At 38.1% G+C, this 57,671-nt stretch carries 57 protein-coding genes and 2 pseudogenes (1 of these 59 running past the window's edge); 43 read left to right on the plus strand and 16 right to left on the minus strand.

Annotated features, from left to right (window positions below):
- Nucleotides 1-145 precede the first annotated feature (145 nt).
- From H4J54_RS10735 to H4J54_RS10865, 28 genes and pseudogenes are all read left to right on the plus strand, one after another.
- The gene (locus H4J54_RS10735; protein WP_182190878.1) at nucleotides 146-514 is read left to right on the plus strand and encodes a hypothetical protein; all 369 of its coding nucleotides are present in this window, start codon (nucleotides 146-148) and stop codon (nucleotides 512-514) included.
- A gap of 124 nt (nucleotides 515-638) precedes the next feature.
- A complete protein-coding gene (locus H4J54_RS10740) occupies nucleotides 639-953 on the plus strand; it encodes a hypothetical protein (protein WP_182190879.1) in 315 nt (104 codons plus the stop codon).
- 114 nt (nucleotides 954-1,067) lie between these two features.
- Nucleotides 1,068-1,292, plus strand: a complete 225-nt coding sequence (locus H4J54_RS10745; protein WP_108455948.1) for a hypothetical protein — start codon at nucleotides 1,068-1,070, stop codon at nucleotides 1,290-1,292.
- A gap of 123 nt (nucleotides 1,293-1,415) precedes the next feature.
- The gene (locus H4J54_RS10750; RefSeq protein ID WP_182190880.1) at nucleotides 1,416-1,751 is read left to right on the plus strand and encodes a hypothetical protein; all 336 of its coding nucleotides are present in this window, start codon (nucleotides 1,416-1,418) and stop codon (nucleotides 1,749-1,751) included.
- Between the two features lie 123 nt (nucleotides 1,752-1,874).
- A complete protein-coding gene (locus tag H4J54_RS10755) occupies nucleotides 1,875-2,078 on the plus strand; it encodes a hypothetical protein (protein ID WP_182190881.1) in 204 nt (67 codons plus the stop codon).
- A 124-nt stretch (nucleotides 2,079-2,202) separates the two neighbouring features.
- Complete coding sequence (locus H4J54_RS10760; protein WP_182190882.1) at nucleotides 2,203-2,433, plus strand: hypothetical protein; 231 nt, start codon at nucleotides 2,203-2,205, stop codon at nucleotides 2,431-2,433.
- A 133-nt stretch (nucleotides 2,434-2,566) separates the two neighbouring features.
- The gene (locus H4J54_RS10765) at nucleotides 2,567-2,938 is read left to right on the plus strand and encodes a hypothetical protein (protein WP_182190883.1); all 372 of its coding nucleotides are present in this window, start codon (nucleotides 2,567-2,569) and stop codon (nucleotides 2,936-2,938) included.
- A gap of 120 nt (nucleotides 2,939-3,058) precedes the next feature.
- Nucleotides 3,059-3,748, plus strand: a complete 690-nt coding sequence (locus H4J54_RS10770) for a hypothetical protein (protein ID WP_182190884.1) — start codon at nucleotides 3,059-3,061, stop codon at nucleotides 3,746-3,748.
- A 157-nt stretch (nucleotides 3,749-3,905) separates the two neighbouring features.
- On the plus strand, nucleotides 3,906-4,940 hold the full coding sequence (locus H4J54_RS10775) for a S41 family peptidase (protein WP_182190885.1): 1,035 nt from the start codon (nucleotides 3,906-3,908) through the stop codon (nucleotides 4,938-4,940).
- Nucleotides 4,941-5,111: 171 nt separating this feature from the next.
- Nucleotides 5,112-5,462: a DUF3703 domain-containing protein gene (locus H4J54_RS10780; RefSeq protein ID WP_259367098.1), complete on the plus strand. Its 351-nt coding sequence runs from the start codon at nucleotides 5,112-5,114 to the stop codon at nucleotides 5,460-5,462.
- 121 nt (nucleotides 5,463-5,583) lie between these two features.
- Complete coding sequence (locus H4J54_RS10785) at nucleotides 5,584-5,817, plus strand: hypothetical protein (RefSeq protein ID WP_182190886.1); 234 nt, start codon at nucleotides 5,584-5,586, stop codon at nucleotides 5,815-5,817.
- Complete coding sequence (locus H4J54_RS10790) at nucleotides 5,777-6,304, plus strand: hypothetical protein (RefSeq protein WP_182190887.1); 528 nt, start codon at nucleotides 5,777-5,779, stop codon at nucleotides 6,302-6,304. The genes H4J54_RS10785 and H4J54_RS10790 overlap by 41 nt, the downstream gene beginning before the upstream one ends.
- Before the next feature lie 114 nt (nucleotides 6,305-6,418).
- A complete protein-coding gene (locus H4J54_RS10795; RefSeq protein ID WP_182190888.1) occupies nucleotides 6,419-7,366 on the plus strand; it encodes an ornithine cyclodeaminase family protein in 948 nt (315 codons plus the stop codon).
- Between the two features lie 103 nt (nucleotides 7,367-7,469).
- A complete protein-coding gene (locus H4J54_RS10800) occupies nucleotides 7,470-7,973 on the plus strand; it encodes a cytochrome c (RefSeq protein ID WP_182190889.1) in 504 nt (167 codons plus the stop codon).
- Nucleotides 7,974-8,078: 105 nt separating this feature from the next.
- Entirely contained in the window at nucleotides 8,079-8,591 is a 513-nt protein-coding gene (locus H4J54_RS10805; protein WP_182190890.1) for a DUF4440 domain-containing protein, read from the plus strand.
- Nucleotides 8,592-8,755: 164 nt separating this feature from the next.
- The gene (locus H4J54_RS10810; protein ID WP_182190891.1) at nucleotides 8,756-9,913 is read left to right on the plus strand and encodes an acyltransferase; all 1,158 of its coding nucleotides are present in this window, start codon (nucleotides 8,756-8,758) and stop codon (nucleotides 9,911-9,913) included.
- 88 nt (nucleotides 9,914-10,001) lie between these two features.
- On the plus strand, nucleotides 10,002-10,493 hold the full coding sequence (locus H4J54_RS10815; RefSeq protein WP_182190892.1) for a DUF6622 family protein: 492 nt from the start codon (nucleotides 10,002-10,004) through the stop codon (nucleotides 10,491-10,493).
- Between the two features lie 129 nt (nucleotides 10,494-10,622).
- Complete coding sequence (locus H4J54_RS10820) at nucleotides 10,623-11,207, plus strand: Crp/Fnr family transcriptional regulator (protein WP_182190893.1); 585 nt, start codon at nucleotides 10,623-10,625, stop codon at nucleotides 11,205-11,207.
- 121 nt (nucleotides 11,208-11,328) lie between these two features.
- Nucleotides 11,329-12,096 carry an SDR family NAD(P)-dependent oxidoreductase gene (locus H4J54_RS10825; protein ID WP_220464273.1) on the plus strand — a complete coding sequence of 256 codons (768 nt, stop codon included), beginning with the start codon at nucleotides 11,329-11,331 and terminating at the stop codon, nucleotides 12,094-12,096.
- Nucleotides 12,097-12,220: 124 nt separating this feature from the next.
- Nucleotides 12,221-12,385, plus strand: coding sequence for a hypothetical protein (locus H4J54_RS10830; RefSeq protein WP_182190894.1), 165 nt, complete (start codon nucleotides 12,221-12,223; stop codon nucleotides 12,383-12,385).
- 53 nt (nucleotides 12,386-12,438) lie between these two features.
- Nucleotides 12,439-12,921 carry a hypothetical protein gene (locus H4J54_RS10835; RefSeq protein ID WP_182190895.1) on the plus strand — a complete coding sequence of 161 codons (483 nt, stop codon included), beginning with the start codon at nucleotides 12,439-12,441 and terminating at the stop codon, nucleotides 12,919-12,921.
- Between the two features lie 122 nt (nucleotides 12,922-13,043).
- Nucleotides 13,044-13,502: an N-acetyltransferase gene (locus tag H4J54_RS10840; RefSeq protein ID WP_182190896.1), complete on the plus strand. Its 459-nt coding sequence runs from the start codon at nucleotides 13,044-13,046 to the stop codon at nucleotides 13,500-13,502.
- Between the two features lie 102 nt (nucleotides 13,503-13,604).
- Nucleotides 13,605-13,901 (plus strand): hypothetical protein, encoded by a 297-nt coding sequence (locus H4J54_RS10845; protein WP_182190897.1) that lies wholly within the window; start codon nucleotides 13,605-13,607, stop codon nucleotides 13,899-13,901.
- A 195-nt stretch (nucleotides 13,902-14,096) separates the two neighbouring features.
- A complete protein-coding gene (locus H4J54_RS10850; protein WP_259367097.1) occupies nucleotides 14,097-14,240 on the plus strand; it encodes a hypothetical protein in 144 nt (47 codons plus the stop codon).
- A gap of 38 nt (nucleotides 14,241-14,278) precedes the next feature.
- Nucleotides 14,279-14,512, plus strand: a pseudogene (locus H4J54_RS10855) (transposase); the annotation flags it as partial.
- A gap of 176 nt (nucleotides 14,513-14,688) precedes the next feature.
- Nucleotides 14,689-14,820 (plus strand): annotated as a pseudogene (locus H4J54_RS10860) (ATP-binding protein); the annotation flags it as partial.
- Nucleotides 14,821-14,837: 17 nt separating this feature from the next.
- A complete protein-coding gene (locus tag H4J54_RS19445) occupies nucleotides 14,838-14,966 on the plus strand; it encodes a hypothetical protein (protein WP_259367096.1) in 129 nt (42 codons plus the stop codon).
- Between the two features lie 104 nt (nucleotides 14,967-15,070).
- Nucleotides 15,071-16,648, plus strand: coding sequence for a cytochrome-c peroxidase (locus H4J54_RS10865; protein ID WP_182190898.1), 1,578 nt, complete (start codon nucleotides 15,071-15,073; stop codon nucleotides 16,646-16,648).
- Between the two features lie 258 nt (nucleotides 16,649-16,906).
- Here the strand turns inward: H4J54_RS10865 and H4J54_RS10870 are convergent, their stop codons facing one another.
- Complete coding sequence (locus H4J54_RS10870) at nucleotides 16,907-17,959, minus strand: 3-deoxy-7-phosphoheptulonate synthase (RefSeq protein ID WP_182190899.1); 1,053 nt, start codon at nucleotides 17,957-17,959, stop codon at nucleotides 16,907-16,909.
- 128 nt (nucleotides 17,960-18,087) lie between these two features.
- Nucleotides 18,088-18,897 (minus strand): pyruvate, water dikinase regulatory protein, encoded by an 810-nt coding sequence (locus H4J54_RS10875; protein ID WP_182190900.1) that lies wholly within the window; start codon nucleotides 18,895-18,897, stop codon nucleotides 18,088-18,090.
- Nucleotides 18,898-19,147: 250 nt separating this feature from the next.
- On the opposite strand from H4J54_RS10875, the gene ppsA reads away from it, so the two are divergent.
- Both ppsA and H4J54_RS10885 read left to right on the plus strand, forming a co-directional pair.
- Nucleotides 19,148-21,529 (plus strand): phosphoenolpyruvate synthase, encoded by a 2,382-nt coding sequence (gene ppsA, locus H4J54_RS10880; protein WP_182190901.1) that lies wholly within the window; start codon nucleotides 19,148-19,150, stop codon nucleotides 21,527-21,529.
- A 203-nt stretch (nucleotides 21,530-21,732) separates the two neighbouring features.
- Nucleotides 21,733-24,807, plus strand: a complete 3,075-nt coding sequence (locus tag H4J54_RS10885) for an FAD-binding and (Fe-S)-binding domain-containing protein (protein WP_182190902.1) — start codon at nucleotides 21,733-21,735, stop codon at nucleotides 24,805-24,807.
- 182 nt (nucleotides 24,808-24,989) lie between these two features.
- Here the strand turns inward: H4J54_RS10885 and H4J54_RS10890 are convergent, their stop codons facing one another.
- Nucleotides 24,990-26,033 (minus strand): amino acid dehydrogenase, encoded by a 1,044-nt coding sequence (locus H4J54_RS10890; RefSeq protein ID WP_310650140.1) that lies wholly within the window; start codon nucleotides 26,031-26,033, stop codon nucleotides 24,990-24,992.
- Between the two features lie 192 nt (nucleotides 26,034-26,225).
- Here H4J54_RS10890 and H4J54_RS10895 point away from each other — a divergent pair, with 192 nt between their 5' ends.
- Nucleotides 26,226-26,633, plus strand: a complete 408-nt coding sequence (locus H4J54_RS10895; RefSeq protein WP_220464272.1) for a DUF4826 family protein — start codon at nucleotides 26,226-26,228, stop codon at nucleotides 26,631-26,633.
- Between the two features lie 247 nt (nucleotides 26,634-26,880).
- Here H4J54_RS10895 and H4J54_RS10900 read toward each other — a convergent pair whose 3' ends face one another.
- From H4J54_RS10900 to H4J54_RS10925, 6 genes are all read right to left on the minus strand, one after another.
- The gene (locus H4J54_RS10900; protein WP_182190904.1) at nucleotides 26,881-28,035 is read right to left on the minus strand and encodes a cupin domain-containing protein; all 1,155 of its coding nucleotides are present in this window, start codon (nucleotides 28,033-28,035) and stop codon (nucleotides 26,881-26,883) included.
- 114 nt (nucleotides 28,036-28,149) lie between these two features.
- Entirely contained in the window at nucleotides 28,150-29,520 is a 1,371-nt protein-coding gene (gene purB, locus H4J54_RS10905; protein WP_182190905.1) for an adenylosuccinate lyase, read from the minus strand.
- Nucleotides 29,521-29,541: 21 nt separating this feature from the next.
- Nucleotides 29,542-30,165 (minus strand): high frequency lysogenization protein HflD, encoded by a 624-nt coding sequence (gene hflD / locus H4J54_RS10910; protein ID WP_182190906.1) that lies wholly within the window; start codon nucleotides 30,163-30,165, stop codon nucleotides 29,542-29,544.
- 12 nt (nucleotides 30,166-30,177) lie between these two features.
- Nucleotides 30,178-31,323 carry a tRNA 2-thiouridine(34) synthase MnmA gene (gene mnmA, locus H4J54_RS10915; protein ID WP_182190907.1) on the minus strand — a complete coding sequence of 382 codons (1,146 nt, stop codon included), beginning with the start codon at nucleotides 31,321-31,323 and terminating at the stop codon, nucleotides 30,178-30,180.
- Between the two features lie 64 nt (nucleotides 31,324-31,387).
- Nucleotides 31,388-31,882, minus strand: a complete 495-nt coding sequence (locus tag H4J54_RS10920) for an NUDIX hydrolase (protein ID WP_182190908.1) — start codon at nucleotides 31,880-31,882, stop codon at nucleotides 31,388-31,390.
- The gene (locus H4J54_RS10925; protein ID WP_182190969.1) at nucleotides 31,875-32,465 is read right to left on the minus strand and encodes a pseudouridine synthase; all 591 of its coding nucleotides are present in this window, start codon (nucleotides 32,463-32,465) and stop codon (nucleotides 31,875-31,877) included. The genes H4J54_RS10920 and H4J54_RS10925 overlap by 8 nt, the downstream gene beginning before the upstream one ends.
- A gap of 201 nt (nucleotides 32,466-32,666) precedes the next feature.
- On the opposite strand from H4J54_RS10925, the gene H4J54_RS10930 reads away from it, so the two are divergent.
- Both H4J54_RS10930 and icd read left to right on the plus strand, forming a co-directional pair.
- On the plus strand, nucleotides 32,667-34,898 hold the full coding sequence (locus H4J54_RS10930; protein ID WP_182190909.1) for an NADP-dependent isocitrate dehydrogenase: 2,232 nt from the start codon (nucleotides 32,667-32,669) through the stop codon (nucleotides 34,896-34,898).
- A gap of 268 nt (nucleotides 34,899-35,166) precedes the next feature.
- Nucleotides 35,167-36,417, plus strand: coding sequence for an NADP-dependent isocitrate dehydrogenase (gene icd / locus H4J54_RS10935; RefSeq protein ID WP_182190910.1), 1,251 nt, complete (start codon nucleotides 35,167-35,169; stop codon nucleotides 36,415-36,417).
- A 157-nt stretch (nucleotides 36,418-36,574) separates the two neighbouring features.
- Here icd and cspD read toward each other — a convergent pair whose 3' ends face one another.
- Nucleotides 36,575-36,796, minus strand: coding sequence for a cold shock domain-containing protein CspD (cspD, locus tag H4J54_RS10940; RefSeq protein WP_182136792.1), 222 nt, complete (start codon nucleotides 36,794-36,796; stop codon nucleotides 36,575-36,577).
- A 270-nt stretch (nucleotides 36,797-37,066) separates the two neighbouring features.
- Between cspD and clpS the strand changes: the two genes are divergently transcribed.
- Both clpS and clpA read left to right on the plus strand, forming a co-directional pair.
- A complete protein-coding gene (gene clpS, locus H4J54_RS10945) occupies nucleotides 37,067-37,387 on the plus strand; it encodes an ATP-dependent Clp protease adapter ClpS (RefSeq protein WP_182190911.1) in 321 nt (106 codons plus the stop codon).
- 28 nt (nucleotides 37,388-37,415) lie between these two features.
- Nucleotides 37,416-39,668 carry an ATP-dependent Clp protease ATP-binding subunit ClpA gene (gene clpA, locus H4J54_RS10950; RefSeq protein ID WP_182190912.1) on the plus strand — a complete coding sequence of 751 codons (2,253 nt, stop codon included), beginning with the start codon at nucleotides 37,416-37,418 and terminating at the stop codon, nucleotides 39,666-39,668.
- Nucleotides 39,669-39,968: 300 nt separating this feature from the next.
- Here the strand turns inward: clpA and infA are convergent, their stop codons facing one another.
- The 6 genes from infA to ald form a co-directional block, all read right to left on the minus strand.
- Nucleotides 39,969-40,187, minus strand: coding sequence for a translation initiation factor IF-1 (gene infA, locus H4J54_RS10955; RefSeq protein ID WP_011043571.1), 219 nt, complete (start codon nucleotides 40,185-40,187; stop codon nucleotides 39,969-39,971).
- A gap of 84 nt (nucleotides 40,188-40,271) precedes the next feature.
- Nucleotides 40,272-40,973, minus strand: coding sequence for an arginyltransferase (locus tag H4J54_RS10960; RefSeq protein ID WP_182190913.1), 702 nt, complete (start codon nucleotides 40,971-40,973; stop codon nucleotides 40,272-40,274).
- Nucleotides 40,974-41,550: 577 nt separating this feature from the next.
- Nucleotides 41,551-42,660 (minus strand): hypothetical protein, encoded by a 1,110-nt coding sequence (locus tag H4J54_RS10965; protein ID WP_182190914.1) that lies wholly within the window; start codon nucleotides 42,658-42,660, stop codon nucleotides 41,551-41,553.
- Between the two features lie 341 nt (nucleotides 42,661-43,001).
- Nucleotides 43,002-43,712, minus strand: a complete 711-nt coding sequence (gene aat / locus H4J54_RS10970; RefSeq protein ID WP_182190915.1) for a leucyl/phenylalanyl-tRNA--protein transferase — start codon at nucleotides 43,710-43,712, stop codon at nucleotides 43,002-43,004.
- A gap of 3 nt (nucleotides 43,713-43,715) precedes the next feature.
- Entirely contained in the window at nucleotides 43,716-44,675 is a 960-nt protein-coding gene (gene trxB / locus H4J54_RS10975) for a thioredoxin-disulfide reductase (protein WP_182190916.1), read from the minus strand.
- 226 nt (nucleotides 44,676-44,901) lie between these two features.
- Entirely contained in the window at nucleotides 44,902-46,023 is a 1,122-nt protein-coding gene (ald, locus tag H4J54_RS10980) for an alanine dehydrogenase (RefSeq protein WP_182190917.1), read from the minus strand.
- A 122-nt stretch (nucleotides 46,024-46,145) separates the two neighbouring features.
- On the opposite strand from ald, the gene lrp reads away from it, so the two are divergent.
- The 8 genes from lrp to H4J54_RS11020 all read left to right on the plus strand — a co-directional run.
- A complete protein-coding gene (lrp, locus tag H4J54_RS10985; RefSeq protein ID WP_182190918.1) occupies nucleotides 46,146-46,628 on the plus strand; it encodes a leucine-responsive transcriptional regulator Lrp in 483 nt (160 codons plus the stop codon).
- A gap of 75 nt (nucleotides 46,629-46,703) precedes the next feature.
- Entirely contained in the window at nucleotides 46,704-49,262 is a 2,559-nt protein-coding gene (locus H4J54_RS10990) for a DNA translocase FtsK (RefSeq protein ID WP_404851898.1), read from the plus strand.
- 1 nt (nucleotide 49,263) lies between these two features.
- Nucleotides 49,264-50,037, plus strand: coding sequence for an outer membrane lipoprotein chaperone LolA (lolA, locus tag H4J54_RS10995; protein ID WP_182190919.1), 774 nt, complete (start codon nucleotides 49,264-49,266; stop codon nucleotides 50,035-50,037).
- Nucleotides 50,024-51,379: a replication-associated recombination protein A gene (locus H4J54_RS11000; protein ID WP_182190920.1), complete on the plus strand. Its 1,356-nt coding sequence runs from the start codon at nucleotides 50,024-50,026 to the stop codon at nucleotides 51,377-51,379. Before lolA ends, H4J54_RS11000 begins: the two co-directional genes overlap by 14 nt.
- Complete coding sequence (crcB, locus tag H4J54_RS11005) at nucleotides 51,372-51,773, plus strand: fluoride efflux transporter CrcB (protein WP_182136781.1); 402 nt, start codon at nucleotides 51,372-51,374, stop codon at nucleotides 51,771-51,773. Before H4J54_RS11000 ends, crcB begins: the two co-directional genes overlap by 8 nt.
- A gap of 25 nt (nucleotides 51,774-51,798) precedes the next feature.
- The gene (gene serS, locus H4J54_RS11010) at nucleotides 51,799-53,079 is read left to right on the plus strand and encodes a serine--tRNA ligase (RefSeq protein WP_182190921.1); all 1,281 of its coding nucleotides are present in this window, start codon (nucleotides 51,799-51,801) and stop codon (nucleotides 53,077-53,079) included.
- Between the two features lie 517 nt (nucleotides 53,080-53,596).
- On the plus strand, nucleotides 53,597-55,270 hold the full coding sequence (locus tag H4J54_RS11015) for a SulP family inorganic anion transporter (RefSeq protein ID WP_182190922.1): 1,674 nt from the start codon (nucleotides 53,597-53,599) through the stop codon (nucleotides 55,268-55,270).
- Nucleotides 55,271-56,023: 753 nt separating this feature from the next.
- Nucleotides 56,024-57,671 carry the beginning of a S8 family serine peptidase gene (locus H4J54_RS11020; RefSeq protein WP_182190923.1) on the plus strand. 1,778 nt of this gene lie beyond the right edge of the window, so 1,648 of the gene's 3,426 nt are visible here — the first part of the coding sequence; its start codon is at nucleotides 56,024-56,026; its stop codon lies off the right edge, out of view.

The following is a 57,671-nucleotide window of genomic DNA, read 5'->3' on the forward strand; positions in this document are numbered from 1 at the left end:
TTATCTATGCGACTAAAGAAGCTAGATTAACCTAACAAGGCATTTAAACGGAAAATTTACAGTTGGCTGTTTTTCGTTCCTCAAACATTTTAGCCAACTATAATTTTCCGCTTAATGCGGCGTTATACGTACAAGGATGTTCGGCATGAATCTTACTAAAAACACTTTATCTTCTGTTGTGGCAGGTTTGATCTTAGCTAGTCTAGGCGCTTACCTTACTGGTTACACTTCCGCATTTGCTATGCCAATTAGTTTTGCCAAATTTATGTGGGCTTGGGATATATTCATTGTACAATTTCTAGGGTTTGGGTTATTAGCTATTCTTTTATCTTACTCCGTAGCTTATTTATCAAAGCTTAATTTCTTGTTTTCGGTTATTGCTACCTTTGTTATTGCACAACTCAGTTTATTTATTATGATGGGTGATAGCATGAATCTGTATTGGCCAAATATATTAACGATGCTCACTTGTTTAGTTCTTGGTTGGTTTACAGCCTGTAAAAAGTACGTATAACAAGTCGTTAAAGCAGGACAAAAAACAGTTGGTTTTTGCTCGTGCCTCGCTTATTTTAACCAACTATTTTTTGCCTCTTAACGAGGCGTTAGCTTTCAATTTGAGTTTGAATCAAGGATAGGTTATGAAATTACGAATGAATATGGCTACATTAATTTGTATAGCTACTTTATCAACTATAACATCAGGCTGCACATCATCGAGTTATGGTAACTCCTTTGCTCCTGTTCAAACAAACCAATCATCAAATCAATATACGTTAAAAATTTATACTGGTGGTTTTGCTGGACCTGAATATGCAAAAAAAGATTTAGATGTTGAAGCTATAAAGTTTATTGCACTTCACGAAGAGTATGTAGATTACAAAATCATTTCATCTAAGTTTCAGTTAATCCCTTCAGGTGTTAGCTTTGTTGTTGAATTTATAAAAGAAAGCTAACAAGAACTTAAAGAGGGACAAAATAAAGTTGGCTGTTTTGTTCACTCCGTTCACCTATTTTAGCCAACTCTATTTTGCCCCTTAAGTGGGCGTTATATATTTCAAGGAGGGTGTATGAAATTATCAACATTGTTTTTCATTTTATTATTAATATCTGGATGCTCAAGCACAAACCACATGGTTTTATCTGATGTTAAGACTAGCGTAGAACAAAGAGAAAGGGGTTTACCTGAACATTTAAAAACTGGTAACGTCGAAAAGTCAGATGTAAAAAAAGGTATAAAACATGCGCGTAATAATACTCTTTTGGCTGTGATATTTGATTTATTTGACTGGTAAATTGGATAATATATATAACAAGCATTTCAAGCGGGACTGCTAACAGTTTGCTCGGTTTCGCTACACATTTTAGCAAAAAATTATCAGCCCCTTAAATGGGCGTTATATGCACAAGGAGTTGCCGTGAGTTCTGAAGCAGTATTTCCAATATTTATTGGTGTTTGGGTGATTTTGGGATTATTAAGTTTTTTAGTGTTCTTTGTCAGTAAAAATGTCGAGCGTAAAAAAAGGTTTTGGACGCCATTCATAATATTTACAGGTGTTTTATTTATAGCTTTTATTTACCTTATGGGGTTTGGTGGTCAGAATCTATATATTATGATTCCTATGGTTGTGCTAATTTCATTTTTAAATATTCGATCAACAAAGTTCTGTGATTCTTGTGGTAAAACCAATATAAATCAGCAGTTTCTTTCACCTGCTAAATTTTGCAATAAGTGCGGTGAAGCACTTGAGTAAAGTGCTATAAGTTGCTCAAACGGACAAAAAACAGTTGGCTTTTGCTCGTGCCTCGCTAATTTTAGCCAACAATTTTTCGCCGCTTAGCAAGGCGTTATGTAATTAAATAAATGGAGTAGCAATATGGGTGGTATAGGGGTTTTTTCAATTTTGATAATATTTTTCTTAGTTTGGATTTTACCCGTAGTTTTAATTTTAAGTTCATCAAAAACTCGTGGTGGTGAAAAATTGGCTTGGTTGTTATTAGTAGTCTTTGTGTCTTGGTTTGCTTGGATGTTCTATGTGCTTTTAGCTCCTCTCAAAAATAAAGAAGCACCGCAGCAGTAAATTACATAACAAGAAAATAAACAAGGACACGTAACAGTTGGCTACGTTTCGCTTCACATTATAACCAACAATTAAAAGCCTCTTAGTGGGGCGTTATATTTTTATTCTTACATGGAGTTTACTAATGAGTGAAGTTGTAGAAGTTAGAGAAAAAAATAGTGCCAAACAGGATTTGAAGATCGCTTTTGTTCTTGTGCCGTTAGTTGCACTACTTGGAGGTATAGGTATCGGATTGGCTATTGCGCTCGAAGCAATAACAAAACTTACGCCTTGGCTTCCATTGTTGGCTGTAGTCCCCATAATTTCTTTTATTTATCTAATGAAGAGTTATTTTAAAAAGATAGATGCAGTGTAGTCAAAATATAAGTCACTCAAAAGGACAAAAAACAGTTGGTTTTTGCTCCTTCGTCGCTTATTTTAACCAACTATTTTTAGCCTGTTAATTAGGCGTTAGGTTTCAAATCATACACCGGAGTAGTATTTTAATTATGGACACAGTAAAAGCAGATAATATTGAAGTTGACATAGCTGACGAAAACAAAAAAAAGAATGAAACCTTAACAACGGAATTACACTTTGAGTTACTAAAGCAGTATGCATGGCTTTCGTCGGCAGTAATTGGAGTAATAATTTTCCTTATACAACTAAAAATAGTTGCCGTAGGGGAAGCAGTATATGTTTCAATGGCTTCATTAGGGCTTTCAATATTTTTTGCTGTTATTGGGCAAGATCATATTGTGGACTCTTTACTTAAAGGTAAGGATGTTTATCAAATATCTAAAATGTTGAAATTCATCCGTGGCGCTTCTATGGGTTGTTTAGGGTTTGGTGCAGGTTATTTTTCTATTACGCTTTTTTAAACCTAACAAGGCGTTCAAACGGACAAATAACAGCTGGCTGTTGTTCGTGCCTCACACATTTAGCCAGCTATTATTTGCCGCTTAACGTGGCGTTAGGCATATTCTTAGGGATGCGTTTGAATGAAATTTTTGAGTGTTATATTACTTAGTATTACTCTTTTGGCTTGTTCTTCTACAGAAGTTCATTTATATACTCGCTATTTGTCAGATACTGAAATAGAAAAAATCAGTTCAAAACTAGAAGAGTCTACTTTTAAAGTTGTTACTAATACTCTTGCTTTCCCTGAAACAATTAGCCAATCAACCCTACTTTATTCGCCATTTATTAAAGGTGATAAAACTCTAGATCTATTAATAAATTCACTTTCTAATATAGACTGGGCTATTCCTAATGTAGAAGCCCTTGTTTCAGGTAATCATTGGTATAGCAAAAATAGTGTAGGTTTGTTTTTGCTTCCTGATGGAGTAAAACAAAAAGATAGAATCGCTATTCAAGATCTTGCGAATAATTATGAAAGCCATAATTGCGATATCTTGGTGAACCTTCATTTAAATAAAAACAATACTTATAGATTATCTTTTACTAATAAAATTAATGCACGAACGGATCACCTCAAAGGAAGCTGGAAAATTAGAAGTTATCCTTACATCGAGTTAACATCCACAAACGAAAGATGGTGGTTTTACTTCGAAATAGAACAAAAAGTTGAATCAGATAAAGTGAGTAAAATAAATATTATTGAGCTTAAGCCCGTTGATCGTTATTCTTTCTTCCCTAATTGCAGCTTTGCAAATGGAATTAGAATTTAATAACAATTAGGGTAGGTGTAATATATGCCTAAGAAATTCAACAAGGACAAAAAAACAGTTGGTTTTGCTCCTTCGTCGCTAATTTTAACCAACTATTTTTTGCCTGTTAACAGGGCGTTATGGTGCTTTATATCTCACCATCTAATAAGGAAGTTGCATGTTCTACTCAATACCTCATCTTAGGTTATTTAAATTAATATCAGTTTTACTTTCAATCGTAATATTTTCTTCGATTGCTCAATCAACAAATCTTGAAATAAATGCGGAACAACGTAAAGAAGTGGTTGAAAGTATTTCTCAGATCATTATTGAAAATTACATTTTTCCTGAAGTTGCAGAGAAAAATGCTACTTATATTCAAAAGCAATTAAAAACAGGGGAATATAATAAGATTATTGATGCTGATAAATTTGCAACAAAATTAACTTTAGATTTACAACACATAAACCACGATAAACACATGGAAGTTCGAGTTAACAAGCCTGAAAAAGCCCATTCAGAGCAAGAACAAACAAATAATCCGCATTTGGAATATTTAAAGCAGGAGCAACAAGAGAACTATGGCTTTAAAGAAATTAAAATACTAGAAGGTAATGTAGGGTATGTTGATTTCCGATATTTTAGTGGTTTCGATTCAGCAAAAGCAACAGTTGATGGCGTATTACAACTTATTAAAAATACGGATGCCATTATTTTTGATTTACGAAAAAATGATGGAGGCTCACCTGAAATGGTGCAATATATTTGCAGTTACTTTTTTGGTGAAAAGACTCATTTAAATAGTCTATATTGGAGAAAAGGTGATAGAACTCAGGAGTTTTGGACTCTTGATGAATTACCGGGTAAACGTATGCCTGATGTGCCGTTATTTGTTTTAACAAGTAAATATACTTTTTCTGGTGCTGAAGAGTTTGCTTATAACTTTAAGACTCGTAAAAGGGCAACAATTGTAGGTGAAAATACAGGCGGTGGTGCAAATCCGGGTGGACCGATAGAAGTAAATAAATACTTTAGTATTAATGTTCCTACAGGTCGTGCTATTAATCCTATCACTCAAACCAATTGGGAAGGTACAGGAGTTACGCCAAATATTGAAACGACAGCAAGTAATGCTTTTAACAAAGCCCACGTCTTAGCTCAGAGTTCAGCAGAAACATACCGTAAAGCAAAAGAAAAAACAAAGGCACGTTGAGGTTTAACCCAGCACCATAACAAGAAAATTAACAAGGACACGTAACAGTTGGCTACGTTTCGCTTCGCTACACAATTTTAGCCAACTGTTACTTAGCCTGTTATTTAGGCGCTATGTTTGCATGCGTAGTATGAAGCACTTTATAATTTTCAGAGCTTTAATAAGAATTAGATGAGTCAAGTTATGCGACAAAAATTAAAAAATGCTTACTGTTTAGAAATGGATGAAGCTATTCATTTTTATGAACTAAAGGAGCTTGATTCTGCTTTTTACCATTTAGAGCGAGCCCATATTCTTGGTCAGAGCTATATAATACCTCATACGAAATCCCACTGGTGGATGCTTAAAGTTGGTTTAAAAAAGCACAATTTAAGAGAGGTATTTGGGCAGATATCCAGAATAATAGCTTCAGTATTGTTTTCCAATATTTGGGTTCCTACAGGGAATACAGGCGGAGCCAATGTTAATCCATTGAAGCCAATGCCTATTCCCGATGATTTAAAGGAAATCCTGAGTAAGTGAAACATAAGAAATTAAACAAGGACAAAAAACAGTTGGTTTTTGCTCCTTCGTTGCATATTTTAACCAACTATTTTTTGCCTCTTAATGAGGCGTCTATATTTATCAAAGGAGTTGAGTAAGCATGAAGTCTTTAATTATAATTTTAACCTTTCTTCTATCTGCGTGTGGGACTATTCAAACAGGTAATGATGTTTTTGATGCAATTTATTCGGGAACCTCCGCTGTAATAGACAGTAAAGGTGCTTCATCAAAATGCGAACAAGGTCATGCCCAAGATAGGGTGAATTGCCGTAACAGAAAACAGGCACAAGTAGATGCAATTAATCAGTCTATTAAGAAAAACAGTAGTAAATAAATATAATAAGAACTTTAAACGGAAAAAATACAGTTGGCTGTTTCACTACTTAGATGCTGCCTCAAATGAATACCCGACGAGAATTTTAAAGCTAGAAACTAGCAACATTGAAGCTGCAAAGAACTTTGATAATTTAACTATACAAATCATTGAATCAGACACATCTATATATTCAATAACCGCTAAAAAGAAATTTAAAATCTCTGCTTTATGTAATGACGAATTTCAAAAGCTATATCAACTATACAATGCGCAGTATGCTCATTTAAAGCAAAGTAAAAAAATACAAGTTGGTGACAAAGTCATTGATTCTGATGACGGTTATAAATCCTTTGATGGAAGTAAACATCTTCAGTTATTTGGTTGCTCGGTTAATGATAAAGGTATATATCAATTAGAGTTGTCACTTTGGGACTCTGAACTGCAAAAAAAATCAGATATGCTTTGGAGCAAATTTACTGCTAACAAGCCAATTAAGCGGGACTAAAAACAATTTGCTTGGTTTCGTTTCGCTACACATTTTAGCAAACAATTTTTAGCCTCTTAATGAGACGTTGGCACAAACACCTGAAATTCCCTAAGAAACAGGAAATCAATCGCTATGAATACAAATAAATCTATTCCTTACCTATCAGAAGAGATGCTCTCCGGACTAAATATTTCAACTACCGATGTCATTCATAGTATCGAAAAATTAATTATTGGCTGTGAAAATAAGTCGGCATGGAGTGCGCCAAAAGCCGTGATATTACCCGAGGATGGCCGATACATGATGGCCGCATTAGCAGCGGCCGATGATCCACCATATCTGGCTGTTAAGACCGTAATATTAAATCCTCGTAATTCTGAGAAAAATCTGCCTCAAATAAACGGGCTAGTAACAATGCTGGATAGTGAAACGGGTCTTCCCGTCGCGATTCTCGATGGAAATTGGATAACCGCCGTGCGAACTGCTGGATTGAGTGCAGTCGCCGCAAAACATATGGCCCGAAAAGATTCAACTGTAGCTGCTTTTATTGGATGCGGCGTGCAAGCTAAAAGCCATTTGAGGGCTTTTGCTGATATGTTTCCTCTTGAGAAGGTTCGAGTATTCGGTCGAGGCCAAGCCAACATGGATAGCCTCTGCGAATTAGCCGAAAGCATGTCGCTTAAACCTACACGATGTGCGACAGGCGAAGAGGCGATAAAAGGGGCAGACCTAATTGTGAGTTCTGTTACCTACTCGGCTGGCTTAGTTCCGTTTCTGGATGCAAACTGCTTAAAGCCCGGATCATTCTCAGCTATTACTGACCTCGGCGCTCCCTGGGATAAAGAACAGTTCTCTGCTATTAATCGAATCGTCATTGATGACTTGAAACAGGAAGCATCGTTACCGAATAAATTGGCTCCATCTGAATATATAACGGGTGACTTGTCTGGACTGGTTTTGGGTAAGTTTAGTGGGCGCGAGAGTGATAGTGACCGAACTGCATTTATATTCCGTGGCCACGCTCTGGGTGACCTTGCATTATCCGCATTAGCCTTACAAAGAAGTCAGGGCGTAAGTTAATCCGTGCCACATAACAAACGCCAGCACTCAGAAAAGCCACTCGCTATGCTCCTGGTTTTCTGGTGTGGTAGGCGTTATACAATCAAGTTGAACAGAGACTCATATGAAAATATTTATTAGCATCGCACTCTTAGCCATCCTATCACCAGCAATGAGTTATGCAGAAGATGTACATAAACATAAAGAACACGTAAAGGCTTCTGGAGTAGAGGCGCTTTCTCCTGATTTGCGGAATCTATTATCTGAAGAAATGAAAGCATTACAGGATGGAATGATGTCTATCATCCCCGCATACATTTCTGGAAACTGGAGCGAAATCGAAACTACGGCAAAAAAAATAAAGAATAGTTATATATTGAAACAAAGCCTAACGGAAAGCCAAGTAAAAGAATTGCATTCAGTATTACCATCTGAATTTATTGCAAAAGATCAGAGGTTTCATTATCTTGCAGGAATGCTTGAACATGCTGCACAAAGTAAAAAGCCAGAGCTAATAAACTTTTATTTTTCTGAAATGAATGAGTCGTGCGCTAGTTGTCATGCCGTATTTGCAACGCATAAATTCCCAGACTTGAAACCAACAGAAAAAGATGGGCATGAGCACTAATATGTATAACAAGGCAATCAAAATCGCCCACAAAAAGCCGTGGGCTAGGTTCGCTAACGCTCAGCTTTTATTGCGGCGTTATGCAAAAAATAAGAGAGTATCACCATGAAAGTAGTTTTTGGAATTTGTATTTTATTAGTGTCATTAACCGCTAGTGCAGAATATTACTCACCTCTGCCGTATCATGTTAGTGGGCGTCCAGCAGTTAAGTCAGATAAAGCTTCTATTGATAAGCTAATTAACAGTTTTTGGAAAGCATGGTCGGCACAAGATGCGAAAGGCGTAGCAAATGTACACTCAGAGGATGCAGAGTGGACAAATGCATTTGGTCGCTCTTTCCGAGGCTCTAAAGAATTGGAGGTTTTTTTAAGCAATAAATTATTTCCAGAGTTCGATAAGGAGGTTTCTAAGACAGAGGCTAATTCTTATAGGCCGATCTCTAGGAGGTACATTGGTAGTTCTGGAGGAGTAGTATATGGTCGGATTGAGAGTGATCGGGGATCATCCGCAGGTTCAACGAATAGGAAGATTGCATTCACATTCGTTGTAGAGAAAGTGAAGGGTGAATGGAAAATTACCAATCAAATCATTACTGATCTTAGAGAGCGGCGCAGCTAGATGGAAAATTCGTCTGTAACCAGATCGCATCACAAGCCGTTTAACGAAGACTGCTAATAGTTTGCTCGGTTTTGATTCACACTTTAATCAACAATTAAAAGCCTCTTAATGGGGCGTTATAAGCCACATAGGTTGTGGTATCTGCTAAATTTTAAGGTTATCAAATGGAATTGAAAAACACTGTAAGGTTATCCGAGTTAGATTGGTTACGGGTGATATTGATTTTCGCAGTATTCCTTCATCATGTGTGCATGCCTTTTAATGGAGATAATTGGCACATTATGAATAACGATTCGAGCAAGGTGCTCGATGATATTATGGTGTATTTTGAGCAATTTAGATTGCCAGTCCTATTTTTCATTTCAGGTGTTGGCTCTGTTATCTTGCTATCAAAAGTAACGGTAGTGAAATTTATCAAAGATAAATTTTTAAGGTTATTTATTCCCCTTTTGATTGGCTCTTTGTTAGTGATTCCTCCACAAATTTACATTGAAAATATTGTTGATATGCAATCATACTGGCAAGAGTATCCAGCGCTTGCATTAAAATTCGAAACTAATCACCTTTGGTTTATAGAGTATCTCTTTGTGTTTTTCTTGCTTGCTATCCCACTAAATAAATTATTTAGCTCGTCTTTAGGTACATCAATAATTAACTTTCTACAAAAGTTGTCAAAACACAAAATAGGGCTGTATTTACTCGTAATATTACTAATAATAATAAAAGTGTATTTTTCGTTAACTTTTCCAAGTGAAGATAAAAAGATAGAAAATCTATCTTCTTCAGCTTTCTATTTTTTCTTTTTTATTGCAGGTATGCTTTTTGTTCGCAGCAAGGTTATTTGGCAAGCAATATATGACCAACGATTTTATAATTTAATGTTGTTAGTCTTAAGCTCTGTACTCTTTTATTCGTATTATTATTCCCCTGACTTGAGCGAATACATGTCACTGGATATGCGTTGGTCTATTTGGTGGTTGGTTTGTTGTTTAGTTGCATGGTCTGCATTTTTAACCATCTTAGGTTATGCGCAGTTGTATTTTACAAAAACACCGAAATGGTTAAGCCTTAGTAACGAGTTAATCTATCCTTTTTACATTTTCCATCAAACCGTAATTGTGGTGATAGGCTTTTATGTCATCACATGGCAAGCGCCAATATCGTTAAAGGTTATTTCTCTTTTCGCTTTATCATTTTTAGTTACCAGCGTAATTTGTTGGTTTATTATTAAACCATCAAATTTTTTAAGGTTTTTGTTTGGTTTAAAGCCTAAAAATAATGTTGGGCTAGTGGCTTATAACAAGCCAATTAAGCAGGACTAAATACAGCGAGCTGTTCGCTCAGCTCCATTTTAGCCCACTATTTTTAGCCTGTTATTTTGGCGTTATACGTTTCAAAAGGATATAGCTGTTGTCAGCGTTAATTAGTCATACACCAACGTGGGTTTTTGCAATTTTTTTTACTTTGCTTGTTTTGAGCTTTATTCAAAGTAAGGAGCGGATTGTAAAAGTTAAAACTGTTTTCATATTACCCATTGTAATGATCATTTTCTCTTTTTTTGGTGTCTCGTCAGTTTTTGGATTTTCCGTCTTAACTATGAGTTTATGGGGGATGGGATTATTCACAACTTTAGTTTTAGGTTTAAAACTAGCTTACCCTAGGCTAGTTAGCTTTTCTGTTCAAAGTAATAAATTAACAATTCCTGGTAGTTGGCTTCCTCTGTTCTTCATGATGGCTATTTTCTTTACCAAATATTTTGTCGGCTTTGCTGTTGCTAGAGAATTATCCATAGTAAATGAGCATATATTCATTGTATTACTTAGTTTGCTCTATGGTGCTTTTAGGGGTATTTTTTTATCTCGTGGCTTTGTTATGTTTAAAGCAAGTAAAGTACCTGTGTAAAACGTATAACAAGCTGTTAAAAAAGGACACAACAGTTGGCTTTTGCTCATTCGTCGCTTATTTTAGTCAACAATTTTATTGCCTGTTAACAGGGTGTAGGCTTATTGCGTAATAAAGAGTTTTAAAAATATGGCTGTAAATTTGAGCAAAGATCTGATCGGTTATTTAAAAAACACCCTACCATCTTTACCTATTGTGTCGATAAATTCCTTATCAAAAACGGCAATTAAAAAATCTTATGTACCCAAAAAAGTGTTAGTTCCGATAGGATACCAGTGGGTAAATGTGTGGTGGATAACTAAGGGCGTTTTACGACTTTATTATATAGATAAAAATGGTAATGAATTTAATAAAGCTTTTTTTTCAGAAGGTGAGCTAGTATTTCCAGTTGCTAGTTTAGCTCAGGATAAACCTTCTATTTTTGTAATTGAAACTATTGAGCCTGTTGAAGTGCTTGAGTGGAAATTTAAAGTTTTCAAAAATGTTTTCGAGCGAGAGTTATTGTGGGAAAAATTTTGTTTGCCGTTTGCACAAAAATTGGCGGATGTTAAATTCATCCGAGAATGGGAATTTCTTACTTTGGATGCCAGATCACGTTATGAACGATTAAAAGAGCAGCACCCTGAGATTGTTAATCGACTGCCAGACAATATGTTAGCATCATATATTGGTATTACGCCTGTTAGCTTATCTAGGTTAAAGAGAAATTTATAATGTCGTTATCCTATGTTAATGATATTCATATAATCATTAGTTAATCTTGTTGTGGTCGTATCTACATGATACAAAATTTTACTTAGTCGCTTAACTTGGCGATAGGCACAAGGAGATAACAGTGTTATTAAATAAATTAGCGATAATAACAGGTGGTAGTGATGGAATCGGCTTTGGCATAGCTAAAGCCTTTGCAGAAAATAACGCAAATCTTCTACTTATTGCTAGAAATCAAGAGAAACTTAACAAAGCAGCAGATTATTTATCCCGATATGGTGTAAATGTCGATTTTTTGGCTGTAGATTTATCTAATCTTCCTGCGGTAATGAAAGCGGCTGAAGACATTCTTAATAAATGGCCAGAAATAGATATTTTGGTAAACAATGCAGGAATTGCGCGTTTCAATCCATTTACGGAAACCAGCATGTCTGATTTAGACATGCACCTAAACCTTAATGTGAAGTCGCCTTATTTTTTTACTCAATTACTATTTGATGCGCTTGCCGCGAAAAAAGGCGCGGTTATAAATATATCGTCATACTTTTCTCATCGCATGCTACCTGGCCGACCATCAACAGCTTATTCCTTATCCAAAGGAGCTATGGATGCATTCACAAAATCATTAGCTTATGAATCTGGTCCTCTTGGAGTTCGTGTAAATGCAATTGCACCCGGAACTGTCAATACGGCACTAGTTAAGGAAAATATTGATAGGCTATCAGAGGAGGGAAAAGATAAATTTTCTGAAATGGTCCAAACTATTTATCCATTGGGTCGCCTTGGTGAGGTTGATGACATTTCGGGGGCTGCCGTATTTTTAGCTTCAGATCAATCTCGTTGGATAACGGGCACCATTATGAATGTTGATGGCGGGCTAACTACAAATTAAAAGCCTATAAAAAAATTAAGCGGGACTACTAACAGTTAACTCAGTTCCGCTGCGCTTCACTTCACATTATAGCCAACAATGATCAGTCCCTTATTTGGGCGTTATGTTTACAAGGAGTTTTAACGTGAAAGTTAGTGTTTTAAAATTAATTCTAATCTGTACTATTGCTTTGGCAGCTTGTAACGATTCAAATGATGATTCTAGTGATGTTGCTTGTACAGAAGAATTCGTTCCAGCGGTTACAATAGAAGTAAAAGATAAAGATACTGGTGATTTTATTGCACAATGAACATTGTCGTTTTAATCAACGTTAGCTCTTCAACTTTAAAAGGAATTATTAAAGTGGCACATGCCTCAGAAACAGAATCACGAATACCCAAATTATCAATTTCTTTTAATACACTCTTATTATTTTTTGGCTTACTTGTAATTATATATTTTGGTTACGAAAGGTATGATGAGCATAAAACTGAGCAAGAAGAAGCCTCAGTATTTATTTTAAACCCTCAAGTTAATGACATTTATTTTTTAGATATGAGGTTAATCGAAGATAAACTAGAGCGTAAGAACAAATATAAATTAGCTAAAATTGTCCGCGTGAGTGATGATCGCGTAGCCATAGTCTACGGAAAATTTTTCTATCAATGGCAATATTCTGTGGTAAATAGCATTCAATACGGTGATTTAAGTAACATTAATTATTTTACCTTAATTCCTGACTATATTCCGTTTACCAAAATTAAAGAAATGAAAAGTAATGGGTCTATTTATTTAGTTAAAAGGCCAATTCGAAATAAACTATATGGTCACCTTATTAGTCTTTAAGTGATTGTAATATAACAAAGTTAATCAGGGGGTCGCTAAGCAGTTGGCTAGCGCTCGTTCCTGGTGATTTTAGCCCACTATTGCGCGCCGCTTAGTAAGGCGTTAGACCTTCAGGAGTAAAAATGAACATTGTTGTAAATCGAGCGAAATTTGAAAATGTAAATGAAGTGAGTGCATTATTTAATTCATATCGTGTTTTTTATAGTCAGGATAGTAATTTAGATGTAGCAAAAGAGTTTATATCTGAAAGAATCAAGCATAGTGAATCTGTTATATTTTACGCAATAGATAACACAGGCACTTATTTAGGTTTTACACAGCTTTATCCAAATTTTTCTTCTGTTTCAGCGAAGCGTAGTTGGGTTTTAAATGATCTTTATGTTTCTGAGTCAGCAAGACGGTTAGGCGTAGGAAAAAAATTAATGGAAGCCGCAAAGATTTTTGCAGAAAGCACGAATGCTAAGGGTATCGCACTTCAAACAGCAGAAGACAATGTAAATGCTCAAGCTTTGTATGAATCTTTGGGTTATAAAAAAGGTAGCGGCTTCTTTAGTTATTTTTTAAATCTGCAACAGGTCTAACAATAAATACACAAAAAAAAGTTGGCTTTTGTTCCTTCGTCGCTAATTGTAGCCAACTATTTTTTCCCGTTAATTAGGCGTTGGTATGAGTCGATATTATTGATGTTAAATTATAAGTATTCCTCAATATTCGGGGCTGTTGGTGTTGCAATTGGACTATGTTGTTTTTTATTTAATTACTACATGGTTCCAGTGTTATTACCTGGATATAAAGTAGTGGCTGCTCCAGCAATGTTCGTGCTAAGTTTTTTCAGTGAAGAAACTGATTTTGCACCAAAAATGATACTTTTTCTTTCAGGTCAATTTTTAGGATACTTTTTAATTGGTTGTATTGTTCAAATAATTAAAAAGCATGGTGGGTACAGACTCAGTCATAAGCCATTCAAGCAGGACAAATAATTGTTGGCTAACACTCGTTCTTAGTACATTTTAGCCAACTATTATTTGCCCCTTAACGCGGTATTGAGGCTGTAGGGTTTTTCCAAAAGGAACGTTTTTATGTTCTTTTTCTTATTGCTGTATTGTTTTTTTTTGAACTTTATCATCGCTTTCTCTGTGAGCTAATAGATATTATTCCCCCAACAGTAAAATGTTATGGCGAACTACCAATCTGATTTATCCTGTCAAAGTAAGTTCATTCCCATTGATTTCTCTCAACAAATAATCCCTGGCACTTTTGAATATGCGCTTGCGTATATTGTTGATAATCACCTTGATTTATCGGGCTTTGAACAGTGATATCAAAACGATAAAGGCGGCGCAGGCGCCTATTCACCAGGTATTTAAAAGACTGTTGCACCTGTCCACTACGAAAGCAATGTATGCGAAAACCACCTAAATCGACGGGTCGACAAGTACAATTTTTACTAGGTAAGAGTCAAAAAATCAGTCATAGCGACCGAATGAAGGTAAAAATAGACAGTCCCATTGGACGACGACAATACAGCAAGCGATTAGGGGCAATTCAACCTGTATTTGGAAATATTATCGTCAATAAAGGCATGAATTAATTCACGTTGCGCGGACAAAAAAACGTGAATACTCAATGGCAACTGTATTGTCTTGTTCATCATATTGAACAGTTAAGAAGTAGCCTGTATTAAGGCTTAAAACGCCAATATATCTCCACTTAAAAGCCTCAAAACTAAATGATGAATATCACATTAACCATAATTTAATGCTTATCGATGCAAAAATGACAACGGCACTACTCGATAGGCTAACTCATCACTGTCATATAATCGAAACAGGTAGTGATAGTTACCGATTTAAAGAATCAGCTCAAAAAAAACAACTAGAAATAACTAGAAACAGCTAGCAATAGAATGAAATAATGTGACTGCTAGGGTGGATCACTTTTCAATGCAAATGGTGGGTCATTTTTACGTGCAAAGCAATAGCAATACCCATACCCATGAACATCAGCCTATTTTACAGCCTGAAATATCTCATGGTAGTTTATAAAATCGTCGATAGGTTTGTAATTAACTAATTCATAGTTAATTACAATTTAAATTAAATAAATAAATAAATAAATAATAATATTTAATAGAAGTCGAGAACTCAATATGAATCATACACATAAATTTCGTTTAATAATAAATCGTTTTACAAACAAAACACGCCTAAAAAACAACTCCTTGTTTCTTGTGCTATCAATACTTTTAGCTGGTTGTAATGATAAAGAGCCTGAAAAGGTTTTAATCCCTCCACCTGACCCAGTTGCATCGACCCTAGATGCGGATATTAGAGCCATCATTGTTACACAAAACTTGACAGGAGACCCTAGTACAGGAAGAACATTACCTAATATCGAGGAACCTAAAGCTCAGTTAGGTATGAAACTCTTTTTTACGAAAAGTTTAGGCGGTGATCTCGATTCTGCCTGTGTGACCTGTCACCATCCTATGCTAGGTGGTGGTGATGATCTTGTTTTACCGATCGGTGTTGATGCTGAAGTGGTTGATTTGTTAGGTCCTGGTCGATTTCATAGTACAAATGGTGAACATTTTGATGGCGGTCCCACGGTGCCTAGAAACGCACCGACAATCTTTAATATCGCTTTATGGGATAATTTTTTATTTCATGATGGTCGAGTTGAAAGCTTAGGGAAAACGCCTAAATTGGGCGGTAATGATGGTTTAGGAATTCGCACACCCGATGTTTCTTTTGGTGAAGTTGATAGTAATTCGGGTGTAAATTTAGTGGTGGCTCAAGCCAGGTTTCCGGTCACATCAAAAGAAGAAATGAAAAATTTCACCACATTTGATCGGACAAATAATACTGAAGTTAGAGAAAATTTAGAACAACGTTTAGGTGATTATGGTAATCCTTTAGGTGGAAAGTTAATTGTTAATTACTGGTTAGCGGAATTTAAAAAAGCCTTTTCGACTCCTGATGGCACAGCAGAAGAATTAATTACGTTTGATAATATTACTGCTGCGATTGGTGAGTATGAAAGTTCGCAGGTTTTTGTTGAAACACCTTGGAAAGAATATGTGCAAGGTGTTGATTCTGCAATGAGTGATGCAGCTAAACGTGGCGCATTACTATTCTTTAATACTCGTCAAGATGGTGGTGCAAACTGTAGCTCTTGTCATTCAGGCGATTTTTTCACAGATGAGAGTTTTCATGTCATTGGTATGGCCCAGATAGGACGAGGTAAAGGTGATGGTGATTTTGGCACGGAAGACTTTGGTCGATTCCGTGAAACGCGAGATGAAAAAGATAAATATGCATTTAGAACGCCTTCGCTACTAAATGTTACTGCGACAGGCCCTTGGGGGCATGCAGGAGGATCAGCAACACTTCAACAAGCGATACGCACGCATTTAAATCCACAACAAGAATTGAACAATTATGACTTCTCTCAATTAGCTCCCAATATTCAAGCGGTTGATATGGTGACTAACACTCAACTTGCGATTGATAAGCTTGTGGCCAACAGAGTGAATGGTATAACTAGTATTGATGATATTAGTTTAACCGATACTCAGGTCGAAGAGTTGTTGGCTTTTCTGGCAGTACTAACAGATCCTTGTGTTGAAGACAGAGAATGCTTGGGTAAGTGGATACCTGATGCGACTGACTCAAATCCTGATACATTGCGGGTCAATGCACTTGATGCACAGGGTAATTATTTATAAGAGCATAAAGTGCGGCGAGTTATTAATAAACAATGTGCAGTCGATGTAATTGCCTTATATTTTAAGTGTTGTTTAATTAAATATAAGGCTTGAATTACTTAAAAAGAAGTCGGTAACAAAATCTGTGTAACTGCCTATCATTATACCCAACTAGGGTTTAGGATAGGCAGATTATGAATAAGAAAGTACTAGAAGCATTTACTAAGCAAGCAGCCAAGCATTAAGTCAAAGGCTTAACTGACTTTTGTAAAATACTCACTATAACATTCTTGTTTTAATCGCATTTGCTAAAACACTGAGAATATCTTCACTAGTATCTAGGTTAATACACTTATCGGTAATACTTTGTCCATAAACAAGCGGTTGCTCGGCAACAACTTTTTGATTACCCTCAACTAAAAAGCTTTCAATCATCACGCCAAATATTGATTGATTACCGGCTTGTATTTGCTCAGCCAGTGACTGTGCTACGTCCATTTGTTTATTATGATCTTTATAGCTATTGCCATGACTACAATCGATCATCACTTTTTCTGCTAATACTGATTTAGTCAAGGTTTCGCATGTGGCCTTGATATACTCTTCTTGATAGTTAGGTGTTTTACCACCGCGTAAAATAACGTGAGCAAAAGGGTTGCCATGGGTTTGATAAATACACATTTGACCACTTTTATTTGGCGAATAAAGTACATGCGGAACACTGGCCGCTTTAATGGCGTCAACCGCAATTTGAATATTGCCATCGGTACCGTTTTTAAAGCCAACGGGGCAAGAAAGCGCAGAAGCTAGTTCTCTATGCACTTGGCTTTCTGTGGTACGTGCGCCAATAGCGCCCCAGCTGATCAAATCGGAAATATATTGGCCAGTGACCATATCTAAAAATTCAGTGCCGGCAGCTAAGCCTAATTTATTAATTTGCAGTAACAAATTACGTGCTAGATTGAGTCCTTTGGCGACTTGGAACGATTTATCTAAATCAGGATCGCTGATTAAACCTTTCCAACCTACGGTTGTGCGGGGTTTTTCAAAATACACTCGCATGACAATCAATAAGTCATCAGCATATTTTTCTTGCAAGACTTTTAATTTTTTAGCGTAGTCTATTGCCGCATCAGTATCATGAATAGAACAAGGGCCAATAATGACCAGTAAACGTTTATCATCACCTTTAATAATGGCTTCAATATCCTTGCGGCTATTGATAATAAAATTCGCGGTTTCATCGTCAAGTGGGATCTGTTGAGCAAGTTCAGCAGGAGAAACTAAATTGTCAATTAATGTGGTTCTAAATTCATCAGTTTTTATGGTCATGGGCTATCAAATACTTGTTAGCCTGCATATAGCTATGCAGCGCAATAATAATATCGCGCTAACATAACGAAAATAGTGGGTTAAGTGAACCGCTTTCTACCTTTATTATATAACTAAATGCTCTTAAGCTAATATTTATAGCGCTGAAGACCTGTTTTCGATAATATTTTTGCGGTTATTTCTTCAATAGACAGCTTAGTGGTATTTAGGAATGGAATTTTTTCTTGTTTATATAGTTTTTCAACTTCTCTTACTTCCATGCGACATTGCCGCGCTGATGAGTATTTAGTATTGGCCATTCTACCATCGCGAATATCAACTAAACGTTCTGCATCTATGGTTAAACCAAAGAGTTTCTTTTTATGCATTTTTAAAAAATCGGGTATTTTAAGTTCGTCCATATCATCGTCAGTAAATGGGTAGTTTGCTGCTTTGATACCGTATTGCAGGGCTAAGTAAAGCGCTGTTGGTGTTTTACCTGAGCGGGAAACACCCACCAGTATTACGTCAGCATGCTCATAGTTAGTGACATTTGAACCATCATCATTTGCCATAGAATAGTTAACCGCCTCGATGCGATAGTCATAACTATTCTCATGAATGCTATGTGTTCTATGGGCTTTGGGTTTAGCTTGAAGACCAAGCTGTTGTTCAAGTGGCGCAATAAAGTGTTCGAGAAAATTATAAATAATGCCGTCGCAGCCGTCGATAATCTCTCGAATATCTGGATTAACGAAGGTATGAAAAACCAGTGGCGGTACGCCAGTTCGCTTTGCCGCTTTATTTATCCGCTTGCAAGCCTCAAGTGCTTTTTCCTTAGTTTCTACAAAAGGAATGGTGTCGTGTTCAAATTCCATTGGAAAAAGTGACAATAAGGCATGACCAAAAACTTCAGAAGTGATCGCTGTACCGTCAGAAATATAAAAAGCTGCTCGCATAGTTAATCCTATATATTTTGCTGTGATGAATAGGGGATAATGCAATCGTCCCGAGTGAAAACTTGCAAATAGTGCTTTAGTTTCAAGGTTAGCAGTGTAAAATGTCTGCAGCGTGAAATACACCATTTAATGAAACATACTTTGATAAAAGCGTTAAGAAAGCTATTTTTAGGCTATTTTCTGTTTACGGGTTACTAGATTATTTTAAAATTGCTTTCTTAAATTTTATTAATTTGATGGAGATGTTGTCGTGCAAGAATATGTGCTTTGGTATGAAAATTTAGGTATGAATGATGTGGATCGCGTAGGCGGTAAAAATGCATCATTGGGTGAAATGATTTCTAACCTTTCAAATGTTGGTGTGCAAGTGCCGGGTGGCTTTGCAACTACCTCATTTGCTTTTAATGAATTTTTAGAACAAAGCGGCCTGAACGACAAAATTTATCAGCTGTTAGATGATTTAGATGTGGGTGATCTTAATGCCTTAGCTGAGTGTGGTGGTAAAATTCGTCAATGGGTTATTGAGACGCCATTTTTACCCGATATGCAGCAAGACATTGAAAAAGCTTATGCAAAACTTGCCGGTGGCTTTGCCGATGACGCTTCATTTGCCGTACGTTCATCAGCAACCGCTGAAGACATGCCCGACGCTTCTTTTGCTGGCCAACAAGAAACTTTCCTCAATGTTCGCGGTTTAGACGCGGTAATGATCGCGATTAAACACGTATTTGCTTCACTGTTTAATGACCGTGCTATTTCTTACCGTGTACACCAAGGTTATGACCATCGTGGTGTTGCGCTTTCTGCGGGCATTCAACGTATGGTGCGCAGTGATATTTCTTCTAGTGGTGTCATGTTCTCTATTGATACTGAATCAGGCTTTGAAGATGTAGTCTTCATTACGTCAAGCTATGGTTTAGGCGAAATGGTGGTGCAGGGCGCGGTTAACCCTGATGAATTTTATGTTCATAAGCCAACATTAGCAAAAGGTAAACCTGCGGTTGTACGGCGCAATATTGGTAGTAAAGCCATTAAAATGATTTACGCTGATAATCCAGAACACGGTAAACAAGTTGAAATTGTTGATATTGACCAAGCGCAATCAGATACTTTCTCTCTTACAGACCAAGAAGTTGAAGAATTAGCGAAGCAAGCGGTAGTGATTGAAAAACATTATGGCCGTGCTATGGACATTGAATGGGCTAAAGACGGTCTAGACGGTAAGTTGTACATTGTACAAGCGCGACCAGAAACAGTTAAAAGCCGTGAAAATGCTAATGTGATGGAGCAATTTCAATTACAAGCTAGCGCCAACATTATTTGTGAAGGTCGCTCGATTGGTCATAAAATAGGGAGTGGTAAAGCTAAAGTTTTATCTTCGCTGGCTGAAATGGATAAAATTTTACCGGGTGATGTGTTAGTGACCGATATGACGGATCCAGATTGGGAGCCTATTATGAAACGTGCTTCCGCTATTGTGACTAACCGTGGCGGTAGAACTTGTCATGCCGCGATTATTGCCCGTGAAATGGGTATTCCAGCGGTGGTTGGTTGCGGTGATGCGACCAGTAAAATATCTACAGGTGACGAAGTAACCGTTTCTTGTGCAGAAGGTGATACAGGCTTTATTTATCAAGGTCAATTGGACTTTACCGTTACCACTTCAGAAGTGGATGCAATGCCAGAGTTACCATTAAAAATAATGATGAATGTGGGTAACCCGGATCGTGCTTTTGCCTTTGCTCGTTTGCCACATGCCGGTATTGGTTTGGCGCGCTTAGAATTTATCATTAACAAAATGATTGGTGTTCATCCCAAAGCACTATTGAACTTTGACGAACAATCAGCAGAACTTCAAGAAGAAATTCGCGAGATTATTGCCGGTTATGACAACCCCGTTGAATTTTACATTGCTAAGCTAACTGAGGGTATTTCTACTTTAGCTGCAGCCTATGCGCCAGAAAAAGTGATTGTGCGTATGTCTGATTTTAAATCAAACGAATATGCAAACTTAGTCGGTGGCGAAGGTTTTGAGCCAGAAGAAGAAAATCCTATGATAGGTTACCGTGGTGCTTCACGTTATATATCGAAAGATTTTAGAGATTGTTTTGCGCTTGAATGTGAGGCGATTAAACGCGTACGTAACGACATGGACATGACCCATGTTGAGATTATGATCCCATTTATTCGCACCCTTGGCGAAGCCGCTGCAGTTATTGATATTCTAGCAGAGCATGGTTTAAAACGTGGTGAAAATGGACTGCGTATTATTATGATGTGTGAATTACCGTCGAATGCTTTATTAGCCGATCAATTTTTAGACTACTTTGATGGTTTCTCTATTGGCTCTAATGATTTAACGCAATTAACTTTAGGTTTAGACCGTGACTCTGGTTTAGTGGCTCACCTGTTTGATGAACGAGATCCTGCGATTAAAATTTTGTTAGAAATGGCGATTAACGCCTGTAAGGCACGTGGGAAATATGTCGGTATTTGTGGTCAAGGTCCGTCAGATCACCCTGATTTTGCTGCATGGTTAGTTGAAAAGGGCATTGAAAGTTTATCACTGAACCCTGACACTGTTTTACCTACCTGGTTATATTTAGCAGAACAGCATAATAAAAGTAAATAGCCGTTTATACGGGTACTAATCTGCTGCTTGAAGCTGAGTTGAAGTAGAGCAGATTTACATTACGTTTACATTGAATCAAGCCTAGGTGCTTTTTATCATGACGATGATAAAAAAGTTCTTAGGCTTTTTTTGTTAACTGATCAAATTGACAATATGCCGTGATATAATATGACCACATAATATTGTTAATAGACTTTTCACCTATGTTACCTCGCTTAAGTCCTCAAGAGTTAGTTTCTCCTTTATATCAAGAGTTTGCCAAAATCTTGGCGACTAAACATTTTACCGGTGATATAAACTTTCAATATAGCGCACGTTTAGCGCACGCCACCGACAATAGTATTTATCAACAACTGCCACAATTAGTGCTGCATCCACGCTGTAAGCAAGACATTCAAGTGGTGACACTACTGGGCAGCGAAGCGCAATTTAACGCGATAAAGTTTAGTGCTCGCGGCGGCGGTACGGGTACTAATGGCCAAAGTTTAACGCCGGGTATCGTGCTTGATTTATCAAAATATATGAATAGTATTTTAGAGATAAATGTCGAAGAGAATTGGGTTAGAGTCGAAGCTGGGGTGATTAAAGACCAATTAAATGATTATCTTAAGCCTTATGGTTTTTTCTTTTCTCCTGATTTATCTACCAGCAGCCGAGCCACTATTGGTGGCATGATTAACACGGATGCGTCAGGTCAAGGCTCGTTAGTTTATGGTAAAACCTCTAACCACGTTTTAGCACTTGAAAGCGTATTAGTGAATGGCGAATTTTTAAATACAAAACCCCAAACTATTGCTCAAGCACAGGCATTAGCCCAGCAAGACAGTACTGAAGCAAAACTGATGCAACAAGTACTGAAGTCTTGTGGGGATAATCGCGCATTAATTTTAGAAAAATTTCCCCGCTTGAACCGATTTCTCACCGGCTATGATCTAGAACATGTTTTTAATGATGACTTATCGATAGTAGATTTAAGCCGTATTATTACTGGCTCTGAAGGCTCGTTAGCCTTTGTTTGTGAAGCCAAACTAAATCTAACGCCGATAGCTAAAGCTAAAACGCTGATTAACATTAAATATGACAGTTTTGACTCGGCGTTACGTCATTCACCGAGACTAGTGCAAGCTAAAGCGACGTCAGTTGAAACTATTGACAGTAAAGTATTGAACTTAGCTAAACAAGATATTGTTTGGCAACTGGTTAGCGATATGTTGCAAGATGTTGATGGCGCCGTAATGGACGGCATCAATATGGTGGAATACAACGGCGAGAGTGTTGAAGGTCTGGCCGAGCAAGTTAGCGCCTTATGCGTAGAGCTTGATAAAGATATAGCTAACAAAACCGGTGTTATTGGTTATCAAGTTACCTCAGATCTAGCCAGTATTGGCAAGTTATATGGCATGCGTAAGAAAGCGGTTGGTTTATTAGGTAATACCAAAGGGAGTCAAAAGCCGTTAGCGTTTGCTGAAGACACCGCCGTACCGCCAGAACATTTAGCTGACTATATTGTTGAGTTTAGACAGTTACTCGATAGCCATGGTTTACATTATGGTATGTTTGGTCATGTTGATGCCGGTGTTTTACATGTTAGACCTGCATTGGATATGTGCGATCCAGAGCAAGAGCTTTTACTGAGAGAAATTTCAGATCAGGTGGTGGCATTAACCGCTAAATATGGTGGTTTAATGTGGGGCGAGCATGGTAAAGGTTATCGCAGTGAATATGGCCCTGAATTTTTTGGTGCGACTTTATTTACCGAATTAAGAAAGATCAAAGCCGCTTTTGATCCGTTAAATAAAATGAACCCAGGTAAAATTTGTACGCCTTATCATTCCACTGACAAGCTAGTTTCTGTTGATGACAAAAAGCGTGGTTTTTATGACCGACAAATACCTGTGACGGTAAAAGACTCCTTCAGTTCTGCGCTTGACTGTAATGGTAATGGCTTGTGCTTTAACTATGATGTAGACAGCCCTATGTGTCCTTCAAGCAAGGTAACACGAGATCGCAGGCATTCGCCCAAAGGTCGAGCTGGCTTAATGCGAGAGTGGTTGCGCTTAGTCGAATCTAAAGGTGTTGATGTGCTAGCGTTGGAGCAAAACATACAACATTGGTCGGTAAAAAGATTATTAGACAAGGTGAAAAATCGTTTCAATAGTCAGTTTAAAACTGTTGAAAACGATGATTTTTCCCATGAAGTGATGGAAGCCATGCAAGGGTGTTTAGCGTGTAAAGCTTGCGCGAGTCAGTGTCCTATTAAAGTTGATGTACCTGATTTTAGGGCTCGATTTATTAACCTTTATCACTCGCGATATTTTAGACCGTTAAAAGATCACTTAGTGGCGAATGTAGAATTAATGACGCCAGTCATGGCTAAAGCTCCGAAAATAGTCAATAGTGTTTTGGCATCTAATATTTACGATAAATTCTCGCAAGTGACTATCGGCTATGTTGACACGCCTTTATTGTCGACACCAACATTAGCGCAAAGGGTTACTAAGCATAAATTTACTGCCTTTGATTTATCAGCACTTAAAAGTTTGTCTGCTGATAAACGTGCGAAGTCATTGTTAATTGTTCAAGACCCATTTACCTCGTTTTATGATGCAAAAGTGGTTGAAGACTTTATGTTGTTGGTGAAAAAGCTTGGTTTTGAACCTATATTATTACCCTTTAAGCCCAATGGTAAGCCGCAACACGTAAAAGGTTTTTTAGCTAAGTTTGCCAAAACGGCTAAATCAACGGCAGAATTTTTAAATCAGATTCATCAACTCGACATGCCTATGGTGGGTTTAGACGCCTCACTAGCCTTATGTTTCAGGGACGAATATAACCAGGTATTAGGTAATAATCGTGGCGATTTTGAGGTCAAATTAGCACATGAATGGCTAATAGCGATTATTGCATCACAAAGTAGCAGGGTGATTGAACAAGCGTTTAAGAGCGAAAATTCTGTAGACTACAAGCTCTTTGCTCATTGCACGGAAAAAACCGCATTAGCCGGTAGTGAAGGGCAGTGGCAGCATATATTCCAACACTTTGGTTTGTCGTTATCCAGTGTGTCAGTTGGCTGTTGTGGTATGGCAGGGACCTATGGCCATGAAAAAGTTAATTTAGATAACTCGAAAGCACTGTATAAAATGAGTTGGCATAATAAAGTAGCCGATTTGGCTACGGAGCAAATATTGGTTACTGGCTACTCATGTCGTAGTCAAATAAAGCGCTTAGATAACAAGGTAACCTTGCATCCAGTGCAGGCTTTATTAAACGTCTTATAGCCTATTTTTAGCATCAACACTTAACCTGGTTGGCTAAGTGTTGATAAAATCAACTGAAAGATCGCCATGCTTTCTATCCATGTGATCATGGCATAACTTACTGTCCATAAAATAAAAGCACCTCTCGGTGCTTTTATTGTGTGGACTAATTGTATACTGAAAGCGAATAACTCAATCTAAAGCTATTTCGTCCCGTTAGCTATAATATTACGTGCCATTTCATCGGCAATTAAACCCGTTGGCATCTTATTAGCCGCGGCAGTTTCAAAAACAGTGATCAAGGTGTTGTAAATATTTTCCACTAACTTTGTTGCACTGTCAGCACAATAGGGTTCGGGATAAATTTCTAACGCAACGTTAATAATACCACCGGCATTGATAACATAATCAGGGGCATACAATATCCCTTTTTCTGTCAGCATATGATCATGGCGAGACTCGGCTAATTGATTATTAGCACAACCGGCAACTATTGTGGCTTTTAATTGCGCTATACTATCATCGTTAATTGACGCACCTAATGCACATGGCGAGTATACATCAACATCTTGACTATAAATCTCGTCTAAACCAACAACAGTAGCATTTAGCTCTGCAACGGCTTTATCGAGCGCAAGCTGATTAATATCAGTTACAATTAACTCAGCGCCAGCGGCATGTAATTTTTCACAAAGTGAATAACCCACACTGCCTAAGCCTTGCACGGCAACTTTAATACCGGTTAAATCATCTTTACCTAACTTAAATTTAACGGCTGCTTTGATACCTAAAAATGTACCTAAGGCGGTAAATGGCGCGGGATTACCACTTTTACCTTCAAGACCAGAAACAAAATCGGTACTTTGGTTAACAATCGCCATGTCGCCGGTAGTGATATTAATATCTTCAGCGGTATAGTAACGACCATTTAAATTATTAACCGCTTGGCCATAGGCTTTAAACAAGGCGGTTGATTTTAGTGTTTTGGCGTCACCAATGATAACACCTTTGCCACCGCCTAGTTTTAAACCGGCCATGGCATTTTTATAAGTCATGCCTTTAGATAAACGTAATACATCTTTAAGTGCGGCTTCATCACTGGCATAATCCCAAAAACGACAACCGCCAGCTGCTGGCCCTAAGGCTGTGCTATGAACAGCTATAATGGCTTTTAGCCCAGATGCTTCGTCACTGCAATAAACAACTTGTTCATGGTTATCAAAATCTACTAAATCAAAAACGGCCACTATCGAAATCTCCATTGATCTTAAACAGTTCAAGTATTAATTTTACTTCAACTAGGGTTGTAATAATTCGCTGCGCACAATACCATTTAGATAAATGCTTCGCTAGTGAAGCTATAAATAAATTTGAACTTTGCTGTGAATTAATCCATACAAACTTCCCGTTATTAACTTATTAATAAAAAGACCCTAAACATGACAGATAAATTAGCAATGACTCAAGAACAACAACAAGCTTGGATTCGAGAGCAGTATTTAAAAGCAACTAAATATCTTGCAGAGAAAGGCTTAGTAACAGAGAGTGTTGCCGACACTGAAAGTCGTTATTTGATCCCTTTAATGGCGGTATGGAAAATTAACTTGTTAGATAAAACCAAGGTGTGGGTGATTAGTGGCGATTTACCGACAGACCATTTAGTGTTAGAACAAAGCGAGCCGGCTCGTAACGTATTACGCCACTTTACTTTTAAATGGCAAATACAGGCTGATAGTCTGTTAAAAAGTGACGTTGAGGAACAAGTCGAATATGCCAAGCTGCTAATCAATAAAGCGGAAGGTCTTTATCAGCTTCATGCTAAAGACGACTTATGGGTTGAGCAATAGACTGACATTGCAATGGTTTGCTACTTTAAGCGCTATTGATGAAGGTGGCTTGATTTAAAAAGGCTGCAATAAAAAGCGCAGATTATTCTGCGCTTTGTTTTATCTTCTAAGCTTATCTGCTAGTCGATAAACTTAGAATTTAAATTCAGCGCCTGCATAATAAAATGCGTGATTAAATTATATTTTTCAGGCTGTAATCACTAACGTACTGTTTACAGAACTCTACTCTACGTTTATAACTTGAGCTTTATTCTATATACCAATAACCTTTATTTAAAACATTGGTTAACAGCTGAGTGTTTTTCAAACAAGTGTTAAGCGTTTTCATTTTACTTGTGCTTAAAGGCTTTTGTTGTGCTAGCTGCTGCGCTAGTGCTAGGGTTTGTTTTTCTAATGGAAAACTTTCTCCGTTGAGAAAAAGTGTTAGCTGAACATCATTTATTATGGCGGCCTTTAATCCTGATACTGGCATAAATGAAATATCTGTCTCTGATAGTATATCGAGCAGTTTATCTTTATCTATGTCATTGACAGGCACTAAAATTTCTAGGGCATGATGACCCTGTGTTAGGTATTGGCCCATAAATTGTTCATAAAATTCTTCTTGCTCAAGCTGTTGTAGCATAAAGGCTTTTAATTGCTTTTTGTCATCGGGTGTAATAGTAAAACTTGTTTGGCATAAGGCTCTTGCAGGATCACTAAACCTTTGTTCACCGAGATTGTTATCAATGAGTTTATCAGCAAAACTTGACCAGAGTTCTTGGCTGGACGGTGCTTGAAAGCCAATAGAAAAATTAACTGAATTCTCTATTGATAGACCTTTGTGTGGGTGGTTTGGTGGAATATAAAGTAAGTCGCCTGCTTCTGTTATTTCATCAATAATCGCTTCAAAGCTTGAAACTTGTTTAAGATCAGCATGAGGTAATAAGCTTTCTAAGCTGCTATCGGGTGCACCAACTTGCCAGCGCCTTTTGCCACTGCCTTGAATAATAAAAACATCATATTGGTCTAAATGCGCACCAACGCCGCCATTAGGGGTTGAAAAACTGACCATAACGTCATCTATACGCCAGCTAGGAATAAAAGCAAAGGGCGCAAGTAAATTATGTGTCGGCCGTGACCAGTTGTTTACCGCTTGTACTAATAGTGTCCAATTAGACTCGCCATATTGAGAAAAATCTTCAAAAGGGCCATGGTCAACTTGCCAGTCGCCTTTGCTATTAGTACTAACGATACGCGACTGTATTTCAGCTTCCATGGCTAATCCGGCTAGCTCGTCTGCGCTTATCGAGTCTTTAAAATTAGCAAAAGCTTGTTTGATCAATAATGGTTTTTTTTGCCAATATTGTGCAAGAAATATTTCTGGAGTTAAATCACCCCAATTTAACGAGTCTAAATTCATTGTGAAACCTTATTTGCATTGCTATTAATGGGTTATTTTTAAAAACTGAATAACAAAAAGGGAGCCAATAGGATCCCTTTTTTATATCAACAAAACTTTATAGACTTATTATAATTAGTCTAGTTCGTCAATAAATGTTACTGCGCGGCCAATGTAAGAAGCTGGTGTCATTTCACACAGTTGTGCTTTTGCTGCTTCTGGTAATTCTAACGTCATGATAAACGCACGCATTGAATCACCGTCAACACGTTTGCCACGGGTTAACTCTTTTAGTTTTTCGTAAGGCTTTTCGATGCCGTAACGACGCATAACGGTTTGAATTGGCTCGGCAAGCACTTCCCAATTTGAGTTGAGTTCGGCTAATAAATTCGCTTCATTCACTTGTAGCTTGCTGATACCTTTACGTGTTGCTTGATAAGCAATTAAGGTATGGGCAAAGCCTACACCTAAGTTACGTAAAACGGTAGAGTCGGTTAGGTCACGTTGCCAGCGAGATATTGGTAACTTCTGGGCTAAATGGGTAAATAAAGCGTTGGCAATACCTAAGTTACCTTCTGAATTTTCAAAATCAATCGGGTTAACTTTATGTGGCATGGTTGAAGAGCCAATTTCACCGGCAATAGTTTTTTGTTTAAAGTGGCCAATGGCAATATAGCCCCAAACATCTCGGTCAAAATCAATTAAAATGGTGTTAAAACGTGCAATCGCATCAAATAACTCTGCTATATAATCATGCGGTTCAATTTGCGTGGTGTATGCATTAAAGCTTAAACCTAATGAGTTAACAAATTCATTAGCAAAATTGTGCCAGTCAACTTCAGGGTAAGCCGATAAATGGGCATTATAGTTACCGACAGCACCGTTAATTTTTCCTAGCATTTCAACTTGTGCAATCTGCTCACGTTGACGTTTTAAACGCACGTAAACATTGGCCATTTCTTTACCTAGTGTACTAGGAGATGCTGGTTGACCGTGGGTACGACACATCATGGGAATATTTTTATATTCAATCGCCAAGGCTTTTATATCACCAAGGATATCGTCAATCATGGGCATTAATACTTGTTCGCGACAATCCGTTAACATTAAGCCATGTGAAAGGTTGTTGATGTCTTCTGAAGTGCAAGCAAAATGGATAAACTCTGTTATTGCATGTAATTCAGCATTACCACTAATTTTTTCTTTAAGGAAATACTCAACCGCTTTTACATCATGGTTGGTAGTGGCTTCAATGTCTTTAATACTTTGGGCATCGGCTTCAGAAAACTCAGTAATAATGGCATCTAATAGCGTATTAGCTTGAGCAGAAAAAGGCGCAACTTCAACAATTTCAGCGGTCGCTGCTAACTTTTGTAACCAACGTACTTCGACCGTAACACGGTATTTAATTAAGCCAAATTCGCTAAAAATAGGGCGCAATGATTTAACTTTACTGCCATAACGCCCGTCAACCGGTGATATTGCACTTAATGCTGAAAGTTCCATAGTAATTTCCTGAAGTTAATTTTAAATTTCGTTGAGTAATTTTTGTGCACACGCCACCAGTTTTGTGCGCCCAAATAATATATTTCTACGCTTGCCGCCCACTTGACGCCATAACACGCTTGAGCGAACACCCGCGAGAAGTAAGGCGCGGATCTTATGCTGATTACTTTGTTGCTTGAGCAAACTTGGTTCACCCGCCACTTGAATAGGCGTGCCTATTGGACTGAGTAAGTCGCTATAAATACTGGCTAAACTAGCAATGAGCGTGTCACTGGTAATCTCGTAATGTGCGAGCTGACGTTGGCTTTGTTCAATACGTTCACCCAGTAGCGATAATTGATTTTTTTTATTGGCTAAACGTCGCTCTAACCCTAATAAGCTGACCACATAGCGGGTTAATTCTGGATCTTTTTTACTGGTTTGATTACCTAACTGCTCAATTAAGGCTTTTAATCCTGCTGTTAAGTGTGCAATGTCGTTACTATAAACCTCTAAAATGCTTTCGGGTGAAGTCACCATAATACTGTTGAGCATGACAGCGAGTTCAGCTTCTTCTACTGCGCCAGTACGCGCTATTTTTTGCACTAAAACGGAGGCTTGGCAAATTGCTGCCATGGTAATAGTTTGTTTTTCTAAATTATTCATGTATGCCTTATATTAACGAATAAGGGAGTTGATAATAGCGCCACCTAGGCAAATATTATCTTGATAAAACACCACAGATTGACCGGGTGTTACTGAACTTTGCGGCTCAGTAAACATCACTAAATATTCACCATTGGCCATAGGTGAAAGATCACAAGCGACGTCTTCTTGTCGGTAACGGGTTTTTACCGTACAACTTATTGGCGTAGTTAATTCAACTCGCTCAACTAAATGTAATTGATTTGCTATTAAGCCTTTAGAAAATAGGCGAGGGTGATCATGGCCTTGGCCAACAACCAGTACGTTACGATCAAGATCTTTGTCAACCACATACCATGGCGCGTCACCCGCATTGGCTAGACCGCCAATACGTAAGCCCTTGCGTTGACCTAGGGTGTGATACATTAAACCGTCATGTTCACCAATAGCTTCTCCTTCTGGTGTTTCTATAATACCGGGTTGCGCCGGTAAATATTTGCCCAGAAAGTCTTTAAATTTTCGTTCACCAATAAAACAAATGCCGGTACTGTCTTTTTTGTTATGGGTGATTAAGTCTGCTTTTTCAGCGATAGCTCTCACTTGTGGTTTTTCAATATGGCCAACCGGAAAAAGTGTTCTACCCACTTGCTGATGACTCAAGGTGTAGAGAAAATAACTTTGATCTTTGTTACTGTCTAAACCACGGTGCATCTGCCATTTACCGTCGATAAATTTACGTTGTACATAATGACCGGTAGCGATGTAATCAGCGCCTAGGTCTTCGCAAGCAAATTCAAGAAAAGCTTTAAATTTAATTTCTTTATTACACATAATATCAGGGTTGGGTGTTCTACCCGCTTTATATTCAGCTAAAAAATACTCGAAAACATTGTCCCAGTATTCAGTAGCAAAATTGATAGTATGAAGCTTAATACCTAGTTTCTGACAAACACTTTGTGCATCCGCTAAATCTTCTGCCGCGGCGCAATATTCATCGTCGTCATCCTCTTCCCAATTTTTCATGAACAAGCCTTCGACTTGATAGCCCTGTTCTTTTAATAAATAGGCAGAAACCGATGAATCAACACCACCCGACATACCCACTATTACTTTAGTATCTTGCGGTAATTTTTCGTTTGGTGTTATTGAGTTTACATTTACATGTTCGTTTGAGGTCATGACAACTAGATTTCAATAGAAAATGGCGCGAAATTATAGCATGGTCATTTAGCGTGATGAAAGATTAAAGATTAGATTTTAAGTGACTTAAGGGGATTTTTTTACCGCTAAGGTAATCTTCAATACATTCTAGGACTAAAGGGCTGCGTAATTGCGCTGATTTTGCTTTAATTTCTGCTAAAGTAAACCAATGGCACGCTATAATTTCCTCATCTTGTGGTTGGCATGATACTAGCGATTCAAGCTCAATAACAAAACAAAAGCGTAAATAATACAGATTTAACGATTGCCGATAATAATAGTAAATACCGCAAAGGTGATCAGGCGAATGGCTTAATCCTGTTTCCTCTTGTAACTCTCGCATGGCGGCAGTCATTAAGCTTTCATTGGCTTCTAAATGCCCAGCAGGTTGATTGTAAACTGTTTTACCCTGCTCTATTTCTTCAACCAATAGAAATTTATCTTGGCAGGCAACGACCACAGCAAGGGTGGTGTTAGGTTTGAATTGTTCGCTGCCGTGCGGGTTTGCTACGGGTGTGTTTGATACTAAATTATCCATGATTGACTCTTTTATAATGACCATTATTAATGCCATCTAAGGTCCATTCACCAATACGATAGCGAATTAACCTCAGGGTTGGAAAACCGATGTGAGCCGTCATTCTTCTTACTTGACGGTTTTTCCCTTCTTGTATGGTTATCTCTAACCATGTTGTTGGGATCGCTGCGCGCTCTCTAATGGCCGGAACACGCGGCCAAATGTTAGGCTGGGCTATTATGTTGATTATAGCGGGTTTTGTTAAGCCATCTTTTAATTCAACGCCTTGGCGAAGTGCCACAATATCGGTTTCTGTTGGTACGCCTTCAACTTGCGCCCAATAGGTTTTATCTGTTTTTTGGCTTGGATTAGCGAGTTTATGCTGAAGCTTTCCATCATTGGTTAATAAAAGTAGTCCTTCACTGTCTCGATCGAGTCGACCGGCCGCGTAAACATCTTTAACGTCAATGAAGTCTTTGAGCGTTTTTCGATTTTGATCATCCGTAAATTGGCACAATACATCAAAAGGTTTATTAAAAAGCACGATTTCTGGCTTAAAATCAACTGGTCGTACCTTTGTGGCTTTTCGCTTGTATTTTCTCATAACTGTTTGATTTTGTTTTATTGTCACTAATTTTCACCTTGTGAAATATAGACTAGTAATAATTCATCTATTTTAATGCGCTCTGAATTCCGATACTATTCGCGCGAAAAATATATCTTTTATCGATAAAATGAAGAGCCATTCAATTTCAAATGACTATTCATTTTATCGATAAATGGCAAATCAGCAAAGGATTTTTAAATGACCACAGATACCTCAAAAATTATTTATACTATTACCGATGAAGCACCAGCTTTAGCAACGCATTCTTTTTTACCTATAGTGAAAGCATTTGCTGCGTCTTCTGCTATTGATGTTGAAACTCGCGATATTTCATTTGCCGGTCGTATTATAGCTAACTTTCCTAAATACTTAACTGCTGAGCAGCGTATGGACGATGCCTTAGCTGAGTTAGGCGAATTAGCCAAAACACCTGAAGCTAACATTATTAAGTTACCTAACATTTCTGCGTCTATTCCTCAGTTACAAGCAGCGATTAAAGAACTGCAAGCCAAAGGTTATAATTTACCTAATTACCCTGAAGAGCCGCAAAATGAAGCGGAAGAGTCGATTAAATTCACTTACGCTAAAGTGCTAGGTTCAGCGGTAAACCCTGTGTTACGAGAAGGTAACTCAGACCGTCGCGCGCCTAGCTCAGTGAAGCAATATGCGCGTACTAATCCGCACTCAATGGGCGCTTGGTCACCTACGACTAAATCACACGTAGCACATATGCAATCAGGTGATTTTTACGGTAGTGAGAAATCAGTAACCATTGATGGCGCAACCAATGTTAAAATTGAATTTGTTAGTGCTAATGGTGACGTAACCTTATTAAAGGAGCATTTGGCGTTATTAGATAAAGAAGTCATTGATGCCTCACTGATGAGCAAAAAGGCACTGGTTGACTTTTTTGCTACTGAAACTGAAAAAGCAAAGTCTGAAGGTGTTTTACTTTCTCTACATTTGAAAGCCACTATGATGAAAGTGTCTGACCCGATTATGTTTGGTCATGCCGTTAAAGTGTTTTACAAAGATGTGTTTGCCAAGCACGGTGCTACTTTTAATCAATTAGGTGTTGATGCGAATAACGGTATTGGCGATGTGTATGCGAAAATTGGCCGTTTATCAGCGCAAAAGAAAGCTGAAATTGAAGCGGATATTGCGGCGGTATATGCCACTCGTCCTGAACTAGCTATGGTTGATTCAGACAAAGGTACTACCAATTTACACGTACCAAGCGATGTTATTATTGACGCCTCTATGCCGGCAGCACTGCGTTCATCAGGTATGATGTGGGCACCAGATGGTACGTTAAAAGAAACCAAATTTATGATCCCAGATCGTAACTACGCTGGTGTGTTCTCTTCTGTTGTTGATTTTTGTCGCAAAAATGGTGCCTTCAACCCAACAACCATGGGCTCAGTACCTAATGTTGGCTTAATGGCGCAGAAAGCGGAAGAATATGGCTCACACGATAAAACATTTACCATGTCCGGTGAAGGTAGTATGCGTGTTGTTGACGATAACGGCACAACGCTACTAGAACATGCAGTGAGCGAAGGCGATATCTGGAGAATGTGTCAAGCTAAAGACGCGCCGATTCAAGATTGGGTAAAATTAGCAGTAACTCGTGCCAGAGCCACAAATGTTCCAGCTATATTCTGGTTAGATGAAAACCGTGGTCATGATGCACAAATGATCAAAAAAGTTAACACCTACCTTGCCGATCATGACACTACTGGTTTAGACATTCAGATTATGGAACCGGTTAAAGCTTGTGACTACACCTTAGCGCGCGTCGCTAAAGGTGAAGATACAATCTCAGTGACGGGTAACGTATTACGTGATTATTTAACGGACTTATTCCCTATTTTAGAGCTTGGCACTAGTGCAAAAATGCTTTCTATTGTGCCATTAATGAATGGTGGTGGTTTATTCGAAACAGGCGCTGGCGGTTCAGCGCCTAAGCACGTGCAACAGTTTGAAAAAGAAAATCACTTACGTTGGGACTCATTAGGTGAGTTTTTAGCGTTAGCGGCTTCTTTAGAGCACTTAAGCATTAAAACGGGCAATACTAAAGCAAAAGTGTTAGCGGATACTTTAGATATAGCAACGGCTAAATTTTTGCAAGAAAACAAATCACCATCACGTCGTGTTAAGGAATTGGATAACCGTGGTTCTCATTTCTACTTAGCGATGTATTGGGCACAAGCACTTGCAGAACAAACAAGCGATGAAAGCTTGAAATCAAGTTTTGTTGCTGTTGCTCAAGCACTGACTAAACAAGAAGCGAAAATTGTTGCAGAGCTTAATGCTGCTCAAGGACCTAGTATGGATATTAATGGTTATTACTTTGCTGATAGAGGATTAGCCGAAAAAGCTATGCGTCCAAGTGCGACATTGAATACCATTTTATCAAATTTACTCTAAGTGTAATTTATCAGTAAATTTTAAAAACTAGGCGCTTGCCTAGTTTTTTTTTGCCAAAATTTTAACCAGTAAAGTGAAAAATTTATTGCCGGTTATAGCTTTATTTTTGATAAAAGTTTGCATTTTATTTATACAAGCGTTTTACTTATTCATCGTGATGATTTTCATTATCACGATTTCAGTATTAGTGTCATTGCTCTTTTTCTATTATTTTAAGATTAAGAAATTAGCAAACGGCTATTTTATCAGTAAATTTTGGAGAGCTCATATGTTGAACCATGTAAATATTCCTAGTGAAGGTGCTAAAATTACTTCAGAGCAAGGTTTGTTAAAAGTACCTAACAACCCCATCATTCCATTTATTGAAGGTGATGGCATAGGGGTCGATGTAACACCCCCTATGATGAAAGTGGTTGATGCTGCCGTGAATAAAGCTTATGGCGGAGATAGGAAAATTCATTGGATGGAAGTGTATGCTGGAGAAAAGGCAACACAAATTTATGACTCAGAAACTTGGTTGCCCGATGAAACTTTAGCCATGTTCAAAGAATACAAAGTTGGTATTAAAGGCCCGCTAACCACACCAGTTGGCGGCGGCATGCGTTCATTGAATGTTGCCTTGAGACAAATACTAGATTTGTATGTGTGCCAGCGACCGGTACAATGGTTTACTGGCGTACCAAGCCCAGTTAAAAAACCTAGTGAAGTAGACATGGTGATTTTCAGAGAAAACTCTGAAGATATTTACGCAGGTATCGAATATCAAGCGGGCAGTGATCAGGCTAAAAAAGTGATCAAATTTTTAACTGAAGAAATGGGTGTTACAAAAATTCGTTTCGAAGAAAATTGTGGTATTGGTATCAAGCCTGTGTCTAAAGAAGGTACACAAAGATTAGTTAGAAAAGCTATTCAATACGCTATTGATCACGACAGAGAGTCGGTTACTTTGGTACATAAAGGTAATATCATGAAGTTTACTGAAGGGGCTTTTAAAGAATGGGGTTATGAATTAGCTCGAGAAGAGTTTGGCGCTGATCTATTAAATGGTGGTCCTTGGTGTAGTCTTATTAACCCTAAAACAGGTAAAGAAATCATTATAAAAGATGTTATTGCCGATGCGATGTTACAGCAAATATTATTACGTCCAGCGGAATATAGCGTTATTGCTACCTTAAATTTAAACGGTGATTATTTGTCAGATGCCTTAGCGGCACAAGTGGGTGGCATTGGTATAGCACCAGGCGCTAATTTAAATGATGAAGTCGCTATCTTTGAAGCAACACACGGTACAGCACCAAAATATGCTGGACTTAATAAGGTTAATCCTGGCTCAGTCATTTTGTCTGCAGAAATGATGTTACGACATATGGGTTGGACAGAAGCCGCTAACTTATTGTTAAAAGGGATGTCTGGTGCGATTAACGCTAAGACAGTAACTTATGACTTTGAGCGTTTAATGGATGATGCGACATTGGTGACTTGTTCTGAATTTGGTGATTGTATTATTGATCACATGTAAATAGATCACATGTAAATTCAACAGATATATAAACTGGAAATAGGTTATAGCTAGAGTCAAAATATTTTATTGCTAATAATTACTAACCATAAAAAAACACAGCCAAGTTGCTGTGTTTTTTATTTTAAGCCACAAAGTTAACTTAATTTAATTTAATTTAGTCGTCTGATTCTATTTCTGATGGCGTAATGCTTGCTGCGTGATCTCCTTTTGGCCCCCCATTTAATTCGTAGTTTACATCCTGTCCAGCTTTTAATGTACGGTATCCTTCCATTTGAATCGTTGAATAATGAGCAAAAATATCTTCACCACCATCCTCTGGACGAATAAAACCAAACCCTTTTGCATTATTAAACCACTTAACTGTACCGTGAGCCATACTTCAACATCCTTCTAAAATCATCGGTAATTAGGTATGCTTTGTCTAAAGCATTCTTTAAAGTCCTCTTTAAAGTATTAGTATGCACTTTAAAGTATTAGTATTAACAAGTATTAGTATTAACTTTTGGAGACAAAAAAAAGTCACCAAAGTAAATCGTAGATAATAAATAAAAATAATCAAGTTTTATAGTATGATTTTTGATATTTTTAGTTATTATTTTTCTCAAATCTTAAAGCAAAAATTTAACTGACAGACTAATATAGAATTATGAGTAAATGGAAAGAGTTAATAGACGATCAAAACGTTCTTGATGATGAGGTTGTTGAAAAGTTTCAGAAACCCCCAATGTATACAGTATTGTTATTAAATGACGACTATACTCCGATGGACTTTGTCATTGATGTGTTGTGTAAATTTTTTAATATGAACTCGGAGCAAGCGACAGACATTATGTTAGCGATTCATTATAAAGGGAAAGGACGTTGCGGCATCTTTACTGCTGAAGTAGCAGAGACGAAAGTTGATCAGGTGTTGAGTTACGCAACAAGCAATGAACATCCGCTTAAATGTACCATGGAAAAAGTGTAAAAACGCAAGATTTAAATTGGAGTAACCTATGCTGAATAAAGATTTAGAAGTATCGTTAAATATGGCTTTTCGTCAGGCTAAAGAGTCTCGCCATGAATTTATGACGGTTGAACATTTATTGTTGGCGTTGTTAGACAATCCATCATCCATTGAGGCTTTAAAAGCCTGTGGCGCTGATATGGCAAACTTAAGAAAAGAATTGTTAGCCTTCATCGCCGATACGACCCCGGTTATTCCTTCTGGTGAGGAAGAAAGAGAAACTCAGCCAACGCTAGGTTTTCAGCGTGTATTGCAACGGGCCGTTTTTCATGTCCAGTCATCGGGTAAAAGTGAAGTTAATGGTGCGAATGTACTGGTGGCAATATTTAGTGAACAAGAATCGCAAGCGGCTTATTTTTTAAAGAAATCTGATATTAGTCGTTTAGATATTGTTAACTTTATTTCTCATGGTATTGCTAAAATTGAACAAGAAAATAGTCATAACGAAGAGCAAGCGCCGGCAAGTGAAGAAGAACCACGCACGATTGATAACTTTGCGACTAATCTTAATAAAGAAGCCTTAAAAGGCAATATAGACCCGCTAATAGGGCGTGATAACGAACTAGAGCGGACATTACAAGTACTAAGTCGCCGCCGCAAAAACAATCCTTTATTTGTTGGTGAGGCAGGTGTTGGTAAAACAGCGATAGCTGAAGGTTTAGCTAATTTATTGGTTTCTGAGAAAGCGCCAGAGTTTTTAGCTGATGCAACTATTTACTCTCTTGATATGGGCGCATTATTAGCGGGTACTAAATACCGTGGTGATTTTGAAAAACGCTTTAAAGCCTTATTAAAAGAGTTAGAACAAGACGGCAACGCAATACTGTTTATTGATGAGATTCACACCATTATAGGAGCGGGTGCTGCGTCTGGTGGCATGTTAGATGCGTCAAACTTGATCAAGCCTTTACTTTCATCAGGCAAGTTACGTTGTATGGGTTCTACTACATATCAAGAGTATCAAAGTATTTTTGAAAAAGATCGTGCATTAGCGCGTCGTTTTCAAAAAATAGATGTTGTTGAACCCAGTGTAGACGACACCACGAAAATCTTGCATGGTTTGAAAGATAAATACGAAGCGCATCATGGTGTTCGTTACACGAATAGCGCCTTAAGGGCAGCGGCACAGCTTTCTGCAAAATATATCAATGATCGATTTTTACCCGATAAAGCCATTGATGTTATTGATGAAGCTGGAGCGCGTCAACAACTGGTCGCTGCAGATAAACGTAAAAAAGTGATTGATAATACCGATATTGAAAATATTATCGCCAAAATGGCACGTATTCCTGAAAAATCAGTGTCGTCATCAGAGATAGATAGTTTAAAAACACTTGACCGTAATTTAAAATTGGTTGTTTTTGGCCAAGATCATGCTATTGACGAATTGACCTCTGTTATTCGCCTGTCGCGAGCAGGTTTAGGCAATGAACGTAAGCCGATTGGTTCATTTATCTTCGCTGGCCCAACAGGGGTTGGTAAAACAGAAGTTACTCAACAATTAGCTAAAGTGCTGGGCGTAGAACTGCTGCGATATGACATGTCTGAATATATGGAAAAGCATGCCGTAAGTCGTTTAATTGGAGCTCCTCCAGGTTACGTTGGTTATGAACAGGGAGGCTTATTAACCGATGCAGTGATTAAAAACCCCCATGCCGTTGTGTTGTTAGATGAAATAGAAAAAGCACATGAAGATGTTTACAACATACTATTACAAGTTATGGACCATGGTACCTTAACCGATAATAATGGCCGTAAAGCTGATTTTAGAAATATTATTTTAGTGTTAACAACTAATGCGGGCGTAGCACACACTGTGAAGCAATCTATTGGCTTTAAACAACAAGATAATAGTCTGGATGCTATGGACGAAATAAACAAAGTATTTTCGCCCGAGTTCCGTAATCGCTTAGATAACATAGTATGGTTTAATCACTTAGGTGATGAAGTTATCCAGCAAGTTGTTGATAAATTTATTGTCGAACTGCAGGTTCAACTTGATGAAAAGGGTGTTTCGTTAGAGGTCACTAAAGATGCTAAGAAGTGGATGGCCATTAAAGGTTATGACAAAACAATGGGTGCACGACCTATGGCTCGATTGATTCAAGAGCAGTTGAAAAAACCATTAGCAAACGAATTGCTTTTTGGTGAGCTAACACAAGGTGGCGTAGCTAAAGTTGCGGTGAAGAAAGACAAGTTGGTGATTAACTACGAATCAAAAAAAGAATTAGTTGAACACTAAGCTTTGATGCTTAAGCTTCTATATTTGTTTAGCGTATCAGCATTAATTCAGATCAATGTGAACACGTTAGTACCGACAAGGATGTTGGTAGTTTAGGCTGAGTTATAATTGATCACTTGCCTCATTTAGCAGGTATTAGTTTTTGTCCGAAACAAAAAACTGATCCTTATTTTCAAACATAAAAAAACCGAGCAAGCTCGGTTTTTTGTCATTACTTAATTGGCGTTAATTAAATCTTAGTTATAAAATCGCTTTACTAACATATTACTAAAGCGCTTATAAAACTGAAATAATTAATTTCTATCTAGCACGGAAGATAATACGACCTTTAGATAAGTCATATGGTGTTAATTCAACAGTGACTTTATCGCCAGTTAAAATACGAATGTAATTTTTACGCATTTTCCCAGAAATATGAGCAGTAACAACATGACCATTTTCCAATTCAACACGGAACATAGTATTTGGCAAAGTATCTAAAACAGTACCTTGCATTTCAATATTTTCTTCTTTCGCCATTGGGCGCCGAACCTCTAAATTAGTGCGTAAACAAAAAGCTGCGCAGATAATGCCGAATTGCAGCGCTAATGTAAAGCTATAGTGTTATTTATTTACGGTTTGCCATTGATTTTCGACCAATATTTGGTGGGGATGGTAACGGTTTTTGTAATTCATTTTACTGCATTGCTCTATTTGGTAACCAAGGTAGAGAAACTCTCGTTTAAGTTCAGCTGCAATTTCAATTTGTTTTAAAATTGAAAAAACACCAAGCCCCTGTTTTCTATAGCTTGGGTGATAAAAGGTATAAACCGCTGATAAGCCATTAGGAATGTCATCGGTTACGGCAACACTGATTAATACTTGGTCATGCCAAATTTCAATATAGTATTGCTCAGTAATATTGTTATGGGTAAAACTTTGAAATTGTTCGTCTGATGCTGGAAACATACTGCCATCGCGATGAATAGTATTAATGTATTGCTCATACAGTGGGTAGTAGTCTTCTTGAACTTTTTTACTTAACCTAACCTTGAATAGCTGATTACTTTTTAATAAGCGTTTTTGGCTTCTTGAGGGCTTAAAGTCTTGAACTGGCACACGCAGTGATTGGCATGCTTGGCAGGCAATACAATGGGGACGATAAATATCATTACCACTGCGCCTAAAACCTTGCTGCATTAGCCAGCCATAGTGTTCACGATCATGCAGAATGTCATCAACAGCGATTAATAATCGTTCTTCCTGTTCAGGTAGGTAATTACAAGGAAACGACTTTGTAACACCTAGTTTATAATTCAAACTCATTAATACTCTACCCGTAACTGAATTTTTAGATGAAATATAATCATTATAGCAATTTTGCCGCCGAGTGATGATGAAATATAATACCCTATGGATTAAATAATTGGCCACGATTCAACGATAATAACGAGTTGGATTCAAAGCGAGTTATTGATCACTCAATGGCCGTTCATCGTCATCTCGGTAATTGTTCACTACATTTATAATTACTGACGTCCTGGTGCGAAAAGGTGGCATGAGTAAGTTTTTTTACGTTGATATAAACGGTTAGAGCAATGCAGGACTATATTATCGATCAAGAGCATGTGTATGTCATGGCACAAAAAAATAAGTTTACTCGCTAGAACTTTTAACGGTCAGTAATTGATATGTTTATTATAGGATGCTGTTACAACAAAAAAGACATAAGCAGCTAGTGCTGGTCAAACAATGTGTTCTTCAGGTTGCCTAATAGTCGTTGTGGATTTAAACCACAGCGACAATAATAAATAAGGGTAGTTGTCTTAAAAAAACGCTTAATACTAGCCATTATAAATAGCTGGAAGGGTGATTGTTTATCTAGTTTAATAACAGATTTTAGTTAGATTAAATTAACCTCTTTTAAGATTAAATAGGCTTTCTCGAACGCGCCCAGTTGATAGTGTGTTTCGGCAAGCATGCGCATTAATTCCACTTGATCACGTTGCATTTTATAAGACTTTGCAAGTGAAATAGTCTCCAGAAGCAAGGTTTTACACACTTGAAATTCTTTGTTTTGACATAAGATACTGGCCATATTTTTACGAACATGTATTTTTACCCGCTCTGAAGTACTTGCATCAGCAGCAATAATAGCTTTATGTAAATATTTTTTTGCTTGTGAGTGATTTTCTAAGTTATTTTGATACTCTGATAGCCAAGATAATGAAAATGCTTGATTGAGCTTATTGTTGTCTTTTAAGGCCCAACGATAAGACTTCAGCATTAACTTACCTGCTTCGTCCCAAGCTTGAGTTTCTTGATATATTCGCCCCAAATTATAATAACCAACAGACAAATAATGAGCGCTATTAATTTGTTTATAAATATCATTGGCTTGACCTTGGTATTTTTTAGCTATTCCTATATTACCCAGGCTTTTATTTATGGCGCTAAATCGCTGAAGTATTATGGCTTTATCAAAGACGCTAGGCAGTAATTCTAGATATTTTAACGCTAGGTTTAAATCTTTATTTGCTGCTTCATTATCGTCTAATAAGTGATAGGCAAAAGCTCTTTCTACTAAGGCGGCCACCTTATAATTTGATAAATTTGATTGCTCTGCTTTGATAACGGCCATATTTGCAGTGGCAAAAAATGCTTTAAATTGTCCGCGCTGATAATACCCTCTTGATTGGCTAATCAGCACTCTAGTGTGCCAAGGCTCAATTAACAAGCCTGTTGCTAAAGCCAACTTAGAGTATTTAAGAATACTTTCAGGTTGGTCAATAGCGTAAGCAATATCAGATTGCATGACCATCAGTTTTGCTTTTAAAGTAATAGGTATGTTTGGATCTGCTAATAAAGCTTCAATTTTGTAGAATACTGCTTTTGGATTAACCGTACTTTGTCGACTAAGCTTTTGCTCAATGTCAGACGTGTCTAAAGAGAAGGCAAAGTTTGAGTGAAACACAACTAAGATTAAATATAACCAATAAAGATTTTTTCTCAATTATCTATCCTTAATTAATAATGCCAGATCAATCTTTTATTTATTATAAACTTTATATCAAATTTAAGCCGCTATGAATACTTTTAACTATATTAGCTAGCGCATTATTTGAACCGTATGCCTTTGGCTAGTATTTATAGCAATTTCATTAAATTATTGCTCACTTGTGCGGGTTAAAATACACTAGGGCTTTGGTGATCTCAATCACAATAATTAGCTATTGCCCATTGAGCACCTTGTCTTGATTTACTGGTGAGTTTAAGTGATTGAGTAATTTTTATTTTATCTATGAAAACTATAAAATAATGATTAACGACAATGTTATGGGTGGGGATCTTGGATTAAGCTAAAGTTAGTGCCCTAGGTTGCCAAAAGTTGGCCGGCGGTACGATAGCTTTTGACGCTACTTGCTGCGTAATAAATTGTTCTCTTGATACTTCAATACAACCCATTGACGCTAAAAAAGGATTCAACATTTGACAGTCAATAAGCTCAATATCTATTGATTTTAGTAAGCTAGCTAAATACACCAAGGCTACTTTTGAGGCATTGCTTTGTCGGTAAAACATTGATTCACCAGAAAAATAGCCGTTAACGGCCACACCATACAATCCACCCACTAATTGCTCATTTTGCCAGACTTCAATCGAATGAGCCTTACCTTGATCATGCAGTTTTTTATAAGCTGATAGCATTGGATTAACAATCCAAGTCTCCTCACAGCGAAAGGGTGCATCAGCACATAGCTCAATAACCTGTTTAAAATCATTATTGAGTGTGACACTAAAAATTTCGCGCTTAAGTATTTTTTGTAGCGTTTTATTAATATTAAGCTGAGCAATATTAATAATGCCCCGTGGATTTGGACTCCACCACATCACCGGATCGCCATCACTAAACCAAGGGAAAATCCCTAGTTGATAGGCTTGAATAATTCGTTTTGGTGATAAGTCATCACCGAAAGCAAGTAGGCCGTTCGGTTCATCTAAGGCGTGAGATAAATCAGGGAAAGTTGAGCTATTCGAAGATAACCAAGGAATAGCTCGTGTCATTGACTAGCGACTACCTTTTGCGTCGAGGAAACGCTCGGCATCTAGTGCTGCCATACAACCAGAACCAGCTGAAGTAATGGCTTGACGGTATATATGATCAGCAACATCGCCGGCCGCGTAAACACCTTCAACACTGGTTTGTGTTGCATTACCATTTGTACCACTTTGAATGGTTAAATAGCCGTTTTTCATCTCAAGTTTACCGTTAAATATATCAGTATTTGGCTTATGGCCGATCGCGATAAAAACACCCATAACATCAATTTCTTCGGTAGCATCTGACTTCATGTCTTTAAGTCGCAAACCTGTTACACCCATATTGTCACCTAGTACTTCGTCTAGCGTACGGTCTAGGTGTAATATGATATTACCGTTGGCGACTTTATCCATCAAACGTGTGATCAAAATCTTTTCTGAGCGAAAGGTATCACGACGGTGAATTAAGTGAACTTCAGAGGCAATATTTGACAAATACAAGGCTTCTTCAACCGCGGTATTACCACCACCCACAACAGCAACCTTTTGATTTTTATAGAAAAACCCATCGCATGTTGCACAGGCAGAAACACCTTTACCCATAAAGGCTTCTTCAGAAGGTAGCCCTAGGTATTGCGCTGAGGCGCCAGTACAGATAATAAGTGCGTCACAGGTATAATAGCCAGAATCACCTTTTAATTTGTACGGTTTCTCACTAAAGTCAACTTCACTGATGTAATCAAAAATAATTTCAGTGTCAAATTTTTCCGCATGTTTTTGCATACGGTCCATTAATGCTGGGCCTGTTAAGTCATCAGCATCACCGGGCCAATTTTCTACTTCGGTGGTAGTGGTTAATTGACCACCTGGTTCTAAACCTGTGATCATCACAGGCTTTAAATTTGCTCGTGCAGCATAAACAGCTGCGGTATATCCTGCAGGGCCTGAACCCAATATGAGTAACGGGCAATGTCTTGCTTCGCTCATGAACTACTCCAAAAAATAAAATACGTTAATATGACAATGGTTGGGATTCTAAGTGATTATCTCAAGAGAGCAACAAAGAAATAATTATAATTAATAACTTATTTTGCAAAACTGCCAGGCTATTTTTACAAATGGCCCATAGATTTGTAATCTTGGCGCTATTAAAGTCACTAATAAAAAAAAGCCGCTATTAACTAGCGGCTTTAAGTAGGTTATCCAGTAAAGCCTATAAGGTTGCTATAGCGTCTTCTGGTCTAACATACTGATAACCTAGTACATCAGCAACAGGCTTATAAGTGACTTTTCCACCTAAAACATTCAAACCAGCCATTAAGTGTACGTCATCAAGCATGGCTTGTTTAGCACCCTTATTTGCCAAAGTAACTGTAAATGGCATAGTAGCATTGGTTAAAGCCAGAGTTGATGTTCTTGCGACACCACCAGGCATATTAGCGACACAGTAATGAACGACACCATCAACCATATAAGTTGGGTCTTGGTGAGTCGTTGCTTTTGATGTTTCAAAACAACCACCTTGGTCAATAGCCACGTCAACTACAACCGCGCCTTTCTTCATCGTTTTAATGTGTTGTGCCGTAACCAATTTAGGTGCTGCAGCACCAGGGATCAATACTGCACCAATAACTAAGTCAGCTTCAACAATAAGCTGGTCCATAGCATCAGCCGTGGAGTAAACTGTTTTTAAGCGACTATCAAACTCTGTATCTAACTGGCGAAGACGTGGCAAAGAGCGATCTAAAATGGTCACATCAGCGCCCATACCAACAGCCATACGGGCTGCTTGAGTACCAACAACGCCACCACCAATAATAAGTACTTTGGCAGGAGCAACACCAGGTACACCACCTAATAATGCGCCCAAACCACCTTGTGCTTTTTCTAATGCGTGCGCACCTGCTTGAATAGACATACGTCCAGCCACTTCAGACATAGGTGCTAAAAGAGGTAAGCCACCGTCATGTTGAGTCACTGTTTCGTAGGCAATACAAGTAGCGCCAGAAGCGACAAGCAGTTCTGTTTGTTTTGGATCTGGGGCTAAATGTAAATAAGTAAACAGTACTTGGCCAGGGCGAAGCATTTTACACTCATTGGTTTGTGGTTCTTTTACTTTGATGATCATATCAGCAGTAGCAAAAATTTCTGCTGCTGTATCAATAATTTTTGCACCGGCGGTAATGTATTGCTCATTATCAAAACCGATTTCTGCTCCACCATTATTTTCAACGATAACGTCGTGGCCATTAACAACTAACTCTTTAACACCTGCTGGAGTTAGTCCAATACGGTATTCGTGGTTTTTTATTTCTTTAGGTACACCAATAATCATAGTTTTATCTCTGCTGTAAAATATGAAGCTAGTATAATGACTTTATAGCGAATTAACCTGTCGTTGTTCCTGAGAAATTAGGGTATAATCCTGCAAATACTGTGTTTTATAGCGAATTATATATGAGTTCATCAACAGTTAAACCAATTGATCGTATAGATAGAAATATTTTAATTGAACTACAAAAAAATGGTCGTTTATCTAATATTGAATTGTCAAAAAGGGTTGGCTTAAGCGCTACGCCTTGTTTAGAACGAGTAAAACGTCTGGAAAATGACCGTTTTATTCTCGGTTATCAAGCCATGCTAAATCCGCAAAAATTAGATGCCGCGTTATTGGTCATTGTTGAAATTACGTTAACCAAAACTAGCCCAGATGTATTTGATGACTTTTCCAAAGCGGTTCATGAATTAGAGGTTATTCAAGAATGTCATTTGGTCTCAGGAGATTTTGATTTTTTATTGAAAACACGTGTGGCTGATATCGCCGCTTATCGTGAGTTACTCGGTAATACCTTATTAAGACTGCCTGCTGTGAGTGAAAGTAGAACTTATGTCGTGATGGAAGAGGTAAAATCGTCAAATCTCTTGCCAATAAAACGTTAATGTTTGGTATTACGTTTTATTCATCGCTAATTTTTGGTATTTTAACGCTAATATAATGATAATTTTTTCAAGAGTGTGCATTTGTCTTCTCCATCTCCAAAGTTAAACGGCGTTCAACGTCTTCTCGAAGCAGGACTTTTAGTCTTTTGCGTCTTTGCCATGTTTATCATGTTAGCGCTCTTTAGTTTTGATCCCGCAGATCCCGGATGGTCACAAACAGGTTATCAAAGTTCTGTGCGTAATTTAGGGGGTGCAGTGGGGGCTTATTTATCTGATTTGTTATTAAACTTATTTGGTTTAGTTGCCTACAGTTTACCCTTTGTTATCGCAATTACCGGTTGGCTATTATTTCAAAAATATCACCAATTAATCCGATTAGATTACCTCACACTTGGTTTGAAATTTATTGGTTTTATCCTGTTTTATATCGGCATAACCTCGATTGCCAGTATGAACTTTGACGATGTTTTTTACTTCTCTGCTGGCGGTATTCTAGGGGATGTATTAAGTAACTCACTCTTGCCGTATTTATCATTCATTGGTAGCACCTTGTTATTTGTAACATTTTGCGGTTCAGGATTCGTCTTGCTAACAGGAATTTCGCTGCTTAAGGCTATTGACAGAGTAGGGGAGTACGCCATTATCGCCATTGAATACAGCTTAACGATACCTGCGCTGATCAAGCAATATTTAGGCACTAGGCCTGAACAAGAGTCCAAAGCAGCAATATCTGATGACACTGAACAAGTATTACAAGATTTAAATATGGAAAATAATAATGACAGTGATAATAGTGACACTGACAGTAGTGTAACTGAGCATTATATTGCTTTTGAGAAAGAGCCTGAAGAAGTAAAAAAAGCGCTGGAGACCATCAGTGATACAGAATACGAGAGTATTTTTGCCAAAAGTGATGATGACAGTGCCTATAACACCCGCGAAAAAGAACCCTATGTCGATATCGACGAGTTAATGGGTGAGCCGCTAGCCATGAATGTGCAAGAACACGTCAGTGCTGATGAAATCGCAGCGGCATTTGAGCCAGTTGAAAAAATCATGGTTGAAGAGCCAGCCACATTGCATGACAAAATTTACCAGCAGTTAGAAGATGATAAGCCCGCAGCGCCAAATCATCATGACATGCCGTCATTAGATTTGTTAGATCGTACCGATAGGGTTAAAAATCCGATTGATCAAGAACAACTAGACCTAGTTTCTCGCTTAGTGGAAGCAAAACTTATTGAGTTTGGTATTAAAGCCGAAGTGGTGGGTGTTTTCCCCGGTCCGGTCATTACCCGTTTTGAACTAAACTTAGCACCAGGTGTTAAGGCCAGTAAAATTACTAACTTATCGAAAGATTTAGCCCGTTCGTTATCAGCTAAAAGTGTTCGTGTGGTAGAAGTTATTGAAGGTAAATCAGTTATTGGTATTGAATTACCTAATAAACATCGCGAAACCGTATTCTTTTCTGATGTGATTGCTTGCGATAAGTTTGCCCATTCAAAATCAAATTTAGCCATGGCCATAGGTAGTGATATATCTGGCGAACCTGTGATTGCCGACCTAGCGAAAATGCCGCATTTATTAGTGGCAGGTACTACAGGATCGGGTAAATCTGTTGCGGTAAATACCATGATTGTCAGCATATTGTATAAATCTTCGCCGGAAGATGTCCGTATGATCATGATTGACCCTAAACAAGTTGAATTATCAGTGTATGACGGTATTCCTCATCTACTTTCTGAAGTGGTCACTGACATGAAAGAAGCCGCTAACGCCTTGCGTTGGTGTGTAGGTGAAATGGAACGCCGTTATCAATTAATGTCGAAACTCGGGGTGAGAAATCTTAAAGGCTATAACGACAAAGTCGCTAAAGCCATCGCCGCGGGAGAACCACTGATTGACCCCTTATGGCAAGCTAGTGATGCTTTTACGCAAACACCTCCTACCTTAGGTAAATTACCATCAATCGTGATTATTGTTGACGAATTTGCTGACATGATGATGATAGTGGGTAAAAAAGTAGAAGAACTGATTGCTCGAATAGCACAAAAAGCCCGTGCCGCAGGTATTCACCTAATTTTAGCCACGCAACGTCCATCAGCCGATGTTATTACTGGCTTAATTAAAGCCAATATTCCAACCCGTATGGCGCTTAGAGTGCAATCTCGTATTGAATCTCGTATTATCCTAGACCAGCAAGGTGCTGATCAGTTATTGGGTATGGGTGATATGTTTTATTTACCACCAGGTGAAGCTGTACCTATTCGAGTTCATGGTGCCTTTGTTGATGATCACGAAGTGCATGCGGTAGTCAATGATTGGAAATCAAGAGCTGAGCCTAATTATATAGAAGACATTTTGTCAGGCGGTTCAGACCAAGACATTCTTTTACCAGGTGAACAAGCAGACGCTGACAGCGAAGAAGAACTCGATACTTTATATGACGAAGCCATCGCCTTTATTACTGAAAATGGCCGAGTCTCTATTTCCAGTATTCAACGTAAATTTAGAATTGGTTACAACCGTTCAGCCCGTATAGTCGAGCAAATGGAAATACATGGTGTCGTAACCAAACCGGGCAATAATGGCGCACGAGAAGTACTAGCGCCACCGCCAATTAAGGAGCCTTAACATGCCAACCAAGACAAATTTGATAAAAAGTGCAGTGGTCATCGCCGCACTTTTTAGTACCGTATTATCAACGACTAGCCTTGCTTTAAGTACTGAAAGTGAAGTAATAGTAGAGCTAAAATCCACAGTGAAAACAAGTGGATTGAGCAGTGTAGCCAACAATGCAGTGAACATGACGACTAGCCATGTCGCGACTCATACCGCTGAAAAAAAGGCCGATGAGTGTAAACGTGAATTAATGGCAATATTAGCTAAAATTGAATTTTTTAGCGCTGAGTTTAGTCAGCAAATTTTTGATGAAGCGGGCAATAAATTACAACAAGGCAGTGGTTTACTTGCCGTTAGCAAACCCAATTTAGTTAATTGGCAAACCATCATACCCGATGAGTCATTGATTGTTTCAGACGGCAAAAACCTCTGGTTTTATGACCCGTTTGTTGAACAGGTCAGTGTCTATACCTTAGAAAGTGCGATAGCCAATACCCCTATTTTATTAATCACCAGTAATGACGAGCAGCTATGGCAAGATTATAGCGTAAAGCAGTTAACAGATAACCGTTATTTAATCAGCGCTAACAATGAAAATGCTCGTGTTAAAAGCTTAGAAATTAGCTTTGCACAAAAGCTTAACCACCTCGAACTTGCCGCATTTAATATTCTTGATGCCACGGGCCAATTAAGTGTTATTACCCTAACACATCAAGATAAGGCGCCTAAGGCGAGTTTATTTACGTTTACTGTTCCCGAGGGTGTTTATTTAGATGATCAACGCTAATGGTTCACTTGATCTAGGCTTTGCTGAAGATGACAGTTTTAAGCCTTTAGCAGCAAAATTAAGGCCTAAATCGCTTGCTGAGTATGAAGGCCAAGAACATATCTTAGCTAAAGGCATGCCATTAGCTTTGGCTATCGAGCAAGGTAAGGTGCATTCCCTTATATTTTGGGGGCCACCTGGTACAGGTAAAACCACGATTGCAGAAATTATTGCCAATCACGCCAATGCCGATATTGAACGGGTTTCTGCAGTAACGTCAGGCATTAAAGATATACGACAGGCGATTGAAAATGCCAAAAGTCGTGCTACCCATCAACAACGCAGAACCGTACTATTTGTTGATGAAGTTCATCGTTTTAACAAAAGTCAGCAAGATGCCTTCTTACCGCATATTGAAGATGGTACTATTATTTTTATTGGTGCAACCACTGAAAATCCAGCTTTTGAGCTCAATCAGGCGATATTATCGCGAGCCCGGGTTTACACCTTAAAAAAACTCAGTGAAAGCAACCTCAGTAATGTCTTGGCCCGTGCGATAAGCTATCAAGAGCAAAGCTCAAGCTTTGAAATTATTATTGACGAGGCAACCAAAAAGCAACTTATTGCTTTGGCAAATGGTGATGCCCGTAGGTTACTTAACCTCTTTGAGAACTGTTTAGAAATTACTCGCGTTGAGAATAACCAACAAATACTAAATAAAGCCCAGCTCATTCAAGTAGCGGGTAATAAAATTGCACTTTATGACAAAGGTGGTGATGCCTTTTATGATTTAATTAGTGCTTTTCATAAATCAGTTCGTGGCTCAGACCCTGATGCTGCCCTATATTGGTATGCCCGTATTTTAACCGGTGGTGGTGATGCGCTGTATGTTGCTCGTCGGTTGTTAGCGATTGCCAGTGAAGATATTGGCAATGCTGACCCAAGGGCGATGCAATTAGCCCTGAACGCTTGGGATACTTTTCAGCGTGTGGGTCCAAGTGAAGGCGAACGAGCGATTGCACAAGCTACCGTTTATATGGCCTTAGCCCCGAAAAGTAATGCCGTTTATACCGCATTTAATCAAGCAAAAGCGTTGGCCGTTGCAACCAGTGACCTTGACGTACCGCTACATTTAAAAAATGCGACCAGCGCTATTACTAAAGCATTAGGGCACGGTGGAGAATATCGTTATGCTCATGACGAAGTTGGTGGTTTTGCTGCCGGTGAGAATTATTTTCCAGAAGCAATAGCCCAAACAACACTTTACCAACCCACAGATCGCGGATTAGAAAAGCAACTGCGTGATAAGTTAAATTATTTAAACCAGTTAGACCAACAAAGTGACCAAAAACGATATGACTAATACGCTAAGTAACTTTTATTTATATCTATTTGTCGCCATAGGGGGTGCATTTGGTGCAAGTTTTAGATTTTACATTTCACAATTAATTTTCAATTGGCTCGGAAAAGGATTCCCTTTTGCGACGCTGGCGGTTAATATTTCCGGATCCCTGATCATGGGAGCACTTTATGGGTTAATTGAACAAGGTGTTATTGAGGTTAGTATTTATCGAACACTTATTGGTATTGGTTTTTTAGGCGCATTTACCACCTTTTCGACCTTCTCATTAGATACCTTGTTATTAATACAACAAGGCGACATATTTAAAGCGACAATAAACATATTACTTAATGTCAGTTTATGCATTTTTGCAGCGGCATTAGGTATGTATATTGTATCTATTTTTAACAAGTAAATAACAAAGAAAACACTGATATATCATGCTTGATCCAAAATTACTTAGAACAGACATCGAAAATACCGCAACTGAGCTCGCTAAACGCGGATATAAATTAGACACCGCGCAATTAATTATGTTGGAAGAGCAACGTAAAGCGATCCAAATCAGCACGCAAGATTTGCAAAATCAGCGTAACACTCGCTCTAAGTCGATAGGTCAAGCGAAAGCCCGCGGCGAAGATATTCAGCCATTATTGGCCGAAGTGAGTAAACTCGGTGATGAGTTAGAAGCCGCGAAAGAAGCACAAACGCAAGTGTTGGCGCAAATTGACCTTATCGCTTCAGCCATACCTAATTTAATTCATGAGTCAGTGCCTGCCGGTGCAAGCGAAGACGACAATGTAGAAATTAAACGTTGGGGTACACCGCGTGTATTTGACTTTGAAGTAAAAGATCATGTTGACGTTGCTACGGCACTAGGTAAAGGTTTAGACTTTGAAAGCGGTGCCAAGCTTGCGGGCACACGCTTTGCTGTTATGCGTGGTCAAATTGCTAAATTACACCGAGCACTAGCACAATTTATGTTAGATGTGCATAGTGAAGAGCACGGCTACCAAGAAATGTATGTGCCTTACTTGGTCAATCATGAGTCTTTATACGGTACCGGCCAGTTACCAAAATTTGGTGAAGATTTATTCCATACCGAACTCAACAATAAAAAACTTTCTTTGATCCCAACCGCTGAAGTTCCGTTAACTAACTTAGTGCGTGACGAAATTGTTGACGAACAAGAGTTGCCTATTAAAATGTGTGCTCATACCCCATGTTTTCGCAGTGAGGCGGGTTCTTATGGTCGTGACATTCGCGGTTTAATTCGCCAACATCAGTTCGACAAAGTTGAAATGGTACAAATTGTTAAACCTGAAGATTCTTTTAAAGCTTTAGAAGAGTTAACCGGTCATGCAGAAAAAATTCTTGAAAAATTAGAACTTCCTTATCGTACGGTTGTGTTATGTACCGGTGACATCGGCTTTAGCGCGACAAAAACTTTTGATATTGAAGTGTGGTTACCGGCACAAAATACCTATCGCGAAATTTCATCTTGCTCAAACATGGCAGATTTCCAAGCCCGTAGAATGCAAGCTAGATATCGCAATAGTGAAACTAATAAGACAGAGCTTGTGCATACACTCAATGGCTCAGGTTTGGCCGTGGGTCGCACGCTAGTTGCTGTGATAGAAAACTACCAACAAGCTGACGGTAGTATTAATATCCCCACCGTTTTACAACCTTATATGAAAGCTTGTACCAACATAAACTAATCAGCGTTAATGAAAGTTTTATCATAAAATCCAATACCTAGTTATTGGATTTTTTTTATCTTTTTTTCGATAAACTAAAAAGCAGACTTTTTATCAGCTGATTTTTTATCAGCAGACTTTTTATCATAATAGAGCGTGTTGGAAAGACCTTTAAGACTATGTTTATTGATGAGGTTTTAATTCATCTCAGACACCAGCCCAAACATCATAAGTCCTAACCATTTACAAAACGCAGTATCAGGTATTTCACTCTTTTGAAAAAGGCACTACATGCTGTCATTGTGCGTGATGGATAAACTAATAGCAGTTTACGGGATTAATTTTATATCGTTTAATATTAACTATATCTCGGGTAGAATTTGCCAACAGTAATATTCGCCATTTTGCTTTAAGTAACTAGTATAAATGTGTTTTATGGTAGCAATCTAACTAGCTTTGATCTAAAGCTATTTTTGTACTTATCTCATTAAAGTTTTGCTAGAATTAGTTAATGTAAACGAAGGCAAGGAATCAAGTTTTGTTTGGTGAGCGCTTTAACGATATAAATCTCAAAGGTGACATTTTTGGTGGTGTCACAACCGCTATTATTTCTTTACCCTTGGCACTCGCTTTTGGCGTAGCGTCCGGAGCAGGTGCTGAAGCAGGGCTTTGGGGAGCTATTTTAGTTGGCTTTTTTGCGGCCTTATTTGGCGGGTCAACATCGCTGATCTCCGAGCCTACCGGGCCGATGACAGTGATCATGACCGCTGTGCTTACCAGTATGATGGCGAAATATCCTGAATCAGGCATGGCGATGGCATTTACTGTGGTCATGATGGCGGGTGCCTTTCAAATATTAATCGGCACACTTAAGTTGGGTAAATATATTACCTTAATGCCTTACAGTGTTATATCTGGCTTTATGTCAGGTATAGGTGTGATCTTAATTATTTTACAACTGTCACCACTGTTAGGCCAAGCGGCCCCAGCCGGTGGAGTTTTAGGCACAATATCAGCACTGCCTAATATCCTATCAAATATTAATTTTAGCGAGTTATTACTTGGCATACTGACCTTAGCGGTATTATTTTTCTTCCCAAAACAGTATCGAAAATACGTGCCTGCACAACTTGTTGCTCTAGTATTCGTTACTTTATTGTCCATTGTATTTTTTGATATCGACAGTATTCGCCGTATTGGAGAAATTCCTGCAGGTTTACCTGCTTTAGTGATGCCACACTTTACGGCTGACATGTTTATGACCATGGTGGTTGATGCTCTTGTTTTAGGCACGCTAGGCTGTATTGATACTTTATTAACCGCGGTTATTGGTGACTCACTGACCCGAAAAGAGCATGACTCAGATAAAGAGCTACGTGGCCAAGGGCTTGCCAATATGATCTCAGGATTATTTGGCGCTTTACCTGGTGCGGGCGCAACTATGGGCACAGTCACTAATATTCAAGTTGGCGCGCGTTCGCCGTTATCAGGTATGGTGAGGGCACTGGTATTAACACTGGTGGTATTAATTGCTGGTGGCCTAACCGAGCCTATTCCTATGGCCGTATTAGCTGGTATTGCGGTTTATGTTGGTTTAAATATTTTAGATTGGAGCTTTATCCAACGCGCCCATAAAGTGAGCCTACAAGGCATGATGATTATGTATGGCGTCATGTTATTAACCGTGTTTGTTGATTTGATTGTAGCGGTAGGGCTTGGCGTATTTATCTCCAACATCCTCATTATTGAACAACTGAGTCGAGCACAAGCCAAGCAAGTAAAAGCGATCAGTGACACGGATCAAGATGTGGTACCACTAACCAATGGTGAACGAGTATTATTAGATCGCGCCAATGGTAAAGTGCTATTTTTTTATCTGTCAGGGCCGATGATTTTTAGCGTTTCAAAAGCTATTGCTCGTCAACATAGCCGTGTCAGTGATTATGAAGCGATGATCCTTGATTTAACTGATGTTCCTATGTTTGATGTCACCGTGGGTTTAGCGCTTGAAAATGTGATTAAAGATGCCCGAGAGGCAAATTGTGCAGTGTTCCTACTCTGCCCAAATCAGCAAACGCGAAAACAATTAGAAAAATTTGAGTTATTAGCTATGGTGCCGACAGAAAATACTTATACCTATCGTCATGAAGCCCTACAAGCGGCATTAAATTATGTTGAAAAGCGCACACTAATAGCGCCGTTAAGCCCATAGTTAATTCACTTTGCCAATACGTTCATTTAAAAACATATAGGTGATTGAGCTATCGTGCAGCGGATAAAAATTGTGATAGAACTGACTAAAATTATTTAGCTGAGCAAGATGGCTAAATGCGCAATAAAAACTATCATTACAAGATGTAGCTAGATGTTTCATGTTTGACCAATATTAGTCATTCTGTTTTATTGAAAACCTCATTGAGATAGTTTTTAATCTGGTTTTTCTGCAAATTGACTTATCCTAGCTCTGAGTTAGTTCAATTGTTTACTATATAAACAGTAATAAACCATAGCTAATTGTCACATTTTTTTACACTTATCAACGAGCGTAATGTTTGTTTTCTATAACGAGTTGTTAATTAAAAATGATTAATCAAGGTATAATTATTACTTTTGTATATGAAGAACGATTTTGGTTCATAAAAGCAAAAATATAATTGAAATTATGATGTTTAACACAATCACCAAAATATGAGTTGTATCGGGAGAAATAAACCATTATTTCTGCTTGTTTTTAAATAATATCTACTGTCTTTTAAGATTTAAACGTCAGTGTTATTGGCTAAATACAAGCAACTACATTTAGGTAATTTACATAAATTGTAATGGTTCGATTGATATTAATTAAAAAATATTTTGGTAGAAATAGGTAAATATTCATTTTATTACATTATATTTTACCGTGATGTATTAGCGCTTTTGTTGTGCGCTTCTCGGAAATTATTTCAAATAATTGGAGATATACACAATGATAAGTAAAAAGATCCCCCCTTATAATTTACACAATATAAAACGACTATCTAGCTTTTTTCTCGGTATGTTTGTAGCGCTTTCGGCCAATGCTGAAAAGATAAATATAACCGCGCACGATTTTGAGGCTAAGAGTATTGTTTCTATTAATGAAAACTATAAAAAAGTGTCAGCAGACCATAAAAAGTCGATATATATAGTCAGAATGAATGCACCTTCAGTAGCAAGCTATAAAGGTGGTATTGAAGCATTTAGCGCCACAAACCCGGCAACTTTAGGAGTGAAGTCACTCAACGCCAATTCAAAAGCAAGTAAACAATATGCTAATTTTTTAAAAACCAAGCAAGTGGATTTAGTTGAACATTCTGAACGTGCCTTTAGTCGTAAACTTGATGTGAAATATAAATATCAACATGCCTTTAATGGTCTCGCGATGGAGCTCAATCAACAAGAAGCTAAAATTTTGGCTACCTTACCCAATGTCATTAGTGTCAGCAAAGAGCGCATTGAATATCTTTTGACTGATGTAGGTCCAAAATGGATAGGGGCAGATAAAATCTGGCAAGGTAGCCATAGTGATGGTAAACATCATGGTAACCACGGTAATCATATGCAAGGCTCAATGGGTGAAGGCGCTGTGGTAGCCATTTTAGATAGCGGTATTAATCACGATCATCCTTCATTTGCTGACATAGGCGGTGATGGTTACGATCATGAAAATCCATTAGGAACTGGCAATTACCTGCCAGGCAGCTATTGTGAAACTAACCCAGGATTTTGTAATGACAAACTGATAGGTGCTTGGGATATGGTGCAAACACCAGCCGATCCTAACTCGCCTGAAGACAGTGATGGTCACGGAAGTCATACGGCCAGTACCACGGCAGGAAACTTTGTAAAACCTGCAGTTATGTATGCGCCAACAACTGATTTAACTCGTGATATATCAGGTGTTGCTCCTCATGCAAATATTATTATGTATGATGTTTGTGTTGACAGCTGCCCGGGTTCAGCGCTATTAGCGGCCATTGACCAAGTAGTAATCGATGCTTCTAATCTGCCCAATGGTATTCAATCATTAAACTATTCTATTTCAGGGGGAGAAAACCCTTACAGTGATCCCGTAGAACTAGGTTTTTTAAATGCTACGGCTGCCGGTATTTATGTATCAACTTCTGCCGGTAATAGTGGCCCAGGTGCGGCAACGGTTGCCCATAATTCTCCGTGGGTAAGTACTACCGCAGCAATGACACATAACCGAAAAATAGAAAACGCGGTCGTGGATATGTCCAGTGATGGCGATGTCTTAGCGAATATTTTTGGCAAGGGCTTTACCCGTGGTTATGGTCCGGCTCCTATCGTGTTTGCGGGTAACTTCCCAACAGCAAATGGTTCTCAAAACGATGCCACACCGGAGCAATGCTTAGCGCCATTTCCAGCAGGTCATTTCAATGGTGAAATAGTAGTTTGTGATCGTGGTGCTATAGCACGTACAGCAAAAGGTGCTAATGTGCTAGCAGGTGGGGCTGGTGGCTTTGTACTTGCCAATGCTGCGGCTAACGGCGAAGCCGTTGTTGGTGATGCTCACTTTTTACCTGGGGTACATTTAGGTTTCACTAATGGTGAAATACTAAAAACCTGGCTGG

Source organism: Colwellia sp. MB3u-8 (assembly GCF_014076985.1).
Taxonomy (GTDB): Bacteria; Pseudomonadota; Gammaproteobacteria; order Enterobacterales; family Alteromonadaceae; genus Cognaticolwellia.

Coding starts and splice junctions, on each gene's coding strand:
- H4J54_RS10735 (WP_182190878.1), top strand. CDS start 146: ATGAATCTTACTAAAAACACTTTATCTTCTGTTGTGGCAGGTTTGATC.
- H4J54_RS10740 (WP_182190879.1), top strand. CDS start 639: ATGAAATTACGAATGAATATGGCTACATTAATTTGTATAGCTACTTTA.
- H4J54_RS10745 (WP_108455948.1), top strand. CDS start 1,068: ATGAAATTATCAACATTGTTTTTCATTTTATTATTAATATCTGGATGC.
- H4J54_RS10755 (WP_182190881.1), top strand. CDS start 1,875: ATGGGTGGTATAGGGGTTTTTTCAATTTTGATAATATTTTTCTTAGTT.
- H4J54_RS10760 (WP_182190882.1), top strand. CDS start 2,203: ATGAGTGAAGTTGTAGAAGTTAGAGAAAAAAATAGTGCCAAACAGGAT.
- H4J54_RS10765 (WP_182190883.1), top strand. CDS start 2,567: ATGGACACAGTAAAAGCAGATAATATTGAAGTTGACATAGCTGACGAA.
- H4J54_RS10770 (WP_182190884.1), top strand. CDS start 3,059: ATGAAATTTTTGAGTGTTATATTACTTAGTATTACTCTTTTGGCTTGT.
- H4J54_RS10775 (WP_182190885.1), top strand. CDS start 3,906: ATGTTCTACTCAATACCTCATCTTAGGTTATTTAAATTAATATCAGTT.
- H4J54_RS10780 (WP_259367098.1), top strand. CDS start 5,112: ATGAGTCAAGTTATGCGACAAAAATTAAAAAATGCTTACTGTTTAGAA.
- H4J54_RS10785 (WP_182190886.1), top strand. CDS start 5,584: ATGAAGTCTTTAATTATAATTTTAACCTTTCTTCTATCTGCGTGTGGG.
- H4J54_RS10790 (WP_182190887.1), top strand. CDS start 5,777: ATGCAATTAATCAGTCTATTAAGAAAAACAGTAGTAAATAAATATAAT.
- H4J54_RS10795 (WP_182190888.1), top strand. CDS start 6,419: ATGAATACAAATAAATCTATTCCTTACCTATCAGAAGAGATGCTCTCC.
- H4J54_RS10800 (WP_182190889.1), top strand. CDS start 7,470: ATGAAAATATTTATTAGCATCGCACTCTTAGCCATCCTATCACCAGCA.
- H4J54_RS10805 (WP_182190890.1), top strand. CDS start 8,079: ATGAAAGTAGTTTTTGGAATTTGTATTTTATTAGTGTCATTAACCGCT.
- H4J54_RS10810 (WP_182190891.1), top strand. CDS start 8,756: ATGGAATTGAAAAACACTGTAAGGTTATCCGAGTTAGATTGGTTACGG.
- H4J54_RS10820 (WP_182190893.1), top strand. CDS start 10,623: ATGGCTGTAAATTTGAGCAAAGATCTGATCGGTTATTTAAAAAACACC.
- H4J54_RS10840 (WP_182190896.1), top strand. CDS start 13,044: ATGAACATTGTTGTAAATCGAGCGAAATTTGAAAATGTAAATGAAGTG.
- H4J54_RS10845 (WP_182190897.1), top strand. CDS start 13,605: ATGTTAAATTATAAGTATTCCTCAATATTCGGGGCTGTTGGTGTTGCA.
- H4J54_RS10850 (WP_259367097.1), top strand. CDS start 14,097: ATGGCGAACTACCAATCTGATTTATCCTGTCAAAGTAAGTTCATTCCC.
- H4J54_RS10865 (WP_182190898.1), top strand. CDS start 15,071: ATGAATCATACACATAAATTTCGTTTAATAATAAATCGTTTTACAAAC.
- H4J54_RS10870 (WP_182190899.1), bottom strand. CDS start 17,959: ATGACCATAAAAACTGATGAATTTAGAACCACATTAATTGACAATTTA.
- H4J54_RS10875 (WP_182190900.1), bottom strand. CDS start 18,897: ATGCGAGCAGCTTTTTATATTTCTGACGGTACAGCGATCACTTCTGAA.
- H4J54_RS10885 (WP_182190902.1), top strand. CDS start 21,733: ATGTTACCTCGCTTAAGTCCTCAAGAGTTAGTTTCTCCTTTATATCAA.
- H4J54_RS10895 (WP_220464272.1), top strand. CDS start 26,226: ATGACAGATAAATTAGCAATGACTCAAGAACAACAACAAGCTTGGATT.
- H4J54_RS10900 (WP_182190904.1), bottom strand. CDS start 28,035: ATGAATTTAGACTCGTTAAATTGGGGTGATTTAACTCCAGAAATATTT.
- purB (WP_182190905.1), bottom strand. CDS start 29,520: ATGGAACTTTCAGCATTAAGTGCAATATCACCGGTTGACGGGCGTTAT.
- hflD (WP_182190906.1), bottom strand. CDS start 30,165: ATGAATAATTTAGAAAAACAAACTATTACCATGGCAGCAATTTGCCAA.
- mnmA (WP_182190907.1), bottom strand. CDS start 31,323: ATGACCTCAAACGAACATGTAAATGTAAACTCAATAACACCAAACGAA.
- H4J54_RS10920 (WP_182190908.1), bottom strand. CDS start 31,882: ATGGATAATTTAGTATCAAACACACCCGTAGCAAACCCGCACGGCAGC.
- H4J54_RS10925 (WP_182190969.1), bottom strand. CDS start 32,465: ATGAGAAAATACAAGCGAAAAGCCACAAAGGTACGACCAGTTGATTTT.
- H4J54_RS10930 (WP_182190909.1), top strand. CDS start 32,667: ATGACCACAGATACCTCAAAAATTATTTATACTATTACCGATGAAGCA.
- icd (WP_182190910.1), top strand. CDS start 35,167: ATGTTGAACCATGTAAATATTCCTAGTGAAGGTGCTAAAATTACTTCA.
- cspD (WP_182136792.1), bottom strand. CDS start 36,796: ATGGCTCACGGTACAGTTAAGTGGTTTAATAATGCAAAAGGGTTTGGT.
- clpS (WP_182190911.1), top strand. CDS start 37,067: ATGAGTAAATGGAAAGAGTTAATAGACGATCAAAACGTTCTTGATGAT.
- clpA (WP_182190912.1), top strand. CDS start 37,416: ATGCTGAATAAAGATTTAGAAGTATCGTTAAATATGGCTTTTCGTCAG.
- infA (WP_011043571.1), bottom strand. CDS start 40,187: ATGGCGAAAGAAGAAAATATTGAAATGCAAGGTACTGTTTTAGATACT.
- H4J54_RS10960 (WP_182190913.1), bottom strand. CDS start 40,973: ATGAGTTTGAATTATAAACTAGGTGTTACAAAGTCGTTTCCTTGTAAT.
- aat (WP_182190915.1), bottom strand. CDS start 43,712: ATGACACGAGCTATTCCTTGGTTATCTTCGAATAGCTCAACTTTCCCT.
- trxB (WP_182190916.1), bottom strand. CDS start 44,675: ATGAGCGAAGCAAGACATTGCCCGTTACTCATATTGGGTTCAGGCCCT.
- ald (WP_182190917.1), bottom strand. CDS start 46,023: ATGATTATTGGTGTACCTAAAGAAATAAAAAACCACGAATACCGTATT.
- lrp (WP_182190918.1), top strand. CDS start 46,146: ATGAGTTCATCAACAGTTAAACCAATTGATCGTATAGATAGAAATATT.
- lolA (WP_182190919.1), top strand. CDS start 49,264: ATGCCAACCAAGACAAATTTGATAAAAAGTGCAGTGGTCATCGCCGCA.
- H4J54_RS11000 (WP_182190920.1), top strand. CDS start 50,024: ATGATCAACGCTAATGGTTCACTTGATCTAGGCTTTGCTGAAGATGAC.
- crcB (WP_182136781.1), top strand. CDS start 51,372: ATGACTAATACGCTAAGTAACTTTTATTTATATCTATTTGTCGCCATA.
- serS (WP_182190921.1), top strand. CDS start 51,799: ATGCTTGATCCAAAATTACTTAGAACAGACATCGAAAATACCGCAACT.